This is a genomic window from Chishuiella changwenlii, assembly GCF_900142565.1.
GTDB classification, from domain to species: Bacteria; Bacteroidota; Bacteroidia; order Flavobacteriales; family Weeksellaceae; genus Empedobacter; species Empedobacter changwenlii.
The window spans coordinates 115,343-173,013 of the sequence record NZ_FRBH01000006.1 but is presented as its reverse complement, the minus strand read 5'-3'; the positions used below and the strand labels follow the sequence as shown (position 1 = coordinate 173,013).

The 57,671-nt window shown below is 29.6% G+C and carries 47 protein-coding genes and 1 riboswitch (2 of these 48 running past the window's edge); of the genes, 21 read left to right on the top strand and 26 right to left on the bottom strand.

Going from position 1 to position 57,671, the window contains the following annotated elements:
• From kdpB to BUA86_RS08565, 7 genes are all read left to right on the top strand, one after another.
• Window positions 1–627 carry the 3' end of a potassium-transporting ATPase subunit KdpB gene (gene kdpB / locus BUA86_RS08595; protein ID WP_072931752.1) on the top strand. Its footprint begins 1,383 nt before the window's first position, so 627 of the gene's 2,010 nt are visible here — the last part of the coding sequence; its start codon lies off the left edge, out of view; the stop codon is at window positions 625–627.
• 20 nt (window positions 628–647) lie between these two features.
• A complete protein-coding gene (locus BUA86_RS08590; protein WP_072931750.1) occupies window positions 648–1,208 on the top strand; it encodes a K(+)-transporting ATPase subunit C in 561 nt (186 codons plus the stop codon).
• Between the two features lie 9 nt (window positions 1,209–1,217).
• Window positions 1,218–2,300, top strand: a complete 1,083-nt coding sequence (locus tag BUA86_RS08585) for a porin (protein ID WP_072931748.1) — start codon at window positions 1,218–1,220, stop codon at window positions 2,298–2,300.
• A 73-nt stretch (window positions 2,301–2,373) separates the two neighbouring features.
• Window positions 2,374–3,495, top strand: coding sequence for a sensor protein KdpD (locus BUA86_RS08580; RefSeq protein ID WP_072931746.1), 1,122 nt, complete (start codon window positions 2,374–2,376; stop codon window positions 3,493–3,495).
• Between the two features lie 28 nt (window positions 3,496–3,523).
• Window positions 3,524–3,886, top strand: a complete 363-nt coding sequence (locus BUA86_RS08575) for a four helix bundle protein (RefSeq protein WP_072931745.1) — start codon at window positions 3,524–3,526, stop codon at window positions 3,884–3,886.
• A gap of 45 nt (window positions 3,887–3,931) precedes the next feature.
• Window positions 3,932–5,659, top strand: a complete 1,728-nt coding sequence (locus BUA86_RS08570) for an ATP-binding protein (protein ID WP_072931744.1) — start codon at window positions 3,932–3,934, stop codon at window positions 5,657–5,659.
• A 201-nt stretch (window positions 5,660–5,860) separates the two neighbouring features.
• Complete coding sequence (locus tag BUA86_RS08565; RefSeq protein ID WP_072931743.1) at window positions 5,861–9,319, top strand: methylmalonyl-CoA mutase family protein; 3,459 nt, start codon at window positions 5,861–5,863, stop codon at window positions 9,317–9,319.
• 117 nt (window positions 9,320–9,436) lie between these two features.
• Here BUA86_RS08565 and BUA86_RS08560 read toward each other — a convergent pair whose 3' ends face one another.
• The 4 genes from BUA86_RS08560 to BUA86_RS08545 form a co-directional block, all read right to left on the bottom strand.
• The gene (locus BUA86_RS08560) at window positions 9,437–10,939 is read right to left on the bottom strand and encodes a helix-turn-helix domain-containing protein (protein WP_072931742.1); all 1,503 of its coding nucleotides are present in this window, start codon (window positions 10,937–10,939) and stop codon (window positions 9,437–9,439) included.
• Window positions 10,940–11,262: 323 nt separating this feature from the next.
• Entirely contained in the window at window positions 11,263–11,700 is a 438-nt protein-coding gene (locus BUA86_RS08555; RefSeq protein WP_072931741.1) for a hypothetical protein, read from the bottom strand.
• Window positions 11,701–11,704: 4 nt separating this feature from the next.
• The gene (locus BUA86_RS08550; protein WP_072931740.1) at window positions 11,705–12,835 is read right to left on the bottom strand and encodes an MFS transporter; all 1,131 of its coding nucleotides are present in this window, start codon (window positions 12,833–12,835) and stop codon (window positions 11,705–11,707) included.
• Window positions 12,836–12,957: 122 nt separating this feature from the next.
• Window positions 12,958–13,752, bottom strand: a complete 795-nt coding sequence (locus BUA86_RS08545) for an alpha/beta fold hydrolase (protein ID WP_072931739.1) — start codon at window positions 13,750–13,752, stop codon at window positions 12,958–12,960.
• Window positions 13,753–14,029: 277 nt separating this feature from the next.
• Window positions 14,030–14,123: riboswitch (SAM-I-IV-variant riboswitch) on the top strand.
• Between the two features lie 52 nt (window positions 14,124–14,175).
• On the opposite strand from BUA86_RS08545, the gene BUA86_RS08540 reads away from it, so the two are divergent.
• From BUA86_RS08540 to BUA86_RS08530, 3 genes are all read left to right on the top strand, one after another.
• A complete protein-coding gene (locus BUA86_RS08540; RefSeq protein WP_072931738.1) occupies window positions 14,176–14,769 on the top strand; it encodes a hypothetical protein in 594 nt (197 codons plus the stop codon).
• A gap of 60 nt (window positions 14,770–14,829) precedes the next feature.
• The gene (locus BUA86_RS08535) at window positions 14,830–15,252 is read left to right on the top strand and encodes a PaaI family thioesterase (RefSeq protein WP_072931737.1); all 423 of its coding nucleotides are present in this window, start codon (window positions 14,830–14,832) and stop codon (window positions 15,250–15,252) included.
• Between the two features lie 76 nt (window positions 15,253–15,328).
• Entirely contained in the window at window positions 15,329–16,243 is a 915-nt protein-coding gene (locus BUA86_RS08530; protein ID WP_072931736.1) for an AEC family transporter, read from the top strand.
• Window positions 16,244–16,596: 353 nt separating this feature from the next.
• On the opposite strand, the gene BUA86_RS08525 is transcribed toward BUA86_RS08530, so the two are convergent.
• On the bottom strand, window positions 16,597–17,343 hold the full coding sequence (locus tag BUA86_RS08525) for a dienelactone hydrolase family protein (RefSeq protein ID WP_072931734.1): 747 nt from the start codon (window positions 17,341–17,343) through the stop codon (window positions 16,597–16,599).
• Between the two features lie 119 nt (window positions 17,344–17,462).
• On the opposite strand from BUA86_RS08525, the gene BUA86_RS08520 reads away from it, so the two are divergent.
• The gene (locus tag BUA86_RS08520; RefSeq protein WP_072931732.1) at window positions 17,463–17,876 is read left to right on the top strand and encodes a putative signal transducing protein; all 414 of its coding nucleotides are present in this window, start codon (window positions 17,463–17,465) and stop codon (window positions 17,874–17,876) included.
• Window positions 17,877–18,051: 175 nt separating this feature from the next.
• Here the strand turns inward: BUA86_RS08520 and BUA86_RS08515 are convergent, their stop codons facing one another.
• The 3 genes from BUA86_RS08515 to BUA86_RS08505 form a co-directional block, all read right to left on the bottom strand.
• Window positions 18,052–19,050, bottom strand: coding sequence for a beta-ketoacyl-ACP synthase III (locus BUA86_RS08515; protein WP_072931730.1), 999 nt, complete (start codon window positions 19,048–19,050; stop codon window positions 18,052–18,054).
• Window positions 19,051–19,224: 174 nt separating this feature from the next.
• A complete protein-coding gene (locus BUA86_RS08510) occupies window positions 19,225–20,118 on the bottom strand; it encodes a helix-turn-helix domain-containing protein (RefSeq protein ID WP_072931728.1) in 894 nt (297 codons plus the stop codon).
• A gap of 100 nt (window positions 20,119–20,218) precedes the next feature.
• Window positions 20,219–21,145: a 2-hydroxyacid dehydrogenase gene (locus BUA86_RS08505; RefSeq protein ID WP_072931726.1), complete on the bottom strand. Its 927-nt coding sequence runs from the start codon at window positions 21,143–21,145 to the stop codon at window positions 20,219–20,221.
• Between the two features lie 204 nt (window positions 21,146–21,349).
• On the opposite strand from BUA86_RS08505, the gene BUA86_RS08500 reads away from it, so the two are divergent.
• Window positions 21,350–23,380: a M3 family metallopeptidase gene (locus tag BUA86_RS08500; RefSeq protein ID WP_072931724.1), complete on the top strand. Its 2,031-nt coding sequence runs from the start codon at window positions 21,350–21,352 to the stop codon at window positions 23,378–23,380.
• Window positions 23,381–23,553: 173 nt separating this feature from the next.
• Here BUA86_RS08500 and BUA86_RS08495 read toward each other — a convergent pair whose 3' ends face one another.
• The 6 genes from BUA86_RS08495 to cysD all read right to left on the bottom strand — a co-directional run bounded on the left by BUA86_RS08495 (window position 23,554) and on the right by cysD (window position 31,402).
• The gene (locus BUA86_RS08495; protein ID WP_072931722.1) at window positions 23,554–24,996 is read right to left on the bottom strand and encodes a TSUP family transporter; all 1,443 of its coding nucleotides are present in this window, start codon (window positions 24,994–24,996) and stop codon (window positions 23,554–23,556) included.
• Between the two features lie 14 nt (window positions 24,997–25,010).
• Window positions 25,011–26,663, bottom strand: coding sequence for an NADPH-dependent assimilatory sulfite reductase hemoprotein subunit (locus BUA86_RS08490; RefSeq protein ID WP_072931720.1), 1,653 nt, complete (start codon window positions 26,661–26,663; stop codon window positions 25,011–25,013).
• Between the two features lie 12 nt (window positions 26,664–26,675).
• Window positions 26,676–28,334 (bottom strand): diflavin oxidoreductase, encoded by a 1,659-nt coding sequence (locus BUA86_RS08485; protein WP_072931718.1) that lies wholly within the window; start codon window positions 28,332–28,334, stop codon window positions 26,676–26,678.
• Entirely contained in the window at window positions 28,324–29,139 is an 816-nt protein-coding gene (gene cobA, locus BUA86_RS08480) for a uroporphyrinogen-III C-methyltransferase (RefSeq protein ID WP_072931716.1), read from the bottom strand. Before cobA ends, BUA86_RS08485 begins: the two co-directional genes overlap by 11 nt.
• A gap of 39 nt (window positions 29,140–29,178) precedes the next feature.
• Window positions 29,179–30,411 (bottom strand): sulfate adenylyltransferase subunit 1, encoded by a 1,233-nt coding sequence (locus BUA86_RS08475; protein ID WP_072931714.1) that lies wholly within the window; start codon window positions 30,409–30,411, stop codon window positions 29,179–29,181.
• Between the two features lie 82 nt (window positions 30,412–30,493).
• Window positions 30,494–31,402: a sulfate adenylyltransferase subunit CysD gene (gene cysD, locus BUA86_RS08470; RefSeq protein ID WP_072931712.1), complete on the bottom strand. Its 909-nt coding sequence runs from the start codon at window positions 31,400–31,402 to the stop codon at window positions 30,494–30,496.
• Window positions 31,403–31,837: 435 nt separating this feature from the next.
• On the opposite strand from cysD, the gene rlmD reads away from it, so the two are divergent.
• The 3 genes from rlmD to BUA86_RS08455 all read left to right on the top strand — a co-directional run bounded on the left by rlmD (window position 31,838) and on the right by BUA86_RS08455 (window position 34,617).
• Window positions 31,838–33,256, top strand: coding sequence for a 23S rRNA (uracil(1939)-C(5))-methyltransferase RlmD (gene rlmD / locus BUA86_RS08465; RefSeq protein ID WP_072931710.1), 1,419 nt, complete (start codon window positions 31,838–31,840; stop codon window positions 33,254–33,256).
• A 106-nt stretch (window positions 33,257–33,362) separates the two neighbouring features.
• Window positions 33,363–33,959 (top strand): DUF6452 family protein, encoded by a 597-nt coding sequence (locus BUA86_RS08460; protein ID WP_072931708.1) that lies wholly within the window; start codon window positions 33,363–33,365, stop codon window positions 33,957–33,959.
• Entirely contained in the window at window positions 33,913–34,617 is a 705-nt protein-coding gene (locus BUA86_RS08455; protein ID WP_143147279.1) for a DUF6048 family protein, read from the top strand. The genes BUA86_RS08460 and BUA86_RS08455 overlap by 47 nt, the downstream gene beginning before the upstream one ends.
• 267 nt (window positions 34,618–34,884) lie before the next feature.
• Here BUA86_RS08455 and BUA86_RS08450 read toward each other — a convergent pair whose 3' ends face one another.
• The 3 genes from BUA86_RS08450 to BUA86_RS08440 all read right to left on the bottom strand — a co-directional run bounded on the left by BUA86_RS08450 (window position 34,885) and on the right by BUA86_RS08440 (window position 38,204).
• The gene (locus BUA86_RS08450) at window positions 34,885–35,304 is read right to left on the bottom strand and encodes a hypothetical protein (RefSeq protein ID WP_072931704.1); all 420 of its coding nucleotides are present in this window, start codon (window positions 35,302–35,304) and stop codon (window positions 34,885–34,887) included.
• Window positions 35,305–35,517: 213 nt separating this feature from the next.
• Complete coding sequence (locus BUA86_RS08445) at window positions 35,518–36,672, bottom strand: esterase (RefSeq protein WP_072931702.1); 1,155 nt, start codon at window positions 36,670–36,672, stop codon at window positions 35,518–35,520.
• 113 nt (window positions 36,673–36,785) lie between these two features.
• Window positions 36,786–38,204 (bottom strand): sugar MFS transporter, encoded by a 1,419-nt coding sequence (locus BUA86_RS08440; protein WP_072931700.1) that lies wholly within the window; start codon window positions 38,202–38,204, stop codon window positions 36,786–36,788.
• A gap of 542 nt (window positions 38,205–38,746) precedes the next feature.
• Here BUA86_RS08440 and BUA86_RS08435 point away from each other — a divergent pair.
• The 5 genes from BUA86_RS08435 to BUA86_RS08415 all read left to right on the top strand — a co-directional run bounded on the left by BUA86_RS08435 (window position 38,747) and on the right by BUA86_RS08415 (window position 44,046).
• A complete protein-coding gene (locus BUA86_RS08435) occupies window positions 38,747–42,187 on the top strand; it encodes a DUF6443 domain-containing protein (protein WP_072931698.1) in 3,441 nt (1,146 codons plus the stop codon).
• A complete protein-coding gene (locus tag BUA86_RS08430; protein ID WP_072931696.1) occupies window positions 42,165–42,686 on the top strand; it encodes a hypothetical protein in 522 nt (173 codons plus the stop codon). The genes BUA86_RS08435 and BUA86_RS08430 overlap by 23 nt, the downstream gene beginning before the upstream one ends.
• Window positions 42,687–42,750: 64 nt before the next feature.
• The gene (locus BUA86_RS08425) at window positions 42,751–43,263 is read left to right on the top strand and encodes a hypothetical protein (RefSeq protein ID WP_072931694.1); all 513 of its coding nucleotides are present in this window, start codon (window positions 42,751–42,753) and stop codon (window positions 43,261–43,263) included.
• 1 nt (window position 43,264) lies between these two features.
• Window positions 43,265–43,729, top strand: a complete 465-nt coding sequence (locus tag BUA86_RS08420) for a hypothetical protein (RefSeq protein WP_072931692.1) — start codon at window positions 43,265–43,267, stop codon at window positions 43,727–43,729.
• A gap of 116 nt (window positions 43,730–43,845) precedes the next feature.
• Window positions 43,846–44,046: a hypothetical protein gene (locus BUA86_RS08415; protein ID WP_072931690.1), complete on the top strand. Its 201-nt coding sequence runs from the start codon at window positions 43,846–43,848 to the stop codon at window positions 44,044–44,046.
• Between the two features lie 77 nt (window positions 44,047–44,123).
• Here BUA86_RS08415 and lon read toward each other — a convergent pair whose 3' ends face one another.
• The 5 genes from lon to BUA86_RS15965 all read right to left on the bottom strand — a co-directional run bounded on the left by lon (window position 44,124) and on the right by BUA86_RS15965 (window position 52,531).
• Window positions 44,124–46,562, bottom strand: coding sequence for an endopeptidase La (gene lon / locus BUA86_RS08410; RefSeq protein WP_072931689.1), 2,439 nt, complete (start codon window positions 46,560–46,562; stop codon window positions 44,124–44,126).
• Between the two features lie 339 nt (window positions 46,563–46,901).
• Complete coding sequence (locus BUA86_RS08405; protein ID WP_143147278.1) at window positions 46,902–48,236, bottom strand: hypothetical protein; 1,335 nt, start codon at window positions 48,234–48,236, stop codon at window positions 46,902–46,904.
• A 248-nt stretch (window positions 48,237–48,484) separates the two neighbouring features.
• On the bottom strand, window positions 48,485–49,624 hold the full coding sequence (gene bshA, locus BUA86_RS08400; protein WP_072931684.1) for an N-acetyl-alpha-D-glucosaminyl L-malate synthase BshA: 1,140 nt from the start codon (window positions 49,622–49,624) through the stop codon (window positions 48,485–48,487).
• A gap of 25 nt (window positions 49,625–49,649) precedes the next feature.
• Window positions 49,650–50,780 carry a serine hydrolase domain-containing protein gene (locus tag BUA86_RS15970; protein ID WP_083580328.1) on the bottom strand — a complete coding sequence of 377 codons (1,131 nt, stop codon included), beginning with the start codon at window positions 50,778–50,780 and terminating at the stop codon, window positions 49,650–49,652.
• A gap of 2 nt (window positions 50,781–50,782) precedes the next feature.
• On the bottom strand, window positions 50,783–52,531 hold the full coding sequence (locus tag BUA86_RS15965) for a glycoside hydrolase family 3 protein (protein WP_229731790.1): 1,749 nt from the start codon (window positions 52,529–52,531) through the stop codon (window positions 50,783–50,785).
• Window positions 52,532–52,641: 110 nt separating this feature from the next.
• Between BUA86_RS15965 and BUA86_RS08390 the strand changes: the two genes are divergently transcribed.
• Window positions 52,642–53,721: a TerC family protein gene (locus BUA86_RS08390; protein WP_072931682.1), complete on the top strand. Its 1,080-nt coding sequence runs from the start codon at window positions 52,642–52,644 to the stop codon at window positions 53,719–53,721.
• Window positions 53,722–53,780: 59 nt separating this feature from the next.
• Here the strand turns inward: BUA86_RS08390 and BUA86_RS16115 are convergent, their stop codons facing one another.
• The 4 genes from BUA86_RS16115 to BUA86_RS08375 form a co-directional block, all read right to left on the bottom strand.
• Window positions 53,781–53,921 (bottom strand): hypothetical protein, encoded by a 141-nt coding sequence (locus tag BUA86_RS16115; protein WP_178300408.1) that lies wholly within the window; start codon window positions 53,919–53,921, stop codon window positions 53,781–53,783.
• Window positions 53,922–54,099: 178 nt separating this feature from the next.
• Window positions 54,100–54,789, bottom strand: a complete 690-nt coding sequence (locus tag BUA86_RS08385) for a toxin-antitoxin system YwqK family antitoxin (protein WP_072931680.1) — start codon at window positions 54,787–54,789, stop codon at window positions 54,100–54,102.
• Window positions 54,790–54,949: 160 nt separating this feature from the next.
• Window positions 54,950–56,650, bottom strand: a complete 1,701-nt coding sequence (locus BUA86_RS08380; protein WP_072931679.1) for a ribonucleoside-diphosphate reductase subunit alpha — start codon at window positions 56,648–56,650, stop codon at window positions 54,950–54,952.
• A gap of 63 nt (window positions 56,651–56,713) precedes the next feature.
• A protein-coding gene (locus tag BUA86_RS08375; RefSeq protein ID WP_072931677.1) for a ribonucleotide-diphosphate reductase subunit beta crosses the window boundary here: on the bottom strand, window positions 56,714–57,671 show its 3' portion. Its footprint extends 2 nt past the window's final position; only the last 958 of its 960 coding nucleotides appear in the window; only part of the start codon is in view: it crosses the right edge, with 1 base visible at window position 57,671; its stop codon occupies window positions 56,714–56,716.

Sequence of the window (57,671 nt, the reverse complement as noted above, 5' to 3'; positions counted from 1 at the left end):
GATAATCCACTCACAGCAAAGTTTATTGCCAACAAAGCTGGTGTAGATGATTTTATTGCTGAAGCAAAACCAGAAGATAAAATGAATTATATCAAAAAAGAACAAGCAGAAGGTCGTTTAGTAGCCATGATGGGAGACGGAACAAATGATGCGCCAGCTTTAGCCCAAGCAGATGTTGGTGTAGCAATGAACAGCGGAACACAAGCTGCTAAAGAAGCAGGAAATATGGTGGATTTGGATAATGATCCTACAAAACTTATTGAAGTCGTAGAAATTGGAAAACAATTATTAATGACACGCGGAACACTAACAACCTTTAGTATTGCGAATGATGTTGCTAAATATTTTGCCATTATCCCTGCTCTATTCATTGCAACTATTCCAGCATTACAAGGATTAAATATTATGAATTTGCATAGTCCAGAAAGTGCCATTTTATCTGCTGTAATATTTAATGCATTTATTATTCCAGTATTAATTCCATTAGCACTTAAAGGCGTGGCTTACAAACCGATTGGTGCAAGTGCATTATTACGTGGAAACTTATTTATATATGGTATTGGAGGTATAATTGTCCCTTTTATTGGGATAAAAATTATTGATCTCATTGTATCATTATTCATGTAATTAATAAAAAATAAACTAAAATGATTAAAAATATAATTCCAGCACTTCGCTTAACAATTGTCTGTTTAATTTTCTTTGTAGGAGTTTACTCTGCAATTATATGGAGCATTGCTCAATTTGCTCCTGGAAAAGGAAAAAGCGAAACAGTTACACAAAATGGAAAAACATATTATCCAAATGTAGGGCAAGCTTTTACACAAGATCAATATTTTTGGACTCGTCCTTCTGCAGTAGATTACAATGCTGCTGGAGCTGGAGGAAGTAATAAAGGTCCTTCTAATCCCGATTATCTAAAAGATGTAGAAAATAGAATAGACAATTTTATAAAACATAATCCGACTGTTGCTAAAGCTGATATTCCTTCGGAAATGGTAACTGCAAGTGGAAGTGGATTAGATCCTCATATTTCTGTGCAAGGAGCAAAAATCCAGATCGATAGAATTGCAAAAGTGAGAAATATCCAACAAGATAAATTAAACGCTATCATCATTCAAAATACAGAAAAACCTCTATTGGGACTATTCGGTACTGAGAAAATAAATGTCTTAAAACTAAATCTAGCCTTAGATAATTTAAAATAATTATTAAAAATGAATAAAATAATTGTTCTATCAGCAATTCTGTTAAGTACATCAGAATGCTTACTCGCTCAAGATTCTATCAAAAAACCTTTAACTATTAGCGGATACGCAGAAGTCTATTATCAGCAAGATTTTAATAATCCAACAACTAATAAACGAGCAGGATTTATTTACAGTCACAATAGAAATAATGAGGTTTCGCTTAATTTAGGTTTTATAAAAGCAAATTACCAAACAGAAAACCTAAGAGCTAATTTGGCTCTTGGTGTTGGTTCTTATATGAATGCTAATTATGCTGCAGAAGAAGGTGTTTTAAAAAATATCTACGAAGCAAATATTGGTGTAAAACTTTCTAAAAATCATGATTTATGGTTAGACGCGGGTATTTTACCATCTCATATTGGTTTCGAAAGCGCCATTAGTGCAGATTGTTTCACATTAACAAGAAGTATGTTAGCAGATAATTCTCCCTATTTTGAAACTGGAGCAAAGTTATCTTACACGACCAAAAATGGAAAATGGAGCATGGCTGTATTAGTGTTGAATAGTTGGCAAAGAATACAGCGTGTAGAAGGCAACTCTACTCCTGCTTTTGGACACCAATTAACTTACCGTCCAAACGAAAAAATAACATTAAACAGTAGTTCTTTTATTGGGAACGATTTTCCTGACGATGAGAAAAGAATGCGTTATTTTCATAATCTGTATGGACAATTTCAAATTACTAATCAATTTGCTTTAATTGCAGGTTTTGATATTGGTGCTCAACAAAAAGTAAAAGGAAGCAATGCTTATAATAGCTGGTATTCTCCAGTAATTATAGCTAAATACTCTCCAACAGAGAAATTAAGTATTGCTGCAAGAGGAGAATATTACAATGACAAAAATGGTGTTATTATTTCGACAGATACACCAAGTGGATTCCAAACATTTGGTGCTTCTCTTAATGTAGATTATCAATTACTACCAAACTTAGTTTGGCGTACAGAAGTAAAAACATTAAATAGCAAAGATGAAATATTTCTAAACCGTGACGATTCAATGAAAAAAAATAATGCTATGGCAATTACATCCTTAGCCATTCGTTTTTAAATATCCATTTACTCTTATTCTCCTTAATCATTTTGTTAAGGAGAATTTGTAATTTCATAAAAGCAGACAAACTATGGACGAAAGAAAAAGTGCTGAACATTTTTTAGATTTAATTCAAAAATCTAGAAAAGGAAAATTTAAACTTTACATTGGAATGAGCGCTGGTGTAGGAAAAACTTTTCGTATGCTGCAAGAAGCTCATACCCTATTACGCAATGGTATCGATGTAAAAATTGGTTACATAGAAACACATGCGCGTGCAGAAACACAAGCCCTTTTAAATGGTTTACCAATTATTCCGAGAAGAACATTATTTTACAAAGGAAAAGAGCTAGAGGAATTGGATTTACAAGCAATTATTAATCTTCGACCAGAAGTTGTTATTGTAGATGAATTAGCACATACCAACATAGAAGGAAGCAAAAACGAAAAACGTTGGCAAGATGTAAAAGATATTTTAGATGCAGGAATAAATGTAATTAGCGCAGTAAATATTCAGCATATAGAAAGTTTACATGAAGACATTAAACAAATAACAAGTATTAGTGTACAAGAAAGAATTCCTGATAGTATAGTTGCAGAAGCAGATGAAGTGGTGAATATAGATTTAACTTCAGAAGAATTAATAGACAGATTAAAAGATGGAAAAATATACGAACAATCTAAAATTGAAGCTGCCTTAAATAATTTTTTTAAGAATGAGCATATTCTACAACTTCGTGAATTGGCTTTAAAAGAAGTTGCTTCACAAGTACAACGAAAAGTAGAAACAGAAGTTATTTTAGATAGGAATATAAAAAAAGAACGATTCTTAGCTTGTATTAGTTCTAATGAAAAAACAGCGAAAAATATTATCAGAAAAACTGCTCGCTTGGCTAATTATTACAACAGTAAATGGTATGTAATGTATGTTCAAATTCCAAAAGAAAATCCAGATAAAATTGCTCTAGATAAACAACGTTACCTCATCAATAATTTTAAATTAGCAACAGAATTAGGAGCAGAAATTATTAAGGTAAAAGCAAAAAATACAACTAAAGCTATAATAAAGGAATGCGAAGACCGAAAAATAACAACAGTTTGCATTGGAAAGCCACATATTACATTAACTAAAATTATATTAGCAACTGATACTTTTAACGCGTTACTTAATAAATTATCAAAAGAAAATATCGATCTTGTTATATTAAGCTAAAGGGAAAAGTAAAATTGAAAATTAAAAGATGAAAAATGATAATATTTTAAAAGACAAATCTTATCTCTTTGCAATTCGAATTGTAAATTTTTATAAATTTTTGAAAGACGAGAAACAAGAATTTATTCTATCAAAACAAGTCTTAAGAAGTGGAACTTCCATTGGAGGAATGGTTGAAGAAGCTTTGCAAGGAGAAAGTAAAATGGATTTTATTCATAAACTATCGATAGCAAATAAAGAAGCGAACGAAACAAGATATTGGATAAGATTATTAAAAGACACAGATTTTATTACTGATAATGAAGCAGAATCTCTCATTTTGAATGTAGAAGAATTAATTAAACTTTTAGTCGCAATTATAAAATCAACAAAAGCATCTATCAAAAAATAATTTCAAATTTACATTTTCAATTTTTCAATTTTTCAATTTTTTATCATGAAAATAAAAGCAAAATTAACCTTTGGTGTGGGATTATTATTTATTCTCATTTTCGCCTTAGCTGCAATAAGTGGTTGGTATATTCATCAATTAAAAAGAGATACCAATAATATTCTTGTTGCCAATTACAATACATTGCAATACTCAAGAAATATGTTATTGGCAATAGAAGAAATGAATACAGATTCTACTGCAATTATAGACTTCCAAAAGAATTTAGAATTACAACAAAAAAATGTAACAGAAATCGGAGAAATAGAAGCGACCAATCAGATTAATAAACATTTCAATAGCTTAAAAATAGAACCGAAAAATGCAGTATTAACTTCCTCTATAAGAAAAGATATTACAGAGATTATGCGGCTAAACATGGAAGCCATTAATCAGAAAAGTATGATTGCCGATGAAACTGCACAAAAAGCAATTTTAATGATTTCTGTAACAGGAACTTTATGTTTTTATATCGCTTTTATTTTATTAGTCAATTTACCTTCAAACATTGCAAATCCAATAAAGGAATTAACAGAGAGTATTAAAGAAATTGCAAGTCAGAATTATAAAAAACGTGTTCATTTTACAAGTCATAATGAATTTGGAGAGCTCGCAAAATCTTTTAATACTATGGCAGAAAAGATTGAAGAATATTCTGAAAGTAAATTAGATAAAATTATCAAAGGAAAGAAAAGAATAGAAACGCTTATTGATAATTTACACGATCCAGTTATTGGAATAGATGAAAATAAAAAAGTGTTATTTGCAAATGAAGAAGCATTAACAATATCTGGATTAAAAAAGGAAAATTTTATTGGAAAGAAAATTCAAGATGTTGCAGTAAACAATGATTTAATTCGAGATATAATTAAAAACATTTTTAAAAAGCCTAATGAAAATCTCCCATCAGAACAATTAAAAATTTATGCTGATGGAAAAGAGAGTTATTTTGAGAAAGAGATTATCAACATTAATATTGTACCAACTGGCGAAGAAAAAAGTCAATTTATTGGGCAGGTAATTCTTCTCAGAAATATTACACCTTTTAAAGAATTAGATTTAGCAAAAACCAATTTTATGGGAACCGTTTCTCATGAATTTAAAACACCTATTGCTTCTATTCAAATGGGCTTACAATTATTAGAAAATGACAGAATTGGTTTATTAAACGAAGAGCAAAAAGAATTAACAAAAGGAATAAAAGATGATACGGATCGATTATTAAAAATAACTGGAGAATTGCTTAATATGACACAAGTAGAAAGTGGCTCTATACAAGTTAATTTAACATCTTCTGAATTAAATCCTATGATTAATTATGCTATAAATGCAAATAAATCTGCCGCTGAAAACAAGAATATTCATTTAGAAGTTGATTCACAAAATACTTCTCTAAATGTATTTAGCGATAGCGAAAAAACAGCATGGGTAATTAATAATCTTATTTCTAATGCTATTCGTTATTCTCACGAAAATTCAACCATTTTTATTCGTGCTAAAAAAGAGAATAATCAATTGTTATTTTCTGTTTCTGATGCTGGACAAGGGATACAACCTCAATATTTAACTAAAATTTTTGAACGATATTTTCGCATTCCTGGAACAAAAAAAGAAGGTACAGGCTTAGGACTAAGTATAAGCAAAGAGTTTATTGAAGCACAAGGAGGAAAAATTTGGGTTGATAGTGAGTACGGTGTAGGAAGTACATTTTATTTTACGCTGAACATAAGATAGTGAGTTGTGAGTTAAACATTATACCGTTAAAATTCGTACACTCTACTTTTTACATTTTACTTTTTACTTTTTACTTTTTACTTTATACTTTGTACTTTGTACTTTGTACTCTATACATAATACTTTTTACACACTATATTGTACTTTTTACATTTTACTTTGTAATTTAGCTATTGTCACAAAATAAAAAACCACAAAAAAATGTCACAATCAATAAAAGATCAAAAACAAGATTTTAAACATCCTATTCCAGAAATTTATCAGCCAAAAAATAAAATTAGAATTGTTACTGCCGCAGCTTTATTTGATGGACACGATGCTTCAATAAATATTATGCGCAGAATTATTCAGGCAACTGGTTGTGAAGTTATTCACTTAGGTCACGATAAATCTGTAGAAGATGTTGTAAATACTGCAATACAAGAAGATGCAAATGCGATTGCAATGACATCTTACCAAGGAGGACACAATGAATACTTTAAATATATGTATGATTTGTTGAATGAGAAAGGCGCAGGTCATATCCGTATTGTTGGTGGTGGCGGTGGTGTTATTCTTCCTTCGGAAATAAAAGAATTAATGGATTATGGAATAACACGTATTTATTCTCCAGACGATGGTCGCGAATTGGGTTTACAAGGAATGATTAACGATATGGTAGAAAAAGCGGATTTTGCTACTCCAGATTTAAAATTACCAAACGGAAAAGACGTTTATCAATCTTTACAAGATAAAGATGATACAACTATTTCTCGTTTAATTTCTTTAGCTGAAAATAGAGAAGATGATTTTTTAAAACTTTTTGATTTTGATAAAGTTGAAAATAAATCAACACCAATTTTAGGAATTACAGGAACTGGTGGAGCTGGTAAATCTTCTATGGTAGATGAATTAGTTCGTCGTTTTTTAATTGATTTTCCAGAAAAAACAATTGCTTTAATTTCTGTCGATCCATCTAAAAAGAAAACTGGAGGAGCTTTATTAGGAGACCGTATTCGTATGAACTCTATTAATAATCCTCGTGTTTATATGCGTTCTTTAGCAACAAGACAATCTAATTTAGCTTTATCTAAATATGTTGAGGAAGCATTGCAAGTTTTAAAAGCATCTAATTTTGATTTGATTATTTTAGAAACTTCTGGTATTGGACAGTCTGATACGGAAATTTTAGATCACTCTGATGCTTCATTATACATTATGACACCAGAATTTGGTGCTGCAACACAATTAGAAAAAATCGACATGTTAGATTTTGCTGATATTGTTGCCATTAATAAATTCGATAAACGAGGTGCTTTAGATGCCTTACGTGATGTTAAAAAACAATATCAACGTAATCATAATTTATGGGATATTAATCCTGATGAAATGCCTGTTTTTGGAACAATTGCTTCTCAGTTTAATGATCCAGGAACAAATCAATTATATAAATCGATTATAGAAAAAGTTGTAGAAAGAACTGGAGCTGATTTAAATTCTAGTTTTGATATTACAAAAGAAATGTCCGAGAAGATATTTGTTATCCCTCCTTCTCGTACACGTTATTTATCAGAAATTGCAGAAAACAATCGTGCATACGATACAAAAGTAGTTTCGCAAAAAGAAGTTGCTCAAAAATTATATGGCTTCTTTAAAACAATTGAAACTATTTCGGGTAAACAACCTATAATAACACAACATGGAATAGATATTACAGGTAATGAAAACGAAGAGTTAACAAAAGTTTTATTAGCTGAGTTTGATAAACTAAAACGTGATTTAGATCCACATAATTGGGAAATTATTATTACGTGGGAAGAAAAAGTAAACAAATACAAAAATCCTGTTTATTCTTTCTTTGTACGTGATAAAGAGATAAAAATACAAACACACTCTACTTCCCTTTCACATTTAGAGATTCCGAAAATTGCATTACCAAAATACCAAGCTTGGGGAGATATTTTACTTTGGAATTTACAAGAAAATGTACCTGGAGAATTTCCTTTTACTGCTGGTTTATATCCTTTTAAACGTGAAGGAGAAGATCCTACACGTATGTTCGCAGGTGAAGGAGGTCCAGAACGTACAAACCGTCGTTTTCATTACGTATCAAAAGGAATGCCTGCAAAACGATTATCTACAGCATTTGATTCTGTAACATTATATGGAAATGATCCTGGACATCGACCAGATATCTATGGAAAAATTGGAAATGCTGGTGTATCTATTTGTTGTTTAGATGATGCTAAGAAATTATATTCTGGATTCGATTTATCGCATGCTGCAACTTCTGTTTCCATGACAATTAATGGTCCTGCTCCTATGCTATTAGGTTTCTTTATGAATGCTGCAATTGATCAAAATTGTGAAAAATACATTAAAGAGAATGATTTAGAAGCTGAGGTTGAGGAAAAAATAAAAGCCATTTATGAAAATAATGGTTTAGAAAGACCACGATATAACGGAGATTTACCAGAAGGAAATGATGGTCTTGGCTTAATGTTATTAGGTGTTACAGGAGATCAAGTTTTACCAGCTGATGTTTATGCAGAAATCAAGAAAAATACATTAGCACAAGTACGTGGAACTGTTCAGGCTGATATTTTAAAAGAAGATCAGGCACAAAATACATGTATTTTTTCTACTGAATTTGCTTTGAGATTAATGGGAGATGTACAAGAATATTTTATCAATCAAAATGTTCGAAATTTCTATTCTGTTTCTATTTCAGGTTATCATATTGCGGAAGCAGGTGCAAATCCAGTAACGCAATTAGCGTTTACATTGGCAAATGGTTTCACTTACGTAGAATATTATTTATCTCGTGGAATGGATATTAATGCATTTGGACCAAACTTATCGTTCTTCTTCTCGAACGGAATCGATCCTGAATATTCAGTAATTGGTCGTGTGGCAAGAAGAATTTGGGCGAAAGCATTAAAGAATAAATATGGTGCAAATGAGCGTGCTCAGATGCTAAAATACCATATTCAGACTTCTGGTCGTTCTTTACACGCACAAGAAATTGATTTTAACGATATTCGTACAACATTACAAGCATTATATGCGATTTACGACAACTGTAATTCATTGCATACAAATGCTTATGACGAAGCTATTACAACGCCTACAGAAGAATCTGTACGTCGTGCAATGGCAATACAGTTAATTATTAATAAAGAGCTTGGTTTAGCTAAAAACGAAAATCCAATTCAGGGTTCTTTTATTATCGAAGAATTAACTGATTTGGTTGAGGAAGCTGTTTTATCTGAATTTGATCGTATTACAGAGCGTGGAGGTGTTCTTGGTGCAATGGAAACAATGTATCAACGATCTAAAATACAAGAAGAGTCTTTGTATTATGAGACATTAAAACATAATGGTGAATTTCCTATTATTGGAGTTAATACATTTTTAAGTTCTTCTGGTTCTAAAACTGTTGTACCAGCAGAAGTTATTCGTGCAACTGAAGAAGAAAAACAATTTCAGATTAAAACGAAAGAAAATTTACACCATGTAAAAGCTGAAATTGAAAAGAAAGAATTAGAACGTATTCAAGAAATTGCAATTCAAAATGGAAATATTTTTGAAGCATTAATGGATGTCACAAAAGTTTGTTCACTAGGTCAAATAACAGATGCGTTATTTAATGTTGGTGGTCAGTATAGACGAAATATGTAAGAAAAAAAATAGTCGGAAGAATATCTTCCGACTATTTTTATATGTTTTTTATATTTTTAAGTTTTTAAGGCATAACTTAATCCTTAAAACCAATTTCTAATCTCGAATTTCTAATTCTTAATTTGAAATCTCTAGTTTACTTTGTTCTTTTATAAAATCATTTATAATAACATTTAGACGTTTATTGCGTATATCTTTTTCAAAGCGAAATGGTTCTGCCGCTCTTTCCGAACAATCTTTCATTCCACAGTTTTCGCATGTTACAGCAACTTCACGAATTGGAATTGTAGAATCATTCATGAACTTTATTTTACGTTGAGCCGATTTATATAAAACACCAATTGTAACGCTTCTTAAATAATCTGGATTAAAGGGATCTTTTGTTCCAGATGAAATCACATAGTATTTTTGGTTATTGTTATATGGATAAATCGATATTTGAGCAGAAGTTTCGTGAACGCCATCCTCTTCTGTTTCTAATTTTTTAAGAACATTTAAAGAAACCCAACGTCTACAATAATGCTCATCTGTCTCATTTGCTTGAGGAGATTGTTGTTGATTAAGATGCAATTCTTTTGTTAATTTAAAAGAGTTTGATCCTTTTTTGGTTGACAATCGTAAGAAGAATAAATCGCGAATATTAAAATGTTTTGGTAACAAATTAGTCATTCGTTGATATATTGTTTCTGGCGATTCTGTGTATTTCCCTAAAATTTCTTGAAATTTAGATAAATCATGTTCTTCCAAATTAAACAATTCACGCATATCTTCTAACAATTTTTCTTCTGGCAATAACAAAGCACCAGCAAAATAAGAAGCGTAAAAATTATTCAATAACTGATCGAATGTTTCAAAACTTGCCCAAGAAAATGTATATAATCTTTCTGTTAGATTTAAATAATTATACCCCAATTCTTTTGCTAAAATAAAACGTTGTTGATCTTTGTCGGAAGTGATATTAATGTATAGTAGTTTTTTCTCTTTGATGAAAATTGAACGAAGTTTTGCTAAATCTTTAAATCCAAAATCATTAAAATCTTTGTAAGCAATTGTATAATGATATTCTTCTTTTAAAATTTCTTCTATAGATTCGTTCGATACACATTCGTCTGCATCGACCATATATTCGCGTAAAAAGTTTTTTGCAGCTTTTTCTATCTCTGGAAAATAATTATCATTCGCTTCCTGAAAAGAACGTAAGGAAGCCAAGAAGAAACTTTCTTTTGTTAAGTTATAATTATTCCCAATTTCAATTAATGTAGAAATAAACGCATTAACCTTCATTGGAGCATTCGAAATAATTTCAATTAAATCTCTTTCCTCAATTCCAAAAATATCCAATGGAATCTCTTGTAATAAATTCGATTGTAAGATTTCTGCAACTGGCGCAAGATTTTTATCTAATTTTAGAGAAACTAACTCGTCATAAGGAACTTCGAAAGCATCTGCAAGCGCAACTATTTTATCAGTTTTTGGATATTTTTTCCCCTTCTCAATCTCATTTAAATAAGATTTAGAAAGCCCTGTCAGCTTAGATAATTTAAACAAAGACAAATCCTTAGAGGTTCTTATTTGTTTTAATTTTAATCCAAAAATTAGTTTAATATATTCTTCTTGCATAATTTTTCCAAAAATGTTTGGTAAATGTAAACGAAATTTTATAATTTAGCGAACGTTCGCTGAGGATGAAATTTCGTTTAAAAAACAATTTCAAAATTACGATAAAAAGATAAAATAGTAAATGATATTCCTCTCTTATAAAATAGAAAGTTTATCAATTATATAAAGCAGAATTTCTGAAAAATGAAATTTTTGCAATTTGAAAAAAATTTTGTTGTAAGCAACAAGTAAGAAATATCAGGCTCACAATTTGACTTTGGTTTATATTTTTTCCATAATGCACACACGTTACTTCCCGAGCAAAGTGAGCCTTATTTCTAACTTTAATTGACAATTTTAATTTTGAATCTTTTATGATTCATTTCAAAAGTATCTCCTCCTTTTTTTCCCAATAATACTTTAACTAAAGGTGTTTGTGTAGAAAGAATAAAAACTTTTTTATTATCAAAAACCACTTCTCCAAAACTGCACGCAATACAAAAATTTCCCATAGAAGTTTCAACATAACTTCCTAAACCAATGGTATCATTTTCGATGGGTTTTATTTTTAAGAATATATCTTGTTGAATAAGAATTTCATTTAATTGATTTTGTATTCTAGAAATTTCTTGTTGCATCATCTCTCTTGACGTTTCGTACTTATCGCCCATACTACTTTTAGTATCATTATTAGATGCGCGCAAATCGTCAATTAAATGTTGCAAATACTTAATTTTCTCTTCTAATTGTAAAACAATAAATTGGTATAATTCTACTTTCATTTGATTATGAAATTACTTTAGGTGCATTTTTAAATTTTAACATGTACAGCGTTGCTACTATACAAACTACAGCTGCAACATAAATAATTGTCGGAACTCTTTCTAAGTAATCTTGGAAATACCAACCCGTTAGTAAAGCTCCTAAACCAATTCCTGCTTCCATTGCAATGTACATAGTTGCAATAGCTTTTCCTCTACCATTTGGAAGACTAAAATCTATTGTCCAAGCATTAAGCGCTGGAGAAAGAATACCTGTAGAAAAACCATACATTAATGCACCAATTATTAAACCTGTTTTAAAATCTAAAGTAGCTAGGACTAGTAAAGCTAAAACTAATAAACCTAATCCCATTTTTATAACTAAAACTCTACCTTTTTGGTCTGATATTTTACCTGCAAAAAAGCGAATTAACATAGAAGCTAAGGTGAAAACGATAAAAAATATTCCTTTATTTTCGAAACCTAAATGTACTGTCCAATCTGGAATAAGCGTTAAAATAGCTCCGAATGCAGAATAAGATAAAAACGTGACAACAGCCGCTGGGAGCGCTTCTTTTGCAAAAATATCTTGCTTAGAAATCTTGAGTAATTTAAACGAAAACTTATGTTTCTCTTTTAAAGTTTCTTTCATATTAAACAATATCAAAATTGACATTAATGAAAGAAAAGAAGAGGTAAAAAACATAACATTAATTGAGGTATATAAAGTTAAAGTACTTCCTATGGCTGGTCCAATAGCCATCCCAATACTAAAACATATTCCATGTAAACCTAATGCTTCTCCCCAACGCTCTCTAGGAATAATATCTGCAATATATGCAGCTGTAGCGGTAGGTTTAAACCCAGTAGAGAAACCATGAATTAAACGTAAAAAAAGAAATCCTGAAACAGTAGTTAAAACCGGATATAAAATTCCACAAACAAAACATACAATAGAACCAACTGCCATTATTGGAACTCGACCAACTTTATCGGTTAATTTTCCACTAAATGGTCGAGATATACCTGCTGTTAAAGTAAACAATGCAATAATAAACCCTTTGTATTCAGCACCACCAAGACTGCTTAAATAAGCTGGTAATTCTGGAATCATCATATTAAAACTCGCAGAAAATAACAGCGAACTTAAACACATTAAAACAAACTGAGTACTGTAAATTGATTTTGTTTTAGGTAATATCTTGTTTCTTATTGGCACAATTTTTTTTGCAAATTTAACGGAATAAAAAAAAGCTTCCAACTTAGGAAGCTTTTTTATTATGCTACATTATTAATGTATTCTTTTTCGAGAATTTGATCGACAATTTTTTCTATTTGTTCAATCTTTTCCTTAACAAGTTCATTATCTTTTATTTGTTCTATTTCGTAAAATTTAACCAACTTGTGGATATTGTTCAATTTTGTATAGAACTTTCTCAATTTTGATTGATTAAATAACTCATTATCTTTCACATAAATAACATGTATTTTAGATTTTATATGTTGTGCAACTTCTAAAATATCTCTTCTATGTCTAGATATATCTATTGTGTGAAAAATAGATTTTAAATAATTCGACTTAGCTGTTGGTTCTTTAACCAACCATTCGCTTGTTTTTGGTGTTGAAGCAATAGGAATAATGTTCAAGACTTTTTTAGGAAATAAACATGACATCTCCCATGCAATTCCTCCTCCTAAATCTGCTCCAATAATCGCAAAAACCTCATCTATTTCTAATTCGAATAGAGTTAGCCAAAATAAAACGGCAACATCTCTTGCTGTAATTTTCTGTGTGTCTATATGTGTATATTTTATAGTATCAGAAATTCCGTTACCTGGAATATCAATACATAAAACTGTATATTCATTTAAATCGATTGCTTTATTCTTCCCCATTACTCCATCCCAATGGAATGTACAATCAGAATTTCCTTCTAATGAGTGATTAATTAATATAATTGGTGCTGTCCCCAATGGGAGTCCAAATAATTGATACGTCACCGAAATTTTTTCTAGAATAGTGTTATCTTCTAGAGGCCAAATCGGAATTTGTAATTGTTGTAAATTTTGCATGTCCTAGTTATTATGGTTAATATTTTCAGCTTAAAAAAAAACCCCATTGATATAATCAATGGGGAGTATAAATAAAATAAAAAATAATTTCTTATAAATATATAGTATCCCCGTATCTGCCGTTGCAAATCTGTTTCTTAAATGATACCATATATGAAAAATTTGAATTCATTTTTTATTTATCTATTACTCAAAATTACAAAATATTTTTCTACAAACACTTAAAAAAATCATAATTTTTCGTAAATTTTTCTAAATAAATATTTTTTATATATTTGCTAAGTATTTCGAACCGAATAACGGTACCAACCGAGAGTAGTCTCCACGGTGGTGAAAATGATACGGGAATTGATCCAAAAATAACGTACACTCCCTTTTATTTATCGAAATACAATATTTGTTTAATCATTAAATATTTATTGTATGTCACAAAACATTTCAGAATTAAATTTATCTCCAATTACAAATGAAAAATTGGTGCATTTTATTAATTACCAACTTCCTATTACGAATAAGGATTTAAAAGAACATATTATCCGCGAGTTTGATAATAGAAATCTAGATTACCGCCATTTATATAATTCTGATGTTAATGAGTTAGAGATAAAATTGCCTCTTTCATTAATTGATGGTTGTTTATTTGAGCGTAACATTCCTAAACCTCCTTTGGTTGGAAGTTTTTATTCTACAGTTAATCGATTAAAAAATTTCTTAGTCAATACAGAAGAATTAAAAGGGAAAACTTTTAAAACCTTTGATTATATTTTTGATCAACTATACTTACCTAGTAATATTATTGAAGTTGTTACAGAAGAGGATATAAATAAATTATCCAAAGACGATGTTTTTATTATCTTTAAAAATACTGTTCAACAATTTCCTAATCAAAACCTTTTAAATAAGATTGCATTAAAAAGTAAAATCATTTTAGTGGATAAAGGAAGCCGCTACCGTGGTTTAAAAAATGTTTCAATATTAGAAAATGAAGCAATAATTAAAAAATTAAGTTTAGAATAAAGACTTTAGAAATAGCATTAATGTTTTAAGATTAATGCTATTTTTTTTTACTTTTATAAAATGACTGATGACAAAAGACAATTAATTGAAGCGAGTTTTAATCGTTCCGAAACATTAAAATTTTATAATGCAACTTTAATTGAATGCGAAACAGATTTTGTATCGATTAAAATACCAAAACAACAATTAATAACAAGAAAACATGGTATGTTTAATGGTGCTATGATAGCTTCTTTAGTTGATGTTTCTTCTGGTTATTCGGCAGTCTCTCATTACGAAGACGATTGTTATGTGGTAACGGTAGAATTAAAAGTAAACTATTTAAGACCAGCAATTGGCGATTATCTTTTATCTAAATCTTATGTTATAAAAGGTGGAAAAAAGATCAGTACAATAAGAACTGAAATTTTTGCTGTAAATGAAGAATCAAAAAAAGAGACACATGCGGCAACATCTCTTGTTACCATGATGAGAATTAAATAACTTGAGCATCAATAATATTTAAGAAATTTCTTGCATTTAAGTTTATTGTGCTAGAAATTTGCTAAAAAAATAAATAATGGTAAATTTTATTCTAATTGCAGTTTGTGTAATTGCAGGAATGATTTTTAAATCTACAAAATCTATTCATCCAGATGCACATAAAGGAATTAATACATGGATATTGTATCTAGCTTTACCTGCTGTCTCGTTTAAATATTTACCAAAAGTTGAATGGTCAACGGAAATGCTTTTTCCTATTTTTTCTACCTTAATTATTGCCATTGGTAGTTTTTTCTTTATGAAATTCTATAGTAAAGCAAAAAATTATTCGGAACGTTCTCGTCGTACTTTAGAGTTAGCAAGTGGCTACAGCAATACGTCCTTTATTGGCTTTCCTTTAATTACTGCCTTTTATGGAGAAAAGTATTTAAGTATTGCAATTATTTGCGATCAAACCATGTTTTTATGTTTGTCTACTTTAGGAATAATTGCTGCATTAAAAGGTGGAGGAAATAATTCTGGTGGCATTAGTTCAAAATTTATTTTAAAACGACTATTTACCTTCCCTCCTTTTTTAGGATGTATTAGTGCATTAATCCTTTCTCAATTTATTAATTTAGATTTTGCTGAACCATTCTTTGATAAGTTAGCCGCTACAGTAGGTCCATTAGCTTTATTTTCTGTTGGATTACAATTAAAATTTAATGGTTGGAGAAAATTATGGTCTCAAATTTCTATGTCGATGGTGTATAAATTGATGATAGCTCCTACAGTTGTAATTGTATTGGCTTTAATTTTAGGAATAAAAGGTGATGTGGCAAAAATATCAGTAATAGAAGCTGCAATGCCAACATTAGTTACATCTAGTATTATAGCTGAACAATTTAAACTAAATACTAAGCTTACTAATTTAATTATTGGAATTAGCATTATCATTGGATTTTTTACCACAGCTTTTTGGTACCAAATGATTAAAATTTTTATTGAATAATTTTTAGTGGTTATGTTAAAATGTGTTGATGTGTTAATGTGTTGATGTTTTTAAGTTATTTTAATTAACTCGTTTTAGGATTATGAAGTTGTTTAAACTAATTATTCTCCTCTAAAATTTTCAATTATAATCTTGTTTTTACTTCAACATGTCATGTTAATTTATATGACAAAACTATATATTATGTAATGATAAATTTAGTTTAAGTCAAGTATGTCATCCTGAACTCGTTTCAGGATCTCATTTCGCTATAAATCATTGAGAAACTGAATTATTTTCAACAAGTTCAAAATGACACTCTGAATTACAAAACATAATCACTTTAAAACATACAAACTCTTAAAATCTAACAACTATTTTAATAATTCATTTATAAATAATAAGGTATGATTCCAAGCTCTATCTGCCATAATTTTATTATAATCTGGTGATTCTGGATTTGTAAAAGTATGTTTAGAATTCGCATACGTAATTATTTGCCAATCTGTATTTCCATTATCCATTTCTGTAATTAAGTTTGTAATATCTTCTGGTTTTACAGATTCATCTTTTGCTGGATGCTCAACTAAAACCTTTGTTTTTAAAGGAATATTCTCTCTACTTTTATCTTTCGCTAAACCTCCATGAATAGAAATAACTCCTTTAACTGGAAATTGAGCTCGGGCTGTTTCTAATGCTCCAGTTCCTCCAAAGCAATATCCAATAACAACAATTTTATTTGGATCTACACCAGACTTTATTAATTCTTTTAAAGCGGCATTAATTCTTTGTTGGTAAGCTTTGTAATCTGCCTTATATTTTCCAGCTATTTTTGCTGCTGAAGCATTATCTGTAGGTATATTTCCTTCTCCATATATATCTGCAATAAATGCAACGTAACCTTCTTTTGCTAAATCTTGCGCTGCTTGTTTTGCCTCATTATCAATTCCTTTCCAAGCTGGTAGAATTAATACAGCTGGCTGATTCTTCTTTGCATTTTCTGTAATTAGTCCATTCAATTTCTGAGAACCATCTTGATATACAACTTGTTTTAAATTTTGAGCATTTAAATTCGTCATAAGTAATAAAATTAGAATTAAACTTTTTACAATATTTTTCATCATGTGTATGTTTTAGTGTTAATTAATTTATTTATTTTTAAACAGACTCTAATTTAAAAATAAGTAATTTTATACACACATTACGCTTATAAAGTTTAACATTTTTTAATATCAAAAACATGGAATTAATTACATTAAAAGTTTTCGACTCTTCTGTAGAGGCTCATATTCTGCGATCTAAATTAGAGAGTGAAGATATAGATGCTTTTGTTTTTGATGAACATTCTATTTCAATGAATCCTCTTTTTACACAAGCACTAGGAGGTATTAGATTAAAAATTAGAAAAGAAGATCATGAAAAAGCTTTATCTATTTTAAAAGAGATTGATGAAACAAATTATACCAATGATTTAAACGAGGTGATAGTTTGCCCTAAATGTGGAAGTAATGAATATTACAGCAATTTTAAATCTATGAAAGGTGGAAAAGGATTATTATCTATTTTATCTGCTTTTATCTTTTGGGTTTATCCTATTTATTATAAAACAGTTTATAAATGTAAAAAATGTAACGAAGAGTTTACGGCAGAATAACGGTTTTGAGTTAGAGGTTAGAGGTTAGAGGTTAGAGGTTAGAGGTAAAACTACGAATCTCGAATAACCAATTTCTAACTACGAATAACCAATTTCGAATTCATCGTTGAATACAAAATAAAAAAGAGTAACAGTTAACTGTTACTCTTTTTTATAATATATATATTTTCTACTACTAAATTGACCAACGTAATAAACTTGCTCCCCAAGAGAAACCAGCTCCAAACGCTGTTAACATTAATAAGTCTCCTTTTTTAAATTTTGAAACATTTTCCCACATACATAATGGAATTGTAGCAGCAATTGTGTTTCCGTAATGTTCGATATTTACCAAAGTTTTACCTTCTTCAATTCCTATTTCATTACCAACAGCATCTATAATTCGCTTATTTGCTTGATGTGGAATTAACCAATCTACTTGTTCAATAGAAAAATCATTTTGTTTTAAAACATTTAAACAAGTTTCGCTCATAGCTTGAATAGCATTTTTAAATACAATTCTTCCGTCTTGTTTAATGTAATGTTTTTCATCAATTGGTAAATCAGCACTTGCTGGATATAAAGAACCTCCTGCTTCTATATTTAAAAAGTCTTTTCCAGAACCATTGCTTTGTAATAAAGCATCTAAAATACCTTCTTCTTTTGTTGGTTCTAACCAAACAACTCCTGCTCCATCTCCAAATAAAATATTCGTAGAACGATCATTTATATCAACATAAGCACTTATTTTATCAGCTCCAATAACCAATACATTTTTATAACGGTTACTCTCAACTAAAGAAGCTCCCATATCTAATGCATATAAAAATCCAGAACAAGCAGCATTCATATCAAATGCCCATACATTATCTATTCCTAATTTTTCGCAAATAATATTAGCTGTTGCTGGCATTAACATATCTGGTGTTGATGTAGCAACTATTAAAGCATCAATATCACTTAATTTTTTTTGATAAGTATCTACCAAATTTTGAATTGCTCGAACTGCCATATCAGAAGTAGCTAAACCATCTTCTAAAATACGACGTTCTTTAATTCCAGTTCTTTTTACAATCCATTCATCAGAAGTATCAGTAATCTTTTCTAAATCTTGGTTTGTTCGTTTATTTTCTGGCACATATCCTCCAATAGCAGAAATTTGTGCGTATATTCTCTTTGCAAAATTATTTCCCATAACACTTGATAATCAAACTAAAACACAGCATCTTACAAAAAAGACGCATCCTATTTAATTTGAAGCACAAATATCTGTTCATTTTTTATAAATACGTTAGGTAAAATAACGTAATAACTTGTCAAAAAGACTTATAAATTATAAATAAATAAAAATCGCTTATTTGTATTAATTCTAATTACCAGTAATAAAATTGGTTGGAGAAATACCAGCGTAATTCTTAAAAAATTTACTAAAAACAGAAGAATCAACAAAGTTTAAATCTGTTACAACATCAGATACACTATAATTAGGGTTTTTAAGTAATACCTTAGCTTCTAAAACTATCGTTTCAGAAATAATTTGCTTAGGAGATTTATTAAAGACTTCAACTATTATTTTCGTTAAATGTTTTCTACTAATAAACATTTCATCTGCATAGAACTGTACATTGCGTTCTCGCTTAAAATGTGTAGAGACTAAATATAAAAATTTCTTGGCTAATTCTTCTTTCCTTACCTCTTTTTTAGTGCTTTTAGCTTTTACTACTCTATTGTAAAAATCTCCCATTTCATACATCAAAACGGAGAAATGATGTAAAACTAAATCTTTAGAAAAGATATTATCATTCTTTACAAGATACTTACTAATCTTTGTAAGATTATAACGTAAATCGCGTACAATTTTTTTATCTAATGAAATGATTTTAGGATATTTAGAAGACAAGAATTCTACAAGAGTATTCGACTTAACATGAAAACCAGCTTCTATAATCAACTCAGAATCAATAAAAATAGCTTTTACAGAGAAATCATCCGAATGTTTTATTATTTCAAATAATTGACCTGGCAATACAACAATTATATCATCTCGTTTTACTAAAGTGAGTTCTAAATTAACTGTAATTTCACAAGTTCCAGCTGTAATTAAAATTAAGCCCAAAGATGTAAACTTGTAAGGTTTTCGCTTTACAAAATAATAACTATTTTCTGGGCCTACATCAAAAATGGCTAACCTTCTATCTGTCACCTCCTCTCTGTATGTTCTTAATATATTATCGATAGAATATAGTTGAATATAGTCTGCCATTTTTATGTCTTTTTTACAATTACAATAATATAATATTTTGTTAACAATAAAAATTTAAAATACGTCTTTTTTACAAAAATAAACGCCTTTTATATGATTATTAATACCCTTTTTCTAAAGAAACCTCATTCGTTAAACCGGCTTTTTGTTTCATTTTGTAGTAGTTATCTTCAATCTGTAACAACACAGAAGAAGTATTGGTTATACTTGCTACATGAGGCGTCATAAACACCTTATCATTTTCCCAAAAAGGATGATCGACTGGTAACGGCTCTTCATTAAACACATCTAGATAAGCTTCTTTTATTTGATTAGATTGTAAAGCATCAATTAAATCTTCGTCAACTAAGTGCGCACCTCTACCAACATTAATTAAAACAGTATTTGCTGAAAATTCATCAAACAAGTTTTTATTTAAAATACCTTTCGTTTCATTTGTTAATGGTAGAATATTCACAATAAAATCTGTACCGTTTACAGCTTCAGCTAATTCTAATTCTCCAGAAAAAGATTTTACTCCTTCTATTTGTTTCTCAGAATTAGACCATCCTTTTACTTTAAATCCAAGATTAACAAATTTTTCAGCAACAAATTGTCCTATTTTACCTAATCCTAAAACTGTTATGGTTACATCTTTTATTGATTGATAATTAACAGGTTTCCACTCTTTGTTTTCTTGACTTTTAGAATATTTATACATATTCTTCATCGAAATCATAACGCAAGCCAAAACATGTTCAAACATATCTTGTTTTAATTCTTCATCAACAATTCGTGTAACTTTTACGTGTTCCGGTAATTTTGTGTGCAATAAATGATCTATTCCTGCGCCAGCAGACTGAATAACTTTTGCATTAGGAAACTCGTTAATATATCCCTTGTGAGGTTTCCAAGCTATAATAAACTCAACATCTTCTGGATTAGAAATTTCTGGATAAACCTCAACTTTTGTATTTGTTAACTGAGCAGATAATTTCTCTTGCCAGTCTTCTATTTTTCTATTATTAAAAATAATTGCTATACTCATAAAACCTACATTTATAACAAATTTAATAAACTTCAATTCAAAATAGACGATTTGTCATATTTCTTACGTTTGGATTAACTTTTGACTATAATATAAAAGTCTATTTGTGCTTTTAAATTAAAATTATTACTGAATTAAGATTATTTTCGAGAGTAATAAAAGCAAAATAGGATATAAAATTTTTAATTAAAAAATACAACATAAATGAACAATCCATTATTAGAAAAATTTGACACTCCTTTTGAAAGTGCTCCATTTACTAAAATAAAGAATGAACATTATAAACCTGCTTTTGAAGAAGCAATTGAATTAGCAAAAAAAGAAATTGATGAAATAACAAATAATCCTGAAAATCCAACTTTTGAAAATACAATTGAGGCGATGGAACTTTCTGGAGAAAAATTAGGACAAATTTCTTCTATTTTCTTCAATTTGAATTCAGCAGAGACAAACGACGAAATGCAGAAAATTGCACAAGAAGTTTCTCCTTCATTATCTGAATTTGGAAATGATGTACGATTAAATGAAAAATTATTTGAACGTGTAAAAGCTGTTTATGAGCAAAAAGATTCTTTTAATCTTACTGATGAACAAGCTTATTTATTAGAAAAAAAATACAAAGGTTTTTCTAGAAATGGAGCTAATTTAAATAATGAAGACAAAGAAAAATTAAGAGATATTGATAAACAACTCTCTATGCTTTCTTTACAATTTGGACAAAATGTATTAGCCGAAACAAATAATTTTCAATTAGTTATTACAGATGAAAAAGATTTAAAAGGTTTACCAGATTATGCTATAGAACAAGCAAAAGCAGATGCAGAAGAAAAAAATATAACGGGTTGGGTAATTACTTTACAAGCGCCAAGCTTTATTCCGTTTATGCAATATGCTGAAAATAGAGAATTGAGAGAAAAACTATTTAAAGCTAATGGTTTAAAAGCTTATCAAGATAATGAATATAACAATGAGGAAAATGTAAAAAAAATTGTAGCACTTCGTCATCAACGTGCTCAAATATTAGGTTATTTTACACATGCAGATTATATTTTAGAAGAACGAATGGCTAAAACACCAAAAACTGTTCTTGATTTTTTAAATGATTTATTAGCGAAAGCAAAACCTTTTGCTGAAAAAGAAATTGAAGAATTATCTAAATTCGCAAAAGAAATAGATCATATCGATGTTTTACAACGTTGGGATCATGCTTATTATGCTGAAAAACTAAAACAGAAAAAATTTAGTCTTTCTGAAGAAGAATTAAAACCATATTTCCAATTAGAAAATGTTACACAAGGTGCATTTGATGTCGCAACAAAATTATTTGGAATTACTTTTAAAGAAATTAATACGATTGATAAGTACAACGATGAAGTAACAACTTATGAGGTTTTAGATAAACATGGTAATTTCTTAAGTTTATTATATGCAGATTTCTTTCCTAGATCAGGAAAACGACCTGGTGCTTGGATGACAAGTTTTCGTGAAGCATCTAATATAAATGGAAACAGTAAACGACCACATATTTCTATTGTATGTAATTTTACAAAGCCTACAAAAGATACACCTTCATTACTAACTTTTCAGGAAGTAACAACATTATTTCATGAATTTGGACATGCATTACACGGAATGTTACCGAATACAGTTTACGAAAGTTTAGCAGGAACAAATGTTTATTGGGATTTTGTTGAATTACCATCTCAATTTTTTGAAAACTATTGTTACGAGCCAGAAGCTTTAAAGCTTTTTGCAAAACATTATAAAACAGGAGAAATCATTCCGCAAGAATTAATTGAAAAAGTGAAAGCTTCTGCAAGTTTTATGGAAGGTTTCCAAACACTTCGTCAATTAAGTTTTGGATTATTGGATATGTCATATCATGGAAATAACGACAATAACTTAGATAACTTACAAGTATTTGAAAAAGATATTTTTAAACAGACGGATTTATATCCTGAAGTTGAGAATAGTATGATGAGTACTTCGTTTTCACATATCTTTCAAGGTGGATATTCGTCAGGATATTATTCTTACAAATGGGCTGAAGTATTAGATGCTGATGCATTTGCTTTCTTTCAAGAAACTGGAATTTTTAATCCAGAAACTGCTCAGAAATTCTATAAATTACTTTCATCTGGTGGAACAATAGAACCAATGAAATTATATGAAGAGTTTAGAGGAAATAAACCAACTCCCGATGCTCTTCTGAAACGTGCAGGATTAGCAAATTAAAATATAAAAACGCCAAAGCTTTATAGCTTTGGCGTTTTTAAGTATTGAGTTTTGAGTTATAGGTCTTTAAAGCACAACTTAATACTTAATACTTAATACTTAATACTTAATACTTAATACTTAATACTTAATACTTAATACTTAATACTTAATACTTAATACTTAATACTTAATTAAAAAAGCTTAACCAGTATTCTAACACTAAAAAGTATAACCAAGAATGCAACAGCTAAAATTGCTACTTTTTGAGGAATTTTACCTGCCAGTTTCGCAGCAAAAGGAGCGGCAATTCCTCCTCCAATAATTAATCCTGCAATTATAAAACCATGACTAACACCTAATGCTGCGAAAAATGTTAAAGAAGCAGCTAACGTCACAAAAAACTCTGCTAAACTTACTGTTCCAACAACTAAACTAGATTTTTTTCCTTTAGATAACAAAGTTGATGTAACAACTGGTCCCCAGCCACCACCACCAAAAGCGTCTAAAAATCCACCCGAAAAACCTAGTAAACCTACTCCTTTTAATTTCTTTCTCTCAATCTTTTTTTGGAAAGCTAAAATGATTAATCGAATTCCAATTATTAAAGTATAACTCGCTAAAATACCATACGTTATTGTCTCGTATTCATTCCCTAAATAAACCAATAATAAAGAACCTGAAACAGCTCCAATAACACCAGGAATAGCTAAGGCTAAAAGTAATTTTTTATTTACATTCCCAAATCGATAATGTGAAAAACCACTTATCCCACTCGAAAACATTTCGGCTGTATGAATACTTCCACTAATAGATGGTAAATTGACACCAAACAGCATCATACTTGTGGAACATGTAATTCCATATCCTAATCCTACTGCGCCATCGACTAATTGAGCAAAAAATCCAACAGCCAACATAATGTAAAAAATTGTTGGAATATTATAAACAAATGATTTTGCATCTGAAAAACTAAGTACCGATGATAAAGCATATCCTATAAATAATGCAAAGAAAACTAATGTAATGTCAAAAACTAATCGCTTGTAATTTTTAGTTGATTTCTTTTTATCAAAAACAGAAGTTAAACTATTTAAATGCGCTAATTTCTGAGAAAAATCTCCTTTATGATTGTTTCGTATTTTATTTAGCTCTTCTATATTATTGTCTATCTCATCTGGTATTACATCTACAAAATATTCTCTTAATCTTTTTGCAATTATAGGAGATTTTCCATTTGTTGAAATCGCAATCTTTAAATGTCCTTTATTAACGATAGAACCTAAATAAAAATCACATAAATCTGGTTGATCAGCAGCATTTACTAAAATACTTTTAGCATTTGCTTCTTGTTTTACTTCTTTAGATGTTGCAGTATTATCTGTGGCTACAATTACCAAATCGACATCTTCTAAATCTTGTTTTTCAAAAGATTTTTGTTGAACATTGATATGAGGATATTTTTCTAACACCTCTTGTAACTCTGGTTTAATATCTTTTGCAACTATTTTAAGATGAGTTTTTGGGTTTTGATTAATTAAAGTTGTCACCTTTTCTAATCCCACATTTCCTCCTCCAACTACTAGAAAACGTAAATGTTCAGTTTTCAGAAATATTGGGAACAAATTGTTCTTCATAATTTTTTATTTTATTAGTTATATGAGAATAGTTTTCTGTTCGTGAAATCACCAAATGTTTCGTTTAAGTTTCTCTCTTTCGTATAGACTTCAAAAATCTTATCTAATTCATTTAAAATTTCTATTTCATTTACCTTTTCCTTGTATATTTTATTCAGTCTTGTTCCGTATCGATCTCCTCCAAGCATTAAGTTATAATGACCAGAAGAAGTACCCACAAATCCTATTTCGGCAACATAAGATCTTCCACAACCATTCGGACAACCAGTCATTCTAATTACAATATCCTCTTCAATTAACTGATGTTTTAAAAGCAAAGGCTCTATTTTTGTAACTAATTCTGGTAAGTATCGTTGCGCTTCTGCTAATGCCAAAGGACAAGTAGGAAGAGCCACACACGCCATAGAGTTTTTTCTGAGCTCGCTTAAATCTTTATGAATAGAGAATTTTTCCATTAATTCTTCTACTTTCACCTTGTCATCCGTAGCTATTTCACCTAGCAATAGATTTTGATTTGCAGTGAAAATAAAATTGCTCAACTTCAATTTTGCTAATTCGTATAAAAATTCTTTCTGATTTGGTTTCACCACTCCATTTTCTACAAATAAAGTATAATACCAGACATCTTTAGAAACCTCTTGCCATTCGAAAATATCTGAACGCTCTGTAAACGTATATGGTTTAGGTTGTTCAAGTTTAAAACCAATTCGTTTTTCTAATTCTTCTTTAAATCCATCAACAGATAATTTATCGACTGTGTATTTTAAACGAGCTAATTTTCTATCTCCTCTATTACCAAAATCACGCTGAATAGTTAATACTTCGTAAGCAACTTTAAGTACTTTTTCTTCTGAATCTACAAAACCAATCTCTGTTGCTAATCTAGAATATGTATTAGGATTACCAAAAGTTGACGATAAGCCTCCACCTACAGCAATATTAAAACCTTTTAATTCTTCATTTTCTACAATAGCAATTAAACCCAAATCGTTTGCAAATACATCTACATCATTCGTTGGCGGAATTGCTACAGCTATTTTAAATTTTCTAGGTAAATAACGATCCTCGTACAAATCGTCTTTTTCTGTTTCTCTTTCGTAAATTTTATCTCCATCTACAAAAATTTCATAATATGCTTTTGTTTTTGGAAGTAGATGTTTTGATAATTTATCAGCATAAGCATGTATTTCTGCATGAATAGGTGAAACTAACGGATGCGAACTTACAATTACGTTTCTATTAACGTCTCCACAAGCGGCTATAGAATCTAATTTTGCTTGATCGAATGCTTTTAATGTTGGTCTCAACTCATGTTTAAGTACTCCGTGTAACTGAATCGTTTGACGAGTGGTAATTTTTAAAACCCCAGTTCCGTATTCTTCCGAAACTTCATGAATTTTAAGCCATTTGTCAGCATCAATAATTCCTCCAGGAATACGTAAACGAATCATGAAAGAATATAATCTATCCAATTTTTTGTTGGCTCTTTCTTCTCTTCTATCACGATCATCTTGCACATACATTCCATGAAATTTCACCAATGCTTCATCGTCTGATCTTACATTTCCTGTATGATTATCTAATTCTATACTTTCTTTTAATGTTCCACGTAAACCGTGACTTTTTATTTTTATACCTTCAATAGGTGATTGTTTCTCTTTGCTCATTTTACTTACTTTTTAATAGACATCTTTTTGATAGCGACCAGATTGCTCTAACTCTTCTAAATAATTTTCTGCTGCGATTTGATCTATTTCTAATTCTTTTGAAATAATCTTAATCAACGCTTTTTCTACATCTAAACTCATGTTATTTCTTTGTCCACAGATGTATAAATAAGCACCATCGTTTAGCCATTTAAAAAGTTCTTTTCCTTGTTCTTGTATTCTATCTTGAACATAAATCTTTTGTTTTTGATCTCTCGAAAAAGCAGTGTCTAATTTTGTTAAAACACCAGTTGAAAGCCATTCCTGAATTTCTGTTTGGTAATAGAAATCTGAAACAAAGTGTTGTTCACCAAAAAACAACCAGTTTTTTCCATCTCCACCACTTGCATCTCTATGAGACAAGAAACTACGAAATGGTGCAATTCCAGTTCCTGGACCTATCATAATAACTGATTGATCTTCTGCTGGTAATTTGAAGTTTTTATTTTTATGAATGTAAAAATCAATTTCTTTGTTTTCTTCAAAATCTGCTATGTAAGAAGAACACAATCCTTTTTTATGTTTATCATCTACAAAAAAAGTATGAAGATTTACTGTAAGATGAATTTCGTTATCGTGTGCTTCATTAGAAGATGAAATTGAATATAAACGAGGTGGATTCGGATGAAGAATATCTAATAAAATATCGAATGTTAAAGAAGACTCTTCAGAATAATATTTCACAAATAAATCGATTAAATCTATTTTTGTTTCAGCAATCTCAACATTTAAATAAGTAGACAATTGGTCTAAAATTTTCTTAGATAAAACGCTAATATTTTTATTTTCGAGCTCTACTGAACGAGATTCAGCATTTAAAAATTGAGCAATAGTTGAAACCTCTTCTAAATTATTCTTCGGATAAATTCCTAAAGCATCTCCTGGTTCATAATCTACTTTTTCATCTACTTCTATCTCTACATGATAAGTTTCTTTATTAGAACCTCTATCATTTAAAATAACTTTGTGTTTTACTCTTCCCTGAAATGATTTCTTCTGTGCAGTTTTCCCCGTCGTTTTTGGTAATTCTGTTTGAGTTACAGAAGAATTTGATTGAATAATTTTAAGTACATTATTAAACCAATCTTCTGCTGTTTCTTGAAAATCTACATCAGACTTTACTAGATTTAAAACACGACTTGCTCCTAATTTTTCAAATAATTGATCTATATCTTCTCCAGATTTACAAAAAAATGGATAAGATGTATCGCCAAGTCCAAAAACAGCAAACTGGGTTTTTGTAAGTTTTATATCTAAATTAGAAAGGTTTTCGTAAAATTTTTGTGCATTTTCAGGTAAATCTCCATCGCCTTGTGTGCTAAAAATTAGAATTAAAAATTCTTCTTTTTCAATTTTATCTAATGGATATTGAAAAGCATCAATCGCCTTAGATTGTATTTTATTTTTCTTAAAAATACCATTTAATTGGTTGGCTAATTTCTTCGCATTACCTGTTTCTGTTCCATAAATAATAGTTGGTTTTATATTGCTTATAGTAGGTATTTCTTTTGGTTGTTCTTCTTGCGTTCTATTTAATAATCCCGTCAAATAACCATTTGTCCAAATTATTTCGTCTCTAGAAAACTCTTTTACAAGATCCTGAACTAAGTTTAATTTATCATTAGCTAGCATACGACTCTGTATTTATATTATGATTATCAAAATATGATGTAGAAGAATCTTGCTCCTTTATCCAAGAAAATGTTTCGTGTAAATTGGCTACATAGCCAACAATTATTAATGTTGGAACATAATCAAAAGAAGGAAAATCTACACTGTCAATATTTTTTAATTCAATAATCTTTGTTTGTTGATTAGGTGTAGTTGCTTGTTGTATAACTGCTATACTTTTATCTGTATTAATTCCATTTGAAATTAATTGATTAACCAAAGTTTTTAAACGTTGACCACTCATGTAAAAAACTAAAGTATCTAATGTTGAAGCCCAATCTATCCATTGTTTTGATTCAATATTCTTTAAATCATACAATGTAAGTAAGCGTAAACCTCTCGAATAATTTCTTGCAGTTAATGGTATTCCAGAATAAGCTGCAGCGCCAAAAGCTGCAGAAATACCTGGAATAATTTCGTACATAATACGATGTTCTTTTAATATCTGTAATTCATCTAAAATATTAGAGAAAAGCGAAGCATCTCCACCTTTAAGGCGAAGAACTAATTTTCCTTCCGAAGCAAACTCCACCATCAATTCATTTATTTTTTCTTGAGGTGTATGTATTCCTTTAGAACATTGTTTACCAACATAAATAACAAGTGCTTTTTTAGATGCATATTCATCTATTAAAACAGGTGATACCAAGCGATCTGTAAGAATTACATCTGCTTTTTTTAGATAATTTAATGTTTTTAAAGTTACCAATTCAGGATCTCCAGGACCTGCTCCGGCAAGTATTACTTTTCCTATTATTCTTGACATTTTTTTAGATATTTAGTAGTTAGGTTTAATTGGCATTAATTATATAAACATTACAGCGGCAACTGTATTTTTTGTTGTTTCGTCAATTAAAATTGCATTTCCTGTTTTATTATTTTTTTCAAATAAATCGTAAAACAATGGTTGGTTGGTTTTTAATGTGACTTGTGCAATGTCATTCAACTTCACCTCATCCGTTGGAATAAAATTCCAATTATTAATATCCCATTGTTGATCTATTTCTCTTACTTTGGTACGAACCGAATGAAAACGATGTTGTAATTCGTATGTTTTTCCTGGTTGTAACGATTGATTATCTAACCAACAAATCCATGCTTTTGGTTCATTTGTAGCAACTGGCTCTTCAGAAATTTTCACTATTGTATCACCTCTACTTATATCAATATTATTTTCTAAATGAATAACAATATTTTCACCTTCTACAGCATGATCCACCTCTTCTAAATGGCGTTCTATTTTTATAATTTTTGATTCGATATTTGATGGAAAAACTTTTATTGAATCGCCTACTTTATAAGTCCCACTTAAAACTTGCCCAGCATACCCTCTATAATCATGGTGTTGTTCATCTTTAGGACGAATTACCCATTGAACTTGAAAACGAGCTGGTAAATCTTTATTTGTATCAATAGAAATTGTTTCTAGAAGATGTAATAAGTTTTCTCCTTTATACCAAGGTGTTCTAGGTGATTTATCGACAATATTATCTCCTACAAGTGCACTAACTGGAACAAAAACTATTTCATCATAATTTAATTGATCTTTAAGTGCCTCAAAATCTGTTTTTATTGCATGAAACACATCTTCTGAATAATCAACTAAATCTATTTTATTTACAGCAACAATGGCTTTTTTAATTCCCATTAAAGAACCAATACTTGCATGTCTTTTGGTTTGAGAGGTAATTCCTTTACGCGCATCAATTAAAATAATAATCAATTCGGAATTAGAAGCTCCAGTAATCATATTTCGTGTATACTGCTCGTGCCCTGGAGCATCTGCAATAATAAATTTTCTTTTAGATGTAGAAAAATACTTGTAGGCAACATCTATCGTAATACCTTGTTCTCTTTCTGCGCGTAAACCATCTGTTATTAATGATAAATCAATCTCATCACTATCATTTGATTTTCGTTTTTCTAACACACCCAATTGATCGGTGTGTATACTATTAGAATCATATAATAAACGACCAATTAATGTACTCTTACCATCATCAACGTTACCTGCAGTTATAAATTTTAATGTGTTCATATATATTTACTTAATTTCTATAGAAATTATAGAGTTTTGTTTTAAAAAATTTTCTTTTAAGAGTTTTGCTAAAATTTAGCTTTTAAAAATACCCTTGTTTTTTACGATCTTCCATTGCAGATTCCGACAACTGATCATCTAATCTTGTTTCTCCTCTTTCACTAATTCTAGTGTTGATAATATCATCTATAATATCATCTATTGTAGAAGAATTAGAAGGAACTGCAGCTGTACAAGTCATGTCTCCTACTGTTCTGTAACGCACTTTTTCTACAACAACTTTGTCTTCTTCATTCGGTTGAATAAAATCTGATGTCGCTATTAATTTATCATTGTAAACAATACATTCTCTATCGTGAGCAAAATATAAGTTCGGCAATTCTATATTATTATGTTTAATGTAATTCCAAACATCTAACTCTGTCCAGTTACTAATTGGAAAAACACGAACATTGTGTCCTTTTTCTATTTTTCCATTTAAAATATTCCATAATTCGGGACGTTGTAATTTTGGATCCCATTGTCCAAAGTCATCTCTTACAGAAAAAATACGTTCTTTCGCTCTCGCTTTTTCTTCATCTCTCCTTGCTCCACCAATACATGCATCAAATTCATTTTCTTCTATAGCATCTAACAAAGCATAAGTTTGTAATGAATTTCGAGAAGGAAAACGACCAGCAGTTTCCTTTAAGTTATATTTTTTAATTGCATCTTCTACAGAAGCAACAATTAACTTCTCTCCTATTTTATCTGCTAAGTAATCTCTAAATTTTATAGCCTCAGGAAAATTATGTCCCGTATCTATATGAACTAATGGAAATGGAAATTTACCTGGACGAAATGCTTTTAAGGCTAAATGAACTAGTACAATAGAATCTTTACCACCAGAGAATAACAATGCAGGTCGTTGAAACTGAGCTGCTGTTTCTCTTAAGATATAAATTGCTTCATCTTCTAATTCATTTAAATAATTTTTTCTTTGATTTGGCATTCTTTATAATTTTTTTGACAATAAAAAAACTCCCCAAAAAATTGAGGAGTCTACATTAATATGTTTTTATTAGTATAACACAATATCCACCTCTTTGTTTAAAGAATTGCACATACACATTGTTATATCTAATACGTTAATTTTCATTCGTTTTATTTGATTCAAATATAGAATTATTTTCTTTTTATTACAAAATAAAATATCAATTTATTAAAATAAATCTATATAATATAGTTAATTCAGAATTATATTCTATTTACTTAAATAGCAAGTTGATTATATCCTATAAAAACTATAGACTTTATGCTGTAAATATATAAATTAAAATTAAAGCGAAGTTTAGAGACTGTATAAATTTCATGTTTTAGATAAACTCTTATAAAGAAGAGAATCATAAAAAATTGAAAATTGAATGGACTTCCTTACCTTTGCAAAATGTCAAGAAAAGCGAAGCAGAAAATCATATTAAATAATATTGAGGTTTTACGTGCTGGTGCAAAAGGTGTATCAGTAGGAAAAACAGAAGAAGGTAAAACTGTACTAATAAAAGGTGCTATTCCCGGAGATGTTGTGGATGTACATGTTTTGAAGAAAAAAAGTAGTTATCTTGAAGGTCAAGCCATAGAAATTCATCAAAAATCTCCTTATCGTGTAGAAGCTGAATGTGAGCACTTTGGTGTTTGTGGAGGTTGTAAATGGCAAGATATGAGCTATGATGCGCAATTAAAATTTAAACACGAAGAAGTAGTTAATAATTTAGTTCGTATTGGTGGTTTTAGAGATTTAGCTGAAGAAATTATTCCTATCTTAGGTTCTAAAGAACAATATTTTTATCGCAATAAATTAGAATTCACTTTTTCTAATGCACGTTGGTTAACATTAGACGAAATTAATTCTGGAAAAGAATTTGATGATCGTGATGTTGTTGGTTTTCATATTCCTGGAGCTTGGTCTAAAGTTTTAGATGTTACGAAATGTCATTTACAAAGAGATCCTTCTAATGCTATTCGTAACGAAGCAAAACGCTATGCTTTAGAACATAATTTAGATTTTTTTGATTTAAAAAATCAAGAAGGTTTATTAAGAACATTAATGATCCGTACTTCACAAAACGGACAAATAATGGTATTGGTACAATTTTTCCGTGAGGAAGAAGAAAACCGCAAAGCATTCTTACAAAATTTAAAAGATAAATTCCCAGAAATTACTTCTTTATTGTATGCTATCAATCCAAAACAAAACGATTCTGTTTATGATTTAGATATACAAGTTTTTGCTGGAGAAGATCATATAATGGAACAAATGGAGGATTTAAACTTCAAAATTGGTCCAAAATCATTTTATCAAACAAACCCAGAACAAGCATACGAATTATATAAATTAACGCGTGATTTCGCTGGTTTAACAGGAAATGAGTTAGTTTATGATTTATATACTGGAACGGGAACTATTGCACAGTTTGTTTCTAAAAAAGCAAAAAAAGTAGTTGGTGTAGAATCTGTACAAGAAGCTATTGATGCAGCAAAAGCAGCAGCTAAATTTAATAATATAGACAATTGTGATTTCTATTGTGGTGATATGAAAGATGTATTAAATCAAGATTTCATTAACGAACATGGAATTCCAGATGTTTTGATTACTGATCCTCCACGTGATGGAATGCATAAAAAAGTAGTTGAAAATATATTATTCATGAATCCGAAACGTATTGTTTATGTTTCTTGTAACTCTGCAACACAAGCTCGTGATTTAGATTTAATGAAAGAAAACTATAAAATTGTTAAAGTTCAACCAGTTGATATGTTTCCACAAACACATCATGTAGAAAATATTGTACTTTTAGAGCGTATTTAATTACTTAGAAAAAGTAATGCCAGAATTTTAATCTACAAAAGATTAAAAAACAAGCTAATACAAAATAGTAAATAGGCATTATGCCTTAGAATTCAATCCGAAGAAAATGAAAAAAATTCAATCTATTTTATCATTTGCAATTGTTGCAATGTTATTCTCTTTTGTGCTTTATAGTTGCGAAGATGATGATATTTGTACTGATGATGGTGAAGTACCTAGAATGGTTGCTAATATGTATTACAACGGAACAGATGTTGCGTTAGAAGACACAATCTATTATTGGGCTTATGTGCTTGATACTATAACACCAAATAGAGAAAGTGATACTGTTCAAATAGAAAATGGTGTTGTAAACAATGCATCTACTTTTGGAATTTCTGTTCGTCAAAACTTACAGAAAAAAGTATTTTATACAATTGCACAAGGGCCTGATAGAGTTGTAAGAGATACTATTGATGGTGTTCCTGGTAGTCGAACTATTTTAGCTCAACGTGACAAATTAGTTTTAGAATATGGTGATTTAGGTAATGGATACACATCTAAAGCCTGTGGTTTTGGGTTAACATTTAAAGACGTTAATGTGACTTTAAGAACAGGCGCAAATGGTCAAGGAAATTGGATAAGAAGTATAGAAACAGTAAACACTGAAATAACAAATGGTTCGACAACTATTATTAAGCTTTTTGCTAACGAGCGCAATTAATTTTGCTTTTGGACAAGAAAATAAATTAGATTCTAAACAAGTTTCAGATTCTACAAAGGTTTCGGTTACAGATTCTATTCCTGCAAAAAAATACCATGATATTTTTATTGGTGTAGATTTGTTTAATCCTATTGTTTCTGCCTTTACAGATAAAAAAGGTGCAACCGCATTTTTATCTTACCAATTAAACAACAAATGGCATTTGGTTGCTGAAGTTGGGTATGAAAAAAACAATTTCAATGAAATTAATTGGAATGTAGATGTAGATGGAATTTTCGGAAAAATTGGAGGAAACTGGTTTATAACTCAAGATGTAGAAAATCAATCGAACGGAATATACATTGGTGGACGAGTTGCTTATGCTAAATATTCTCAAACTATAAATAGCTACCCTATCAGAGATTTGCAATCTAACATAGTTGTTGGATATGATTCTCGACCAAAAGTTGATGTAAGTTCTTTTTGGGTTGAAGCTGTTGTTGGAGGAAGAGTAGAAATTTTTAAGAATTTTTATGGAGAATTATCTTTACATCCTTCTGTATATATAGGTGGTAAAAAAGATGACAATATTGATCCTTTAGTTATTCCAGGATATGGTAAAACAAAAGGTCCATTTAATTTACCTGTTTTTTGGGGAATATCTTACAAGATTAAATAGACTAGAATTTAGAAATTGGTTGTTTGATAGATGTGAGCTACTAGATTTTAGTAGTGAGATTAAAAACTAAAGTAATCTAATCTCTAGTTTCTCTTTTATCGTTTGAAAGAATTAGCATTGTATCCCTTATTGCAAATAATCTTATATCTTAAAAACTAATCTCCTATTTCGAGATTCTAATTTCGTTTATACTACTTACTAAAAATAAAAAAACTCTCATAAGTTATGTCTTATGAGAGTTTTCCGAATAATACTATTAATTACTAATTATTCTGCCCAAGCGATTGGTACATAAACAGTGATGTAACCTTCTTGATCGATTAAATCTTCAGATAAATTAACAGTTACAGAACCATAACCTACCCATCCTCCTTGCCCTTGAAGAGCTGAAAACTCATAAGTTCCTGCAGGTAAATCTAAAATAATCCCTGGTAAAAATGTCCCTTGTTCATTATAAAAAACTTCTCCAGTTTCTAAATTAGTAGCATAAAAACCTCCAAGATCTTCCCAACCAGATAATCTTTTTGATCCGTCTAAACCTAATAAACCTAATCTAATAGTGTAAGATTCAGCTTTAACTTCAGCGTTTTCATTGTTTACTTTTTTAGTTTCAGGATTTAAATTGTTAGCAAATCCAATAATGCTAAATGAACTTAACATTAATAATGTCATCAAAGTTTTTTTCATGATACAATAGTTTTTAATTGTCTAATAAAATTACTCTTTTAAAAATACAACAATATAAAAACAACATTAACTAATCTTAACTTTAAGGTTAATCAATATATTAACAATCAAATAAATATCCGATTAACATTGTTTTATCAATAAATAAAAAAGTGCAAAAACTACTTGTCTTTGCACATTTAATATTTACTCGTTTTAAAACGAAAACAATTGTTATTTAAATAACTGAGGAACAAAATCATTAAGATACATTCTCCAATTACTCCATGTATGTCCACCTTCTGTTTCTACATACTTATAATTAAATTTCATTTCATCTAATTTTAAACGATAGTCTTTTACGTTTTTATATAAAAAATCCGTTTTCCCTATTCCTATCCAATATAATTTAAACGAATTATTCTGCTGAGTTTTTAATTTATCATTGATTTTTTGGTAAATCTCACTTTTACTTTCATCAGGCGGTAAAATAGCTGGTGAAAACAAACCTACATAATCAAATGTTTTTGGTTGATTAGCAGAAATATACAATGAATGAAAACCTCCCATAGATAAACCAGCTATCGCACGATTTTTTGCATCTGCCTTTACACGGTAATTCGACTCAGTGAAATTTATAATCTCTTTAAAATTCTTTTCCATATCCCCAGAAAAAACATCTGGTGTCATAAAATCTATTTTATAAAATCCTTTACTCGATTCTCCTGGTGCTGCACTGTTACTTGTATGTCCATTTGGCATTACAACAATCATCGGCTTAGCCTTACCTTCTGCTATTAGATTATCTAAAATTTGAGAAGCTCTACCCAAAGTCATCCAAGCCTCTTCATCGCCTCCCATTCCATGTAATAAATATAATACTGGTAATTTTTCTTTTGAGTTTTCGTATCCTGGAGGTGTATAAACCGTTAATCTTCTATTTTCATTTAATCCTTTTGATGTGTACCATCTTTTAGAAACTGTTCCATGTGGTACATTCTGCACTTTGTAATTTGCAGATTCTTCTCCATCTATAAAAACCAAACTCATAAGAGAAGAAACGTCACGAACTAAATAAGAATTATTAGGATCATTTGCTTTAACGCCATCTACAATAAAAGAATACGTATATAAATCTGGAGAAAAATCATTCTTTATAAATGTCCAAACGCCGTTTTTATCTTTGTTTAATTCTATTGCTTCACCATCCCAATTACCTTGTAATTTAACCGTTTTAGCTTCTGGCGCAAGTAAACGAAAGATGACATCTTTCCCTTTAACTTCAGGAGAAATTACTTCTTTCTTTTTACCAAAATCAAGACTTTCTTGAGCATTAACAAGCATTGAGCTTATTAAGATAGTATAAAGTGAATATTTTAATTTTTTCATTTAATTTTAGTTTTTACACTTATAAAGGTAGTATAAAAAAATGCGAAGATTATTAATCTCCGCATTTAATATATTGTTCGTTTTTAAACGAAAATAATGTTCTAATAATTTTATTAATGTCCAGATTTCACTTCTGCATCTTGTTTTACATGACTAAGATATTTTGAACAGTAAAAACCAAAAATTAAGATAATAATATAACAGAATACTGGAATAATAAATGAATGCTGAACTCCAAAACGGTCTGCTAAGTATCCTTGAAAAATTGGTACAATTGCTCCTCCTAAAATAGCCATAACAACTAAAGAAGAACCTTGACTTGTAAATTTTCCTAAACCAGAGATTGCTAATGTAAAAATGTTTGAAAACATAATTGAATTAAAAATTCCAATTCCTAAAATACTGTACATTGCTAATTCTCCATGATTAAGCATTGCAGAAATTAATAAAACAACATTTATTGCCGCAAATATTGATAATGTTCTTGCTGGTGCAGATTTTCCTATAAAGAAAGCAATAAAGTTTAATGCAATAAATACCAAGAAGAAACTAATCTGTGCAAATGTTAAATTAACAATACTAAAAATTACTAAGAATACTGCAATTGCAGCTCCTGCCATGTACAATGCTTTTTTAGATTGACTAATTGATTGATTTAATGAAATAGCACCTAAGAAACGTCCTATCATCGCTCCACCCCAATATAATGCTAAGTAGTTTTTACTTACTACCTCAGAAAGATTCATAATTTGTGGTTGTTCTAAAAAGCTAATAATAAAACTTCCTACAGCAACCTCTCCTCCTACATAACAAAACATCGCAAACACACCAAATATTAGGTGATTATGTTGTAATGCTCCAAAACCTTTTACAGCTTCTTCTCCTTCTACTTTAAAATCTGGTAATTTAACACGAGATATGATTAAAGCAACTAATACAAGAATTCCTGCAAAAATTAAATAAGGAATTTTTGTCGCTGCTGCACTAAAAGAACCATCTGGTTCAGAAAATAATTCGAAAATTAAATGACCTCCTAAAACTGGAGCTATTGTTGTTCCAAATGCATTAAAAGCCTGCGTCATATTTAAACGACTCGATGCAGATTCTTCTGATCCTAATAAAGATACATAAGCATTTGCTGTAATCTGTAATACTGTAAATCCTAAACCTAAAATGAATAATGCTCCTAAAAATAAACCGTAAGAAGAAAAACTTGCAGCCGGATAGAATAATACACAACCAAATGCAGCTAAGAAAACACCAAAAAGAATTCCTTTTTTATATCCTACTTTATCAATAGGATCTCCATTTGTTGTTGAAATTATAAAGTAAATTACAGATCCAATAAAGTATGCTCCAAAAAAACAAAACTGGACTAACATTGACTCGAAAAAAGTCAAATTAAAAAGTTCTTTCAAATAAGGGATAAGAATATCATTCATACATGTAATGAAACCCCACATAAAAAACAAAAGTGTAATGGTAATCAATGGAATAGTATAATTCCTTTTTGATTGCTCTTCATTCGTCATAATCATCAATTTTCATAAGAAAAGGGATTTAATAATCCCTCTTGTAATATTTAAGTTGTCTAATATACAATGTAATTCTGTTTTTAATCGAAAAAACTTTAGAATTCGAACTAATAATACATTAAATAAAACTAGTGTAATAGTTACTATAATTAAATTCGTAAGCTGATTGAAACAATATTAAAAATATACTACCCAACGTAAATAGCGTTCGTTTTCAATATTTACTTATAACCATTATTTAAATAAATATTAAATCTTATTTTTTTTCTACAATTAACATTATTGTTTTTAACATTTTATTTAGATTTGTTTAAATTTTAAATAAATACACCAAATATGAAAAAACTTTACTTTCTGTTTATTCTCTCTTTTTAATAGTCTTTATTTCTACACAAGAAGCGGTGTGGGAATAAACTATACTTATAAAAACTATTCTATAAAAAAGAAACTATTATTTATAAATAGTCATAAAAAAGTGGAGAAAATAAAACATGAATTTTTGAAGTTTTTTAAAAATTAACTACAACTATTAACCTTGAATGAAACACCTTTATAAAATTATTTATAGTACTTGTTTAGCTTTAGGCTCTACAAGTACTATATCTGCTCAAACAACAACAGAAAACTTTATTCGTACAATTGAATGTTTAAAAGAGGATTGCTCTAAGAAAAAAGAAACTGTTGTTTATTTTGATGGTCTAGGTAGAGAAAAACAAGCTTTACAAGTTGCTGCTTCTCCTACTGGAAAAACAATTATAACTCCTTATGAGTACGACGGATTTGGACGTCAAGAAAAGGAGTTTTTACCTTTTCCTGCTACAGATGGTTCTAACCAAATTATTTCGCAAACCAATGGAACCTCTTTTTACACTACTTTAACGGGAGATACAACCCCTTATTCTCAAAAAACATTCGAGAATTCTCCTCTTAATCGTGTACTTTCACAAGCTGCACCTGGTGAATCATGGAAAAAAGGTTCAAATCATGAAATAGGATTTTCTTATGAGTCAAATATCACAGAAGAGGTTCTTCGTTTTGATGTTTCACTTTCATCAGCTCTTGTGCCAAGTTTAATTCCAAATGGAAGTTATCTACCTAATACGCTTTATAAAACGGTTACCACAGATGAAAATAGTCAACCTATACAAGAATTTAAAGACCAAGAAGGAAAGGTAGTTTTAAAACGAATTGACATTCCTGCTATAACAAGTAATTCATCTGGTAGACACGATACGTATTATGTGTATGATGTTTATGGAAATTTAACGTATGTACTTCCTCCAAAATTAATAGAGGTTGGAAATTACATAGATAACTTAGCTGAATTAGGTTACCAATACCAATACGATGATAAAAATAGATTAGTTGAAAAGCAACTTCCAGGAAAAGGAAGAGAGTTTATGGTTTATGATACGCAAGATCGTTTAACTCTACAACAAGATGCCAATCAACGTACAGCAATTAACAAAGGTTGGACATTCTTTAAGTATGATAAATTGGGGCGTGTTGTTTATTCTGGTTTTTTTAAAAACACCGCTACTAGAAGTGCTATGCAATCTGCATTAAACAACAAAAGAACACCTAATAACGAGGAAAGAACAATAACCGCTTACAAAAATAATGAGTTAAATATTTATTATACCAATTCTCAATTTCCTAATGGTAGTTTAACTGTACAAACAGTTAATTATTACGATAATTACGAAAGTTTAGAGATGGTTTCGGGTTCTTTAATAGCAGGTCAAGAGCTTATAGGTGAAAAAGATACAAAAACAAAAGGATTAGCAGTAGCGACATTTACCAATGTTTTAGGTACAACAAAATGGAACAAGTCATATACTTTTTACGATACAAAATATGTACGTCCTGTAACAACTCATTTAGAAAATTACTTAGATGGTTTTCAAACAACTTCATCTTCTTTAGATTTTAGAGGAAAAGTTTTAAATACAATTACCAGACATAAGTTATATGATATTAATACTCCTGAAATAACGATTAATGAAGTTTTTGATTATTATGATAATGAGTTATTAAAATCACAAACACACCAAATAAATGGTGGTTCTGTTGAATACATTGCTCAAAACTCGTACAACGAGATTAATCAATTAATTTCTAAAAAAGTTGGAAACGACAATGCTTCTACTCCATTACAAAATGTTGATTACAAATACAACATTCGTGGTTGGATGACAGACATTAATAATCTTAATATTGAAGAAACAGGTACATTTAAGGATTTATTTGCTTTTAAAATTGAATACAACACTTCTTTTAGTCCTATTTATAATGGAAATATATCTGCTACAAAATGGAAATCTATAAATGATAATTACATAAGGTCATACACGTATTCATACGATGGTTTAAATAGATTGCTTCATGCGATGTCTTACAATGAAAGTGTTGGAGTTGTAAATGCATATTCTGAAAAGATAAATGGATATGATAAAAATGGAAACATAAAAGGAATTTTGAGATTTGGAGCAAGAGAAGATAAAGCGAATAATCCAATTGATGATTTAACTTACGATTATCAAACTAATTCAAATAAACTATTAAGTGTTACTGATTCATATAATGAACCAGCAGGTTTTGATGATAAGAATAAAATAGGAAATGATTACGATTATGACCTTAATGGAAATCTAATAAAAGATTTAAACAAAGAAATTACGAAAATTAGTTATAATGATTTAAATTTACTTACAGAAGTTCTTTGGAATGCATCTAAAAAAATTAACTATAGTTATGATGCAAGTGGTGTAAAGTTAAGAAAAGTTGTAACTGATGGTACACAAATTACCACAACAGATTATTCTGGAGGTTTCCAATACAAAAAAAATGGAAATAATGAACCGATCGAACTACAATTTTTCCCAACAACAGAAGGTTATGTAAACGTTGAAGGAAATACAACATTTAATTATGTTTACAATTATACCGATCATTTAGGTAATGTTCGTTTAAGCTATACTAAAAACTCTGCAGAAAATGTAAAAGAGTGTGAAAATCCTGCTGAAATGAGATTATCAAATTTTAATAATCCTTGCTCATCTCTAGTGGAGGTTTTAGAAGAAAATAACTATTATCCATTTGGATTAAAACACAGCGGATACACTCCTACAACAATTGGAAATAGTAATTACCAGTACAAATACAACGGGAAAGAGTTACAAACAGACTTAGATATTAACCTATATGATTACGGTGCTCGTAATTACGATCCTGCTATTGGGCGCTGGTTTAATATTGATCCGTTGGCTGAACAAATGCGTCGTCATTCACCTTACAATTATGCATTTAATAATCCTATTCGTTTTATAGATCCTGATGGGAATTCTCCAGAAGACATTATTTTTAGAGTAATCACTAAAGACAACAAAAATTATGATTTTACATATAGAAATGGTAATTTCTATCATCCAGATGGAAGAAGATATAATCCAGGAAAAGAGAAAATTGGTAATAATGGTACAATGTATAAATATTTGACAACTTTGAGAACTATTGAAAATTCAAGTGACTCTGTACTAAAAAACCAGCTAAATACACTTGTAGAATCTGATAATAAACATATTGTTAATAATGCTGAAGGAGGGAGCGGTGTTCGTTCAGACAGTGAAATTGGCACAAATAATAGCGAAATAGAAAAGAAAGTTAGCAATGGAGAAGGTGTTGGTACATTGACAGGTTTTAATTTCTCTGATTCAGAAAAAAAGAGATTTAAAGATATCGAAGGAGTTCCTGATTCAAATTTAACTATTGTTGTTCATGAAATGAGTCATCAATATGATTTTGATACAGGTAATATGAAGGATGAAGTACAATGGGAAAACAACATGAGAAAAAGTGGTAATAGTTTAAAAGGAAACAAACACCTAAGTCCTACAGAGAAAAGAGCTGTTTCAAATGAAAATAGAGTTAGAAAATCTCAATATAAAAGAACTACTTATGGAGGCAAAAAAATATTATAATTATTTATTTTTATTTTTACTATTTATGTATTCATGCAATAAAAAAAACGATGATTTTTTTTATTTAGAAGATTTAGCAAAAGATATTAAAAATCATAATTATACCTCTAAATATAATTTTTCAGACTTTTATATTTTGTGTCAAAATAATGAATATTTTAAAAAAATATCCTATAAAGAAATTTACAATGATTTTTATTCAAAAAAAGACACTAACTTAACTACAGAAAAATACTTATCAGATTTATTTAACAACAAAATACAGTATAAAGGATTAGATTCTATATACATTAATAAAAAAATTCTAAATCTTCACAACAAAGGGAATAAAGTATTTATAGATTACACAAGTTATCCTGAGTCTGATAGTACAAGAATTTTAAAGAATGAAATAACTACAATATCTGAAGTTGAAACCGTTCTATATTTATATTCAAAAATGGGCTATCAAATCAACAATAATGATTATTTAGGATTAACTATTTTATATAAAAAATAATTTTAAAACAACAAAAGCCAGCTAAATACACTTGTAGAATCTGATAATAAACATATTGTTAATAATGCTGAAGAAGGGAGCGGTGTTCGTTCAAACAGGTGATAAATTTGATAATAATTATGTAAAAAATCATTTACAAGAAGTTAGTAATATTTTATCACAAAATGAAGGATTTTCAGTATCAGTTATAGAGGATAAAAATGCATCATTCGGATTAAATATGTCTAAGGATTTTTCTGGAGCTAGCATTGTTGATGGGCAAATTACAGTAACTGCTGGAAAAGCAACATTAGGAAATCCTATTGACCAAACAGTTTCTTCAAATGGAAATGCTTCAAATACAGCACATGAATTTGCACATGCAGCTGGAGTTCCTCATATTTTTGATGAAAACTCTAAAGTAACAAATACTCCTGATAATATTAACAATATGATGAATTCTAACGAAAATGACATTCCAAATATGCGTAGTTCAGGAGGAACAGAGGTAAAACAAGGACAGACAGATACCATGATAAATACTATCAATGCAAGTCAATCAAGATTAAATAGTTTAGAAGAACAAAAAAAACAATAAAATGAAGAATATTTTTAATATATATTTGGTTTTCTTCGCATTTGTTTATGGATGTACTGTTAATAAAAATACTGATATTTCATTTGTAAACATTTCTAATCAAACAGATGAAGATAAAAAAATAGAAAAATGGTATTATGAAAATACACCTAAAGAATACAATAAAAAAGAAGATGAAATTTTAGTTTTTTTTAGTGGACAAGCTTTTAAAGGTTCTGAGATTATTGTAAATAAAAAGGATACTTTAAAATTCAAAGAAGAATCAAATCCATTGGAGTGCTTAGGCTATAAAATGTATATAATTAAAAAGAATGCTAAATTTTTATACGTGATATCTGAGAAGAAACAAGAGAAGTTAAAGTTAAAGCTTAATAATAATTATGATTATTTAATAGTAGGAAACTCTTTGCATAACTTATGGGGGGTTGTTTATTATCCATTTTTTCCTAATATAACTTGTAGATAAGGCTAGTGTTCCAGAAGTGTTGTTATTATATAATGTATATTTCACAATAACACAAAAGGCAAACTCCAGCTAGCGTAAGCATTATACTTTTGAGTTAAAAAATGTTTTATAAACACATGATTTTCAAACAAAAAATAGCAGTTTATATAGGAGCTTTAATCCTTTTTATTACCTATAAATTATTAGGAAAGAAAAAGAGTTTTAATGATATAATAAACGCATCTTATAAACAAGATGATTATAATAGAATTAGAGCTTTCTATATCGGCATTTTAGTTTTATTACTTCTTATTCCTTTGCTAAAATGGTTAATCTAATTAATCTCTTAAACATAAAAAATCCGCAAGACTAATTTAATCTTGCGGATTTTGATATTATAAATAAAAGAATTCGTTTAATCTAAAACCTTTGCTCCTTTCACTTTCTGATTCGTTAAAGCAATATCCAGAACCTCTTTCATTTCTTTTACATAATGAAAAGTCATCCCTTTTACATATTCAGCCTTAATTTCTTCTATATCTTTTCTGTTATCAGCACACAAAATAATTTCTTTAATATTTGCGCGTTTAGCAGCCAAAATTTTCTCTTTTATTCCTCCAACAGGAAGAACCTTACCACGAAGTGTTATTTCTCCCGTCATAGCCAACTTCGCTTTTACTTTACGTTGTGTAAACGACGAAACTAAAGACGTAAGCATTGTTATACCAGCAGATGGTCCATCTTTTGGTGTTGCACCTTCTGGTACGTGAACATGCACTTTATAGTTTTCGAAAACTTCAGATTTTATTCCTAATTCGTCTGCATGCGATTTTATATATTCTAAAGCAATTGTAGCAGATTCTTTCATTACATTTCCTAAATTTCCTGTAATAGAAAGTCCTCCATTTTTCGATTTAGATAAAATAGATTCTATAAATAAAATATCACCGCCGACACTTGTCCAAGCTAAACCAACAACAACACCAGGAACTTCGTTATTCTCATATTGATCTGGTGTAATAGATGGTCCTAAAATTTTAGAAATATCCTCTATCGTATATTTTGCATTAAATTCTTCTTCTAATGCTACATGTTTAGCAGCAGAACGAACTAATTTAGCTACTTTCTGATTTAAGTTTCTAACTCCAGATTCGCGTGTGTAACCTGTTATTAAATACTCTATTTCTTTTTTACCTAATATAACATCTTTCTCTTTTAGACCATGTTCTACCAATTGTTTTGGTAATAAATGTCTTTTTGTTATTTCGGTTTTCTCTTCAATTGTATAACCTGCAATATTAATCATTTCCATACGATCACGTAATGGACTTGGAATATCACCTATATTATTTGCTGTAGCAATAAAAAATACTTTAGATAAATCGTAACCAATTTCTAAGAAGTTATCATAGAAAGATGAGTTTTGCTCTGGATCTAAAACTTCTAACATTGCAGAAGATGGATCTCCATGTGCACTTGCTGACATTTTATCTATCTCATCTAATACAAAAACAGGATTTGATGATTCTGATTTTTTAATAGATTGTAAAACACGTCCAGGCATTGCTCCTATATATGTTTTACGGTGACCTCTAATTTCAGATTCGTCATGTAAACCACCTAATGATACACGAACATATTTACGCCCAATAGCTTCTGATATCGATTTCCCTAAAGATGTTTTACCAACACCTGGAGGTCCATATAAACATAAGATTGGCGAACGCATATCACCTTTCAATTTCAGAACGGCTAAATGCTCTAAAATACGTTCTTTTACATCATCTAATCCGTAGTGATCATTATCTAAGATTTTCTTTGCATTTTTTATATCAAAGTTGTCTTTTGTTAAATCGTTCCAAGGTAACTCTAACATAAACTCAAGGTAATTACGTTGAATGTTATGTTCTGGCATTTGAGGATTAAGACGAGAAAGACGACCAATTTCTTTATCGAAATGATTGGCTACTTCTTCGCTCCAATTTTTAGAAAGCGCTCTTTTACGCATTTCATTAATTTCTTCCTCTGTAGAATTTCCTCCTAACTCTTCTTGAATAGATTTTATTTGCTGATTTAAGAAATATTCTTTCTGTTGTTGATCTAATTCTTTACGAACTTTATTCTGAATTGTATTTTTCAATTCTAGTTTCTGAAGCTCAACATTCATAAAACGCATTACCTCTATGGCACGTAGTTTTATGTCAGAAATTTCTAACAATAATTGTTTTTCATCTAAACTTAACGTTAAGTTAGAAGCTACAAAGTTTATTAAAAACGTATTACTTTCAATACTTTTTATTGCACCAGCTGCCTCTGATGGTAACATTGGATTTTCTTCTACAATCTGAAAAGCTAAATCGCGAACAGACTCTATAATAATTGGGTATTCTTTATTACGAGAAGTAGGAACTTTTTCGTTTAAAATTTTAACCTCAGCCTTATAATAAGGATCCTCAGTAAGGTATTTAATCACTTCAAAGCGTTTCATTCCTTGTAAAATTACAGTGATGTTACCATCAGGTAATTTTATCATTCGCATAATTTTGGCAACTGTACCAACTTTATACAAATCTTCTGGTGTTGGATCTTCTACTGCAATTTCTTTCTGAGAAAGAACTCCAATTATACGATTTTCTTTATATGCTTGTGTTAAAAGCTTTATAGATTTATCTCTTCCTGCTGTAATTGGTGCGACAACTCCAGGAAATAAGACAGTATTTCTTAACGATAAAATAGGCAATTCCGAAGAAATATCTTGTTTATTCAACTTATTTTCTTCGTCTTTACTCATTAAAGGAATTAATTCGATTTCTTCTTCCATTACTTGTGCTAATGACAAATTGTCTATATTCATAATTTTACTAAACGTTCAAAATGTCAGTGTGTGAAATATTAACTGACTAATTCATTTCAAAAAAGCATTTAATCACTTTCTTTACTTTGCTTTTTACTTTCAATAAAAAGCGGTAATAAGTAAGTCAAAGCTTATGCCAATAAAAAAATTGTCAGTTTTAAATTATGAGTTAATTTTTAATACTATAAACATATATCATGATTTATTAAAAATAATAATTGCCTCACTAAATGTAAATCTAGCAAGGCAATTACTTAATAAAGATTAATTTATTTTTATATCATTTTCAAATAAGTATTGCAAACATTAAAACTTAAGTTACTCTTCTTAATTCTTATATTATAACACTTTCTTTCTTAACATGTAAGATATATAATTATGTAAAGCTATTTCTTGTGGAGTATTTATTATATTACCAGAAACTCTAGAATTTCTAAAAACGCCTTCATCCCAAAAGAATATTGCTCTATTATCTTGACCCGTTAAAAACACTTGCGCTACATTACCTTGTGTCCCTAAAACTTCTGAATCATCAGCCAACTGACTAGTTAAAACTCGACCACTACTCGCAAATCCGAAAAGCTGAACATTTGTTGCATTACCAAATATCCCATTATTTATTTCATGAGAATTAGTTAATGTAGCAGGTGTTGCTCTTCCAGATGTCACACTTCCTGTACCTCCAAACGCATTTAATAAACTTGTTCCCATATTATTATCTAATTTTATAATGGCAATACCTCCTGCGTCTACATATTGCTTAACCTTAGCGGCATCATTTATACTTAAATGGCTATAGCCTATTGATATAATGTCATAAGAATTAATTAATTGATCAACAGTTAAATTTGATAAAGTAGATGTAATATCGGTAAAAGAAAAACCGTCAAAATCTCCTTTATGAGTTCCTGTTCGTCCATAATTAACTGGATTATTAAGTTGAGAGTTAAATGCTGGAAATTGAATACTTCCTATTGAAAATCGAGCATAATAGGCTACTCTAACGAGTTTTTTAACAGACTCATTAACAACTTCTCCAATATTTACTGTACTTGTACAACTTAAGATTCTGTTGTTCCATGTAGCAGTTAAATCTCCATGTTCTTGTGGAGTTCCAGATAAACTATAAGTAATAATTTGCGATGCTTCTGGTTCTAAATTAATTGTTGTTGGTGAAACACTAGATACTTCTATTCCACTCACTCCACTCACTTCCAAATCGTTTGGTTGAAAATTTAATTTTGCTGTATAAAAAGAATTATTAGTTATTGTAACTTGGTAAGTAGCTTCTGATAAAGCCGTTTCTTTTATAAAATTACCAGAAAAGCCTCCAGAACATTCTACTACAACAGATGAATCATCTAAAGCAGATCCAGATCCAGTACTATTTTCTTCTAAACATTCAGACCAAGAAGTCCCATTAAAATATTTTACACATTTATCTGTACTATCATAAATCATAGTCCCTTCGGCAACAGTATCTCCTTGAGGATTCACTATATTAGTTGGTGAAAGATTTGCTGGTAATACCAACCCTAAATTACTTTCTATGGGTGAATTAAGATCTAAAATTCCTCTGGGAGTTGTTGTTCCTATTCCAACTTGACAATTGGATGAAATAAATGTCAGTAATAAAAATATTGACATGAAAAGATTAAGGTAGTTTTTTTTCATATTTTGGTTATTTAGGTTATTTAGGTTATTTAGGTTATTTAGGTTAACAAAGTAATGAAAAATAAACAATAAAAACTAAGTTTAATTAATTGAAAATCAATACAATAAATGTTATAAATAAAAAATTAAATAACTATTAATTAAATATAATATTACAAAACAATCATATAATCATTTACAATCGATACATAAAAAAGAATATAAATTATGGAATAAAATTTATATTAGGATTCAATAAAAAAATCGGGTTATAACCCGATTTTTTCTCTTGCGATAGCTTTTCTATACAAATCCTCATAAAGAGGAAGAATATTCTTTTTATCAAAGCGTATAGCTTGTTCTTTTGCTTGTAAACTAAATTCGTGTAAGCGTTGGTCATTTTCTAGAATATAAATTGCTTTTTCTGCCATCATTTCTATATCACCTACTGGACAAACAAAACCTGTTACACCATCTATATTTACTTCTGGAATTCCTCCTGCATTAGAAGAGATAACTGGAACATTAGCTGCCATTGCTTCTAAGGCTGCTAAACCAAAACTTTCTTGTTCCGATGGTAAAAGAAATAAATCTGATGCTTTTAATACATCTGCTAAATCACTTACCATTCCAAGACTTTTTACTTTATCTTGAATTCCATAATCTTGTATCATTTGATCTGCTAATTCCCATTCTGGTCCTTCTCCAGCAATAATTAATTTTGCAGGAATTTTTTGTTGAATCAAATTAAATGCACCAATTACATCTTGTATACGTTTTACTTTTCTTAAGTTAGATGTATGTAAAATTACTTTCTCATTCGGTAAAGCAAAATTGTTTCTACAACATACACATTTTTCTGGTAAATATTGTTCGTTGTCTATAAAGTTAGGAACAACTTGTATATCATTCGTAATATCAAAAGCAGCTAATGTATCTTGTTTTAAACTTTCTGAAACTGATGTTACAACATCTGATTCATTAATAGAAAACTCTACTGCTGTTCTATAAACTGGGTGTTTACCTACAAGTGTAATATCTGTACCATGTAAAGTAGTTACAATTGGTAAATAATATCCTTTTCTTTGCAACATTTGTTTTGTAAAATATGCTGCATAAGCATGTGGAATAGCGTAATGTACATGTACCAAATCTAACTCATAGTGCAATACTTTATCATATAAAATAGTGCTTAATGCTAAATCGTATGGTTGATATTGAAACAATGGATATGTTTCAACATGAATACGATGAAAGTATATATTTGGTAATTTGATATTTAATCTTGCAGGAACATTTGTACTAAAAAAGTGTACTTCGTGTCCCTTTTCCGCTAAATCCATTCCTAGCTCTGTTGCTACTATTCCACTACCTCCGTAAGTAGGATAGCATACAATTCCTATTTTCATTTGCGATTTTTTTATTTAGACAAATTTAAGGTAAAATTGCATCATAAATTACTTGTCTGATGTTTTCTCTTACTTTTTTAATGGAAAGATAATTTGGCTCAACAGTTTCATTCACTCTATTCGAAAGAAAAATATAAACAATATTGTATTTCGGATCAGCCCAAATCATTGTTCCAGTAAAACCTGTATGCCCAAAACTTTCTGCTGAGGGCCCTTTTGCACTTCCACTTGCCAGCTTATCAAAACCAGCTCCTCTATGGTTACCTTTATATTGTTGTTTAGTAAATTCTTTTATTGTTTCGGGTTGTAGAAAAACCTCATCGCCATATTCTCCTCCATTAAGATACATTTGCATCAATTTCGCTAAATCTATCGAGTTAGAAAATAAACCTGCGTGTCCAGCAACTCCGCCCATCATTGCAGCACCCTGATCATGTACAAAACCATGAACTAATTGGTTTCTGTATGTTTTATCGTATTCTGTTGGAATAATATCTTTTAACTGAAATTTTTCTTTCGGATTAAATGTAGTACGATACATTCCTAAATCTTGATAGAATTTTTCTTGAACTAACTCATTTAAACTGGTTCCGAAATCTTTTTCTAACTTCTTCTTGAAAATATAGTATCCTAAATCCGAGTATTCGTATGTTTTTTTACCAAGTGGAGACTTGTAAATATCTTCGTAAATAGTATCTTTTATAGAATTAATAATATAAATATTATCCGTTACTTTTATTTGGTGTTCATCGTCTTGTTTACGAGAATAATAATCCAAATATAAACGTGCATTTTTTACGTTTACTGTTTCATTGTAAAAACCAATCCATGGTTTTAAACCTGATTGATGTGCTAAAACTTCTCTAATTTTTAATGAAGATTTGTTTGAGTTTCTAGCTTCATTATCTATTTCTCCAAGAGTTTGATCTAATTGTAATTTACCTTCATCAACTTCTAACATCAACAAAGGTAACGTTGCTGTTACCTTTGTTAGAGAAGCAACATCATATAAATCTGTCCACTTCACTTTTTCCGAAGAATTTTTATCTTGTGTTCCGAAACTTTTATCAACTACAATTTTTCCATCTTTCGCCACCAAAATTTGTATCCCTGGTGTATAGTGATTTCTAATTGCATCTTCTGCTAATCTATCTATTTCTAGAAGTTTTTTTTTCCTAGACCAACATTTTCAGGAGCCGAAAATCCTAAACGTTTTATATGTTTTGTTGCAATTCCTTTTCCTTCTTTTAAATTTGCATTAATCTCAACTGGTAAAGTTGCATCAACACCAATTGCTCCAAAAATTGTTTGTGCAGCTGCAACTTGTGCTTCTTTTGTGTTTTGATAATGAACAGTAACTGCATCAAATTTTGCTAAATCCAAATCTTTTAAACCGTAAGGACTAGTAAACAAAGAAAAAATTGTTTTTTTATCTTGTGGTAAAACATTGATAATAGCTTTAGAATTATCTGATAATTTATAAGGTTTGTAAACTGATTCATTCGATAAGAAAGCTCCAACAATTATCGCATCATAATCCTTTAATAAATTAATTTCTGATGGATTTTTTACGTTAACCAACTCTACATTTGTATATTTCTGTAAATGTGTTAAAAACTGATCGTAATCTGTTTGTTCTAATGGAACAAATGCTATTTTTTGTTTGAGTTTTTTAATTGGTAAAACCTTATTATCATTTTTAACGATAGTAGACGATTTTTCGAAGATAGTTGTTGTTAATGCTTTATTCACATCAGAATTAAGATCTTCAAAAATATTTTTAGAATCAAGGAATTTTAAATCGTTTAATCCAGTAATGTATTTCGCCATTAAAATTTTCTTTACACTTTCTTCTAAACGTTCTTCAGAAATCTCTCCCTTATTAATTGCATCAATAATTTTTTGTTTTCCAACTTTTACATTCTGAGAGAATAATAAAATATCATTTCCTGCAACAAATGCTCTATAATCAACATCGCCTGGAGGATACATTTTTGCAACACCATCCATGTTTAAAGCATCTGTAATAATAATTCCTTTAAATTGTAATTCTCCTTTTAAATAATCTGTAATAATTCTTTTAGATAAAGTTGATGGAATTTTTGGATCTGGTTCAAGTGCAGGAATATTTAAATGGGCAACCATTATAGATTGTACACCAGCATCTATCATTTTCTTAAAAGGTGCAACATGATATTTCTCTAAATCGGCTTTATTGTCTGGAACCAATGGTAATGTTTTATGAGAATCTTGATCTGTATTTCCATGTCCTGGAAAATGTTTTGCAGAAGACAAGACATTTTGTGCTTTCATCCCATTCATATAAGCAATTCCTTTTGCTGCAACACGATCTGGATTAGATCCAAATGAACGGTTTCCTATAATTGGATTATTTGGATTTACATTAACATCTACTGATGGTGAGAAATTAAACTGAACCCCCATTCTATTGGCTTGTACACCAATTTGTTTACCTACTTCATAAACTAATTCATCATTTTTTAATGCACCTAATGTCATATTCCAAGGAAAACGCTCTACATCTTTTAGTCGCATTGCTAATCCCCACTCAGCATCCATTCCTATTAACAATGGAATTTTAGAAGCTGTTTGGTATTTATTTGTTAAATCGATTTGATGAACTGCTTGATCTTGCATAAAAATTAATCCACCAATATTTTCTTGTTCTATTAATTTTAGAATATCATTTTCATGCGATGCATCTCGATTACTATAAGCAGCGACAATAAATAACTGTCCAACTTTTTCTTCTAATGTCATCGAATCATACTTTTCATTTACCCATTGTAATTGAATAGAATCTTTATATAATGGTGAAACATTCTGTGCTTTAGAAGCAATAGGAATAATAAATACTAAAAGAATGTAAGCAACTATTTTTTTCATATTGAAATAAATCAATTTTAATTGTTTTTTATTTTCGGGAAACATTTTTTCTCAGCTAATCTGTAATGAATGGTAAATTTATAGTAAATTGTGAAATTAAATAAATTTATATGAGTATTTTCAGTGTTGTCCAAGACAACATGTTTAACCATCCATGGTTAATAGCTGGATTTGGTGTTGCAGTAGTTATTATGTTATTGCTAGATTTAGGTGTTTTTAATAAAAATGCACACGCTGTTTCGAACAAAGAAGCCTTAACTTGGAGTATTGTTTGGATTTCTTTAGCAATGGTTTTTAGTGGAATTATCTATTTCGTTTTTCGAAATGCAGATGGACACGAATTTGCGATTGATAAATTCTCACAATTTCAGGCTGCTTATTGGATAGAAAAAGCCTTATCCGTTGACAATCTTTTTGTCTTTATTTTAGTTTTCGGTTTTTTCAAAATTCCGAAAGAGTATCAACACAAAGTATTATTCTGGGGAATTTTAGGTGCTTTAGTTTTTAGAGCTATCTTTATTTTTGCAGGTGTTGAAGTAATTAAAATGACTTATTTACCTGCTTTTTCTATTGGTGATTGGCATTTTACTTTAGGTGATCATGCCGAGCATGCAAATTATGCTGCAAAAGAATTTTTTAGACCAAATGTTGTCTTAACCGTTTTTGGTTTCTTCTTGGTTTATGCTGGAATAAAATCTTGGAATTCTAGTGATGAAGATGAAAATCAGGATTTATCTAAAAACTTTGGTGTAAAATTGGTTCATAAATTTTACAAGGTTTCACCAAACTTTGACAAGGATAAATTCTTTACTGTACAAAACGGAATTAAAATGGCTACGCCACTTTTTGTTGCCTTAATGGTGATAGAAGTAACAGATTTAGTATTTGCTGTAGATAGTATTCCTGCTATTTTCGCAATTGCACCAAATGATCCATTTATATTATATTCATCTAACATTTTTGCTATTCTAGGATTACGTTCATTGTATTTTTTATTGGCTAACTCTATGGATAAATTTAATAAGCTACATTATGGTTTAGCTATCATTCTTAGCTTTATTGGTATAAAAATGATTATTATGCCTTTTTATCATTTCGAATCCACTATCTCGCTTTTAGTTATCGGGAGTATATTAGTCATTACCATTATTTGGTCTCTACTTTCGAATAAAAAAGAGACTTCTCATTAATAAATCTAACAACTTAGATATAAAACAAAACCCCTTATTAAATAAGGGGTTTTGTTTTATTAATCTCCAGGTTTGTGTTTATGAGGTTTTAAAGCTGGATGCTTTGGCTTTGTTTCTGGATTTACTCGCCTTCTTTTATCAGGAGTTCCATCATCTTTTTTAGGTTTTGGACCTGGTTTAATAGCTTGAATTGTTGTCATATAATTACTTATTTAAAATTTAATAATTATAAAACTATATAGAAACATTTAACCATAATTACGTAAAACCATAATTGCTTTTAAATAATTATATATTTATTATTTTGATTTAATTATACTTAAAAGAAGAACATGAAATTTATATTAGTCAAATGTAAACTGCTCATACTAGATTGTATTAATTATAATTTTCTTTTTTAATTAATTTTCCAAGATTATCATAGAATTCCCAACTACCAGTTTTATTACCAGCATCGTACTTACGAAGCCACATTAATTTTCCATTTATATGATATTCTTTCCAATCTCCATCTCTATGACCATTTTTTCTTATTCCTATTTCTTTTAATACATTATCCTTATAGTAATATTTCCATAATCCTTCTTCTTTATTATCTTTATATTGTCCTTCTGCATATAAACTTCCATCACTTTCATATGATTTATAGGGACCATTCTTTATATCATCCAAATAGTTTTCAACTCTTTTTAAATTCCCATTCGAATAATACTCTTTCCACTCTCCTTGCTTTCCCTTATTTATAATTTGTTTTCCAGAGCTAAAAAGCTTTCCTTGCTCATCAAAGTTTTCAGTGAGACCAGTATTTAGATATATGATATTGGATAACTTTCCAGATTCTTTGTAAAACTTCCATTCTCCAACCAGATTACCCTCTTCAAATTCAAAAACTTCCTTTAATTCTCCAGTTTCATAATACCTTTTCCATTCTCCATTGGGTTTATTATTTTTATCATATTGTCCAATTTCTTTAACTCGTCCATTATCAAATAGTGTTTCGTGTTTTTTTTGAGCAGATACACTATAAATAGTAAAAATTAATAAAAAGGTAAATGTATTCTTCATCATTTATAAGCTTTTATTATAGATAGTAAATATAGCATACTTCTTTAAAATTTAGTATATAAAACCTTTGTTGCAACAAAACCCAATCGAAGGGAATATCCAAAAACAAAAAAGCTGTTTTACAGATTGTAAAACAGCTTTTATAGTTATTGTTTTGATTTAATTATGCCTCACAAGAAGAACAAGAAACTAAGTTAGCTACTAATTCTTTTGATACTGATTGAGAACGTTGGTAATACAATGTTTTAACACCTAATTGCCATGCCTCTATCATTAAACGATTTACTTCTTTAACTGGTAAATCTGGTGGAATATTTAAATTTAATGATTGCGATTGATCTACATATTTCTGACGAATAGCTGCTTGCTGAACAATCTCTAATTGAGAAATTTCTTTAAATGTTTTAAATACATCTTTCTCTTCTTGAGATAATTCTGCAATATGTTGTACAGAACCTCCGTTCAACATAATACCTCTCCAAACATCCTCGTTGTTTAAACCTTTTTCGTCTAATAATCTTGTAAGATATTTATTCTTACGCATAAAATTACCTTTAGATAATCCTGCTTTATAATAGTTAGATGCAAATGGCTCAATTCCTGGAGAAGTTTGCCCTAAGATAGCAGAAGATGAAGTTGTTGGCGCAATAGCACATGTTGTTGTGTTACGACGTCCATATCCTTTTAATACTTCTGGTTCTCCATAAATACGCGCTAATTCTTCTGAAGCTTTATCTGCTTTAGTTTGAATATGTTTAAATATTTCTGTTGTGCGTAATTTTGCTTCCATACCTTCAAATGGAATCATATTACGTTGTAAATAAGAATGCCATCCTAAAACTCCTAATCCTAATGCTCTGTGACGTTTTGCAAAACGATTAGCTGATTCTAAATAATGGTTTCCTTCTGTTTTTTCGATGAATTCTTGTAAAACTGCATCTAAGAAAAAGATTGCTAAACGAACAGCTTCTGTATCTTTCCATTCGTCATATAACTCTAAATTCATAGAAGATAAACAACAAATAAATGATTCATCTTCGCTAGAAGGTAACATAATTTCTGAACAAAGGTTTGACGCATTAATACGCATACCTAAATCCTTATATACTTGTGGTTTATTTTTATTTACGTTATCAGAAAAGAATAAATATGGTAATCCTTTCTCTTGACGAGACTCTAATACTTTCGCCCAAATTTGTCTTTTCTCTGCATCACCATCAATCATTTCTTGCATCCAATAATCTGGTACACAAACACCATAAAATAAATTTTGAATTGGACTACCGATTGATTTTATCTTTAAAAACTCTTCAATATCTTGATGATCTATATCTAAATAAGCTGCAAAAGCACCACGACGAGTAGAACCTTGAGAAACCACATTCATTGCAGAGTTAAATAACTCCATAAATGAAACTGCTCCACTACTCTTTCCATTGTCTGTAATTGCTGCTCCACGCTCGCGTAATTCTCCAAAGTAACCAGAAGTTCCACCTCCGATTTTAGTTTGCATAATTACCTCACCTAATTTGTGTGTGATTCCTTCTATACTATCTGGAATATGAACATTGAAACAAGAAATTGGTAAACCACGTTCTGTTCCCATATTTGCCCAAATAGGAGAAGATAAACTCATCCATCCTCTTTCAATCATTTCCTTGAAAGACTCTTGTAATTCTGGTTTATATAAACGTCTTGCTGCTGCTGCAGTAATACGGTCTATTGCTCCTTCTACGGTTTCTCCTTTTAACAAGTAACCTCTATTCAAAATTTGTTCAGATTCAGAATTTTTCCACCATAACTTTGGTGTTTCTCCATCAAAAAATACATTTTGATCTTCGTCGTGTATAATCGGATTGTCCATAGTATTAGAATTTTATTGATGTGTGATTATGATATATATAGTTTATTATTGTTTTCTTATGTCTTAAAATAAATCGTCTGCCGAAATACTTTTATCATGCTTCGTATAATCTACTGGTCTTTTAGCAAAAAAGTCATCTAAACTGCTTGCAAAAACCTCCTCTTCAAACCAAGCCATTGGTTTATATTGTTCTTGTGAAATATGGAATATTTTTTTGTAACCAATTTTTACAATTGCTTCATCTATTCTATATTTCATGTAGTTTAATAAATCTGCTTTAGAATAATAACCGAATTCTCCTTTCTCGAAAATCCAATCTAACATAATCTCTTCTTGATTAATGTAACCTAAAACAGCATTCTCTACCCAATCTTGGTTTAATTCTGCTGGTAATAAACCTTCTTCTCTAATTTTATTAATTAAATAAATTCCTGCATTCGCATGAATTTGTTCATCCGTAGAAGTCCAAGCAATAATATTTGCTGTGTTTTTCATTAAACCGTCAAAACGAGTAAAAGCTAAGATATTAGCAAACTTAGAAAATAAAGAACTATCCTCGATAACTAAAGCAAAGAACAATAATTTTTCTACGATAGATTTATTCTCGTCACGCATAATTTCTCCTACAAAGTTGTTGTAACTTTTAAAAATAGGATTTTGTAATGCAATGCTAAATTCATCTAAATAACCGTTTACTTCTAGAATACGAGAATATGCTTCACTGTGTCTAAATTCACATTCTGCAAACGTAACTCCTAAACCATTTAATTCTGGTTTTGGAAAATAGTGATATAAATCTCCCCAAAAACCTTTTACTGTAACTTCTACTTGCGCAATTGATAAAATAGAACGTTTATGGATTTCTCTTTTTATATCATCCAAATTTGCATGGTAATCTTGTATATCCGAAGTAAAATCTACTTCTCCGTGTACCCAATATGCTTTTTGGATTGCTTCTGTAAAAGTTAATATTTCTGGATACTCAAACGGTTTATAGTTTACTCTTTTATCAAAAATTGAC

Bases quoted from the DNA above. Each gene is read 5' to 3' on its own strand.
- BUA86_RS08590 (WP_072931750.1), top strand. From the start codon at position 648: ATGATTAAAAATATAATTCCAGCACTTCGCTTAACAATTGTCTGTTTA.
- BUA86_RS08585 (WP_072931748.1), top strand. From the start codon at position 1,218: ATGAATAAAATAATTGTTCTATCAGCAATTCTGTTAAGTACATCAGAA.
- BUA86_RS08580 (WP_072931746.1), top strand. From the start codon at position 2,374: ATGGACGAAAGAAAAAGTGCTGAACATTTTTTAGATTTAATTCAAAAA.
- BUA86_RS08575 (WP_072931745.1), top strand. From the start codon at position 3,524: ATGAAAAATGATAATATTTTAAAAGACAAATCTTATCTCTTTGCAATT.
- BUA86_RS08570 (WP_072931744.1), top strand. From the start codon at position 3,932: ATGAAAATAAAAGCAAAATTAACCTTTGGTGTGGGATTATTATTTATT.
- BUA86_RS08565 (WP_072931743.1), top strand. From the start codon at position 5,861: ATGTCACAATCAATAAAAGATCAAAAACAAGATTTTAAACATCCTATT.
- BUA86_RS08560 (WP_072931742.1), bottom strand. From the start codon at position 10,939: ATGCAAGAAGAATATATTAAACTAATTTTTGGATTAAAATTAAAACAA.
- BUA86_RS08555 (WP_072931741.1), bottom strand. From the start codon at position 11,700: ATGAAAGTAGAATTATACCAATTTATTGTTTTACAATTAGAAGAGAAA.
- BUA86_RS08550 (WP_072931740.1), bottom strand. From the start codon at position 12,835: ATGTGTTTAAGTTCGCTGTTATTTTCTGCGAGTTTTAATATGATGATT.
- BUA86_RS08545 (WP_072931739.1), bottom strand. From the start codon at position 13,752: ATGCAAAATTTACAACAATTACAAATTCCGATTTGGCCTCTAGAAGAT.
- BUA86_RS08540 (WP_072931738.1), top strand. From the start codon at position 14,176: ATGTCACAAAACATTTCAGAATTAAATTTATCTCCAATTACAAATGAA.
- BUA86_RS08535 (WP_072931737.1), top strand. From the start codon at position 14,830: ATGACTGATGACAAAAGACAATTAATTGAAGCGAGTTTTAATCGTTCC.
- BUA86_RS08530 (WP_072931736.1), top strand. From the start codon at position 15,329: ATGGTAAATTTTATTCTAATTGCAGTTTGTGTAATTGCAGGAATGATT.
- BUA86_RS08525 (WP_072931734.1), bottom strand. From the start codon at position 17,343: ATGAAAAATATTGTAAAAAGTTTAATTCTAATTTTATTACTTATGACG.
- BUA86_RS08520 (WP_072931732.1), top strand. From the start codon at position 17,463: ATGGAATTAATTACATTAAAAGTTTTCGACTCTTCTGTAGAGGCTCAT.
- BUA86_RS08515 (WP_072931730.1), bottom strand. From the start codon at position 19,050: ATGGGAAATAATTTTGCAAAGAGAATATACGCACAAATTTCTGCTATT.
- BUA86_RS08510 (WP_072931728.1), bottom strand. From the start codon at position 20,118: ATGGCAGACTATATTCAACTATATTCTATCGATAATATATTAAGAACA.
- BUA86_RS08505 (WP_072931726.1), bottom strand. From the start codon at position 21,145: ATGAGTATAGCAATTATTTTTAATAATAGAAAAATAGAAGACTGGCAA.
- BUA86_RS08500 (WP_072931724.1), top strand. From the start codon at position 21,350: ATGAACAATCCATTATTAGAAAAATTTGACACTCCTTTTGAAAGTGCT.
- BUA86_RS08495 (WP_072931722.1), bottom strand. From the start codon at position 24,996: ATGAAGAACAATTTGTTCCCAATATTTCTGAAAACTGAACATTTACGT.
- BUA86_RS08490 (WP_072931720.1), bottom strand. From the start codon at position 26,663: ATGAGCAAAGAGAAACAATCACCTATTGAAGGTATAAAAATAAAAAGT.
- BUA86_RS08485 (WP_072931718.1), bottom strand. From the start codon at position 28,334: ATGCTAGCTAATGATAAATTAAACTTAGTTCAGGATCTTGTAAAAGAG.
- cobA (WP_072931716.1), bottom strand. From the start codon at position 29,139: ATGTCAAGAATAATAGGAAAAGTAATACTTGCCGGAGCAGGTCCTGGA.
- BUA86_RS08475 (WP_072931714.1), bottom strand. From the start codon at position 30,411: ATGAACACATTAAAATTTATAACTGCAGGTAACGTTGATGATGGTAAG.
- cysD (WP_072931712.1), bottom strand. From the start codon at position 31,402: ATGCCAAATCAAAGAAAAAATTATTTAAATGAATTAGAAGATGAAGCA.
- rlmD (WP_072931710.1), top strand. From the start codon at position 31,838: ATGTCAAGAAAAGCGAAGCAGAAAATCATATTAAATAATATTGAGGTT.
- BUA86_RS08460 (WP_072931708.1), top strand. From the start codon at position 33,363: ATGAAAAAAATTCAATCTATTTTATCATTTGCAATTGTTGCAATGTTA.
- BUA86_RS08455 (WP_143147279.1), top strand. From the start codon at position 33,913: ATGGTTCGACAACTATTATTAAGCTTTTTGCTAACGAGCGCAATTAAT.
- BUA86_RS08450 (WP_072931704.1), bottom strand. From the start codon at position 35,304: ATGAAAAAAACTTTGATGACATTATTAATGTTAAGTTCATTTAGCATT.
- BUA86_RS08445 (WP_072931702.1), bottom strand. From the start codon at position 36,672: ATGAAAAAATTAAAATATTCACTTTATACTATCTTAATAAGCTCAATG.
- BUA86_RS08440 (WP_072931700.1), bottom strand. From the start codon at position 38,204: ATGACGAATGAAGAGCAATCAAAAAGGAATTATACTATTCCATTGATT.
- BUA86_RS08435 (WP_072931698.1), top strand. From the start codon at position 38,747: ATGAAACACCTTTATAAAATTATTTATAGTACTTGTTTAGCTTTAGGC.
- BUA86_RS08430 (WP_072931696.1), top strand. From the start codon at position 42,165: ATGGAGGCAAAAAAATATTATAATTATTTATTTTTATTTTTACTATTT.
- BUA86_RS08425 (WP_072931694.1), top strand. From the start codon at position 42,751: ATGCTGAAGAAGGGAGCGGTGTTCGTTCAAACAGGTGATAAATTTGAT.
- BUA86_RS08420 (WP_072931692.1), top strand. From the start codon at position 43,265: ATGAAGAATATTTTTAATATATATTTGGTTTTCTTCGCATTTGTTTAT.
- BUA86_RS08415 (WP_072931690.1), top strand. From the start codon at position 43,846: ATGATTTTCAAACAAAAAATAGCAGTTTATATAGGAGCTTTAATCCTT.
- lon (WP_072931689.1), bottom strand. From the start codon at position 46,562: ATGAATATAGACAATTTGTCATTAGCACAAGTAATGGAAGAAGAAATC.
- BUA86_RS08405 (WP_143147278.1), bottom strand. From the start codon at position 48,236: ATGAAAAAAAACTACCTTAATCTTTTCATGTCAATATTTTTATTACTG.
- bshA (WP_072931684.1), bottom strand. From the start codon at position 49,624: ATGAAAATAGGAATTGTATGCTATCCTACTTACGGAGGTAGTGGAATA.
- BUA86_RS15965 (WP_229731790.1), bottom strand. From the start codon at position 52,531: ATGAAAAAAATAGTTGCTTACATTCTTTTAGTATTTATTATTCCTATT.
- BUA86_RS08390 (WP_072931682.1), top strand. From the start codon at position 52,642: ATGAGTATTTTCAGTGTTGTCCAAGACAACATGTTTAACCATCCATGG.
- BUA86_RS16115 (WP_178300408.1), bottom strand. From the start codon at position 53,921: ATGACAACAATTCAAGCTATTAAACCAGGTCCAAAACCTAAAAAAGAT.
- BUA86_RS08385 (WP_072931680.1), bottom strand. From the start codon at position 54,789: ATGATGAAGAATACATTTACCTTTTTATTAATTTTTACTATTTATAGT.
- BUA86_RS08380 (WP_072931679.1), bottom strand. From the start codon at position 56,650: ATGGACAATCCGATTATACACGACGAAGATCAAAATGTATTTTTTGAT.